Origin of the sequence: Myroides odoratus (genome assembly GCF_001549985.1) — a bacterium.
Taxonomy (GTDB): domain Bacteria; phylum Bacteroidota; class Bacteroidia; order Flavobacteriales; family Flavobacteriaceae; genus Flavobacterium; species Flavobacterium odoratum_A.
Window position 1 is genome coordinate 1 of sequence record NZ_LROZ01000024.1, and the last position, 51,552, is coordinate 51,552.

A 51,552-nucleotide genomic window follows, 5' to 3' on the forward strand; every position below is an offset into this window, starting at 1 on the left:
ACTTTTTCCTGAATTGCGGATTAGTACGCATAAAAAGTATTATGCGAATGCGGTTGATAAACTCATTGCGACTATTGAAGACACTCAATTTGTCGAAGGACCTTCTCCTTTTAAAACGTGTAAGCACAAAAAAGGGTACGATAAAAGCTGTCTGTATCAACCTCTTGGTTTTTGGAAGGTCGAAGCCAATGCGCATTTTCCTTCTCTTGGAGAACGGGATATCTTAACTGAAACAGGTACGCTACAATGTGTAATAGGCGGTATAATCTCCATTCATCACCATGGTCAAGTTATTACGGCGGAGGAAGACCAAGAGCAACAAGAAACAGAAACAGCAGAAGAAGAAAACACTTGTGATGATTTAATTGAAGAAAAAGTTGGTGAAGCTAGTAGTCTTCAAACGCTCCGCTATGTTTCCAATGTCGATAGTATAACGTTAGTGAATTTAGACGAACTCCATTGGGGTGCGCTTAGTCCAGAAAATCCTCGTGCTTTGCGTGTGGGCCTTGGAGAAGAAATGATATTTAGAGCGAGTACACCTTTAGGAGAAGACAAGCAGTACATCAGCTGGAGCGTCACACAGTCTTGTGGTGATTCGAGCCTTTTCGAAGCAGGAAAAACGGGTCAGACTTTTCACGTTCAAACAACGGCAGAAAACGTCAATTACCAAGCACATCCCACCACCCATCGTGCTTTTAGCTGGGAACCTACTCAGACGGGTGTTTATCTTATATCTGCTGCACGAACGCCAAAAGAAGAGGCGACAAAAACATATTACGGCACTTTTTACTACTATATCGAAGTGGTCAATCAGGCCGTTCTTACCTTGTTGGAATTGAATCAACCCCCAACATTAACGCGCGTTGTTGGAGATCAAGTAAAGATTACACTGCATAGTACCATTCGCTTGTCACAGGAACGAGTCGATCAACTGCGAATCAAAGTTCGCGTAAAAGAAGGAGATTCACATACCCAAACCGCTGTTGTTTTCTGCTCAGCAGGTAAGCATCCATTTACTCAAGTCGGTACTGTCATTCAAGCAGTGTATACCTGCACCAATACCCATACCTATCAAGTGGAGGTTTGGGAAAATTCAAAGCGCAGCTTTGCAATCCCGCCTCAATATTTTCAGATATACGCCAATGCAGTACTCTCGATTTCTCCACAGGTAGAACGGATTCGCTTTGGTAGTCGGATTACATTTACAGCTGAGCTTCAAAACAAGCAAACTATCAATCCAACACAGGTTAAATGGTTGATACAATCTCCAGGTAGTAAGCAATTTCAACAGCATTTTATACGTCATACAACAGTGACTCTAGATTTTACTGCGGAAGGTACCTATGTTATTGCGTGTGTATATGGCAATTTTTGGACAGGAAAAGACAAAGCGACACAAACCATTCAAGTCATGGCTAATCAACTCGAACAGTTGACACTAAGCCCAAGCCATGCCTCTTCGACAACTGTTCAAAAGACTCAAAACCAAGTTTATCGAGTTTACCGTCAAGCTATTGTGACGCTTACTTTGGAAACAACTTTAGGGTATCAATCTCCAACAGCAGATGTATATGTGGAAGCTCATGAGTTACACCAACCAAATGTGTTTCAACGATTGCTTCACTATGTGTTCCCTGAAAAAGAAAATCAACCAGCTTCTATTATTCACGCCAATGTTGACGGTGAAATACGCTATATGCTAACTTATGTCAAAGGGCCTAAAAAGCAGGCGGGTTTTGACTTGTCTATGTATTATGCCAATCCAAAACTTCAACAAGCCATTCAGCGCGATTTGAAGGAACTGCAAGCAACTGAATCAGCAGATACGCTTGCCAATCAATCCTTAGAAGCGATTGAAATCTATCCTATTCACACCCAAACCGAGGGTATTGTATTGCAGTCTAACCTAGCTACGCTGGATCTTCAATTGGAAGAAGTTGGTTTGTACCGCTTGGAGGTGCTATTCAATAACCAAACGTATACTCATGAAATTGAGTGTATAGAAGGAAAAGTGAACCGCTGGGAATTTGTCAATGCGTTGGATCAACATCAGCCTACTTTAAGTTTCAATGAAGACTTTGCTATTGCATTGGAAATTACAGGTTTTGAGGATCAATCAGCGACAATTTGTTATTGGTATGATTCTCGCAATCGAGAACGAGATGTATTAGAATTGTTTCGCGATACGGTTGATTTTGACAGCCAAGGGAAAGGTACGCATGTGGTAAAAAGCTTCTCTGATTTTTGGAAGACTTTCGCTTGTCAGGTTCCAGAAGGTCAAGGGGAAGAATACGCGATCTTTTTTACCCTTTCAGAAGAAATTGGACTATCGAATGTCAAAAGGGAATTATTCGATAAAAAGGAAGCCCTTTTTGGTCATGTTTTTCCAGTGGATACGGTGAATACTTATGCGTATATTCTGAAGAAATACCGTATTGAAGCCTATTTTAACACGGCTAATCACCGCCGTTTGATTCGCCCCATACTGTACAAAGAACCCATTGAAATTGAAGTAGTACGCATACTGGGGCGCTATGATCAGGATGAAATCTTACCTGATACCTTGACGGTAACCCTATATGAAAATACCAATCAAAGCTTTTTAAAGTTGGAATTTAAAGATCGAAAGGCTACCTCATTTTCTCTTGCTTTTCCCAAAGGGCAACATACAATTTATCATCCCTTAGATACGGGGGATGAATTGATCTACAAAGGGAATACTCATAAAAAAGACAAGGGATTGGCAAGTACCCCTCGTGTGTTTTATTTAGGAATTAGCTATGAAGCCAAAACCAAAGGACCGTTGTATAACCAAAACCCATATACCGTAAAGAAAACAGCTGTGGAGGTATTATTTCCTAAAGGATATGAGCGAAATCGAGCTAATGATCACTTACTGATGCAGCCCTTTCAACCGGAAATAGAAGAAGGATTGCCTCGTACAGAGGCTCAAAAACGAGCGAAAGAAAATCTTCTTCGCCTAGCGACCTATCACAAGGACAATAAATTGGGCTACCTCTACCTGCATCAGCTTAAACTGGTTGAAAAATTTGTGTTTAGCCAAACTTTTAAGGAACACAGTATACCAATTGTCGTGGAGCGTAGACCGCAGGATAAAAAGGAGGTTGTACCTGATTCCCATTCCGATTGTCCAAGATGTAAGGCTCCTGTAACAAGCGCCCAATTGCTCCAGATATTTCCAGGATCAGATGCAGCTGTCCTGGAAGCCATTGCAAAAGCCTATACTGATTATATGACGGTTTTTGAAATGAATACTTGTTGGAATAAAGCGCATTTTTTTGCACAAGTTTTTGCAGAATCAGGAAGCCCCTTGAAAATTAGAAAAGAGAATCTAGACTATTCTGCTTTACTATTGGAAACGGGTAATGAAAGGAGAAGGGGAAATACATGGGTGAAAGGAGATACCGTTAATCAAATTGGAGGATATTATACGGATGGAAACTATCGCTCTCAACCTGTGCGATTAAACAATTTTTTTCAAAATAAGCAGAATGCTAACAAGTATGGAAGAAAAGATTTAAATGCTCCTAATGACAGGGGTATACAAGCTGCAAACCAAAGAATGATTGCCGACTTGGTTTATGGAGGAAGATTTGGAAATGATAAAAATGAGCCAGGAGGTGAAGGCTGGAAATTTAGAGGACGAGGCTATATTCAGATTACGTTTAGAGCCAGTTATGAACAAGCAAATAAGTATACGACAAAACTATTGGGTGTGGAGGTATTAACAGAGGAAGGTGCGGATAAAGTAGGAATAGATCCTCAAGTGGCTATGGTGGCTAGTATGGCCTATTGGGCTTGGAGGGATAAAAAAGCGAATCACTATAGTAATTTAGAATGGAATGTTGATGAGGTGTCAAAAAAAATAGGAAACAATGTTGCTTATGCAGAGAAGGAAAAGATTTTTAAAGATAAGACGTCTAAGGTGTTTCAGATTGATACTTGTGGCTTTACCTACTTTCCCGATTATGGAGATGGCGTATTGGAAATGATGAAACGGTATGTAGAAGAAGGATGGACCTATAGTCAACGAGGCTCTCGGAAAGGAATAAAGTACAAAGATATTTTTGAAGTTGATTGTTCTGAAGTTGTAGCCTTGTATCTCTACCATTTAGGCGTCGTTCAAGAACCCATACAATTACATACCGGTGTGATGACTACAGAAAAAGATTTTCAAAAGGCTATCGGTAATACCAATATTGAACATGTTGTAGGAAGTGAAAAAGCAGATTTTATTCCAGAACGAGGGGATATATTCGTGTGGAGCGGTCTTAATAAAAAAACAGGTCAAGTTCGGGGACATACAGGAATTGTATATAAGCATAATCAAAAAGATGATTTAGTGATAATATTAGAAGCCATAGATGCATTAGGAAGCGGCGATGAAGATACACACTTAAGAAATGCTATAGGAATATATGATAACAGTAAAATAACAAAAATTAAGGAATCTAAAATACACACAAAAAAAACAAGAGTAGCTTACTACAAACGCACTGGAGGAGCTCTTAGTTCACATGACAGTTGGTTTGGATATTTTAGACCTATTAACTACACCAAAACATTATAATATTTTTATTATGAAATACAGAATTCTACCTATATGCCTACTTATTTGTTTTCTATCGCTTAATTGTCAAAAAAAAAATCAAGAACCAACAATACAAGAACAAATATTAACACAACCCAAAAGAGACTGGCAGCATATGCCTCAATATAAAGAAGAAGGAATTATGGAAGTTATGGAAGGGCGAACGCAAGAAAATCAAAAAGTACTAGAAGGTATTTATGATCTCAATCTAGGGATGCCTGAAGGTCAGGAGTTTATTGAAGAAGATTATAGTATGGAGGAGATAAACTTGATGAATCACCTCTACTATATGGGATTAAAATCTTTTGGATTTCAATTTCCAAGTGAAGAAGTTTTTGCTCAGCGAATTATGGAGATTTTTAACGTAGACATCTATACTGATTATTCAACTAATCCCAGAATAAAAAAAATAGACAATTTTCTAATACTATTACCTAAAATATACAACCAAGATAAATATGATAAAGTTCCATTGCTTTATTTTACTTATGGAAATTATATTTTCGATTTAGAACACCGGTATTTCTATAGTTTTAGCTATGATGATGTGGAGAGATATTTAGATGATTATGATAAAAAGTATTATGGATTTAGAGTAAATTCTTATGATCTTGCATACAATAATTATATTTTTTATTCCAATCGAGCTGCACTAAATGAAGTCTATGATTTTTTACCTTATGAATTTGTGAAAGATATTGGCTATGAAGATTTCCCTCCAAATTATCCAGATGTTTACAAAAGAATTCAAATCAAATGCATGGATGAATACAAAAAAATGAGCAAGCTTTCACGCGAGGGTTGGGATTACCGCATGTATGATCGTTTGTTTTTTTCTCGTGGGTTTGATGGAAAGCTGATTGTCAAGAAAAAAATGTTAGCTGCTGCTGTAGAATTAGCCAAAGAAGATGAAGCCTACATTCGAGTGCCTTTGGATTACTATTTTATTCAAATGACAACACCGTATATTCCCAACGAATATGCTGCTGATTACAGCGAAGTAGACAATTACTTTACCCAGCGAGAACCCTATTATACCCCTGAAGAGCGAGCTATGATTTGGGTGTATACGTCTCTTTTAGAACTACATGTTGCAGAAAAATTCGCTAGTACCATCGAATATGACTTTATTATTTTAGCACAGCAATACCCTGAATTGTATGAAGTTGCTCAAGAGCACAATTTCTTTGGAGAAGATATGTCAGAGGTGTTGAGGTATTTGTAAACAGAGCATGGTACGTGGTCTTATTATACAGTCATAAAATAGAACTAGTGAAACCTATATACCATAATAAAGGCAGTTGTGTTTTCACAACTGCCTTTATCGTATAAAGCAAATAATTGAAATTTAAATTCGTTCAGGGAAGTTGGTAATAATCCCATCAACCTTTAGCTTTTTCATGCGTTCAATGTCTTTAAGATCATTAACGGTCCACGGAAATATTTTTAGCTTTTCTTTTTTAATCAAAGCCGTGTTTTCCTCATTGAGCATTTTGTGATAGGGATTAATAGCTCTGGCTTGAATACTTAACGCAAATTCAATCGCATCTTCCGGTTTTTTTTCTGTTAATACGGCAAGGGGTAAATCGGCATCTAAGTCATATGCTATTTTTAACTCTTCCCATTTAAAACTAGAAAGAATAAAATCATCATAGGTCCATCCTCTTTGTAAGAAAGTGCGAATAAGACGATGGGTATCTACTGCTGTATTGCTTCCTTTTAGTTCAATATTTAGTACGGCCTTTTTTCCTATAACTTCAATTACTTCCCCTAATGTTGGAATTTTGTATTTACCTCCTACTAAAACATCTTCCAATTCTTCTAGGGTATAACTTTCAATATCCCCTTTCGCATTGGTGATGCGATCGAGTGTATCATCGTGAAAAACGACAAGCTCTCCACTTTTTACTTTGAATACGTCAATCTCAATCATATCACAGTGTAAATCGATAGCTTTTACAATAGATTCCACCGTGTTTTCAGTAATATGTCCCATAGCACCTCGGTGTCCAATACGCAGTATTTTTGATTCTTGTGCGATTGTGGTAGAGGTGATAACTGTACAAAGTATGGATAACAATGGCATTTTTAATTTCATAGTTCAAGTATTGATTAGTGAAAAACAAAAATGTATCAATTCTAAGGAATAGCAATTATCTCTACATTATCTTATTGTAAATAAAAAAGTGATTGCATTTAAAATGATAAATTTTACCATTAATGTATTGAAAAAGAATGAAAAAAGAGAACTTTTTATTGAAAAAAGCTCTCTTTTTTTTATTTTAAATCTTGTAAGATTTCTTGTACAGCGCGTTCTAGCTGTGGATCTTTCTCTTGCAGGCGATCCATAAAGGTGTTTTTGACATATATATCTGGAGCTACTCCTGTTTTTTCTAAATTATCCCCTTCCAAGGTGTAAGTTCCCCAAGAGGGTAAGCGATAAAAAGAATTGTCAACTAATGATTTACCAGAAGTGAAAATAATCCAACGATAGGTTTCTTGACCAATGATTTTTCCCAATTTTAAAGCCTTAAAACCAGCTGCAGTCATTTCTGCATCACTAAGTGAAAACTCATTGATTAGCAGGACAATCGGTTTTCCACTTGGACTAAAATTACTCTGCATTGTGAGTTTTCCTTCTCTATATTTCCATTGTAAATAAGGGCGTTGTGCCAAGAAATTGAGTACTTTATCATGTACGTTTCCTCCTGTATTGAATCGAAGATCTAAGATGACACCTTCCTTGTGGTGTTCTTGCTCAACCATATCCAATAAGAAAGAATCTAATTCCGTAGACCCCATATTTTTCATGTAACTATAGGCAATTCTGTTTGTACTCCATTCGTTAACACGTTGTTTATTTTGATAGATCCACTCGTCATACAATAAACTTTTCTGCGCAACAAATGAGATGGGATGTAGTTTTACTATAATTTCTTTTGCTCCGCGTAAGAAGGTTAATTCAATTTCCTCTTGGGTAGGGGCAAACGTAAAATAAGCATCGCGGTTTTTTGTGGAATCTACTTTTTGCCCATTGACATGCGTCAGTATATCACCTTGCTGTAGCGTAATATCCTTCGTTGCTGCTGGGGATTTACGTAGTACACGCGCGACTTCATAAGGATTCAATGCAGAGAAAATGATTCCTGTTTCTACGGTATTGTATTGTAACCTCGTTTTTTCTTCTTCTCCCGTTGAGGTAAAGCCTAAGTGAGAAGAACCCAATTCACCTAACATATCATTGAGTAAGATACGAAGGTCGTTTCTACTATTTAGATAGGGAATATAGGATGCAAAATAGGTTTTTGTCGCCTCCCAATCTAGACCATGGAACGTTTCGTCATAGAAATTTTCTTCTACACCTGCCCAAGTTTCTTCAAACATTTGACTAAATTCTTCCGCTAAGTTTTTAGTGAAGGAATAAGAAATATTGATTTTTTCAGGTGTACCTTTCTCTAAAGCAAATATGTAGAGGTTGTTGCCACTTAGTGCATAGAGTGTTTTGTCCTTTCGCTGAATCTGATTCACACTTTTATCCCATACTTTTTCTGTTTTAGCGTCTTCAAATTGCTCATAAATCTTGCGATATAGCGTGTATTTTCCATTTTCTTGATTGGAAGAATAATAGACATATTCCTTTTTATCCTCTTGGAAGACAGTAGGCGTATTTTGATTGCCAAATTTGTCGCTCACCAATTCAATGCGATCTAGTATATCTTTTGTATTGATGCTAACTACAAGAGATGGTTTAGGTGATTCGGTTGCTTTTGTTTTCTTTTTTTTGCTCTCGTTTTTTTCTTCTTTTTTGACTGTAAATAATTGATCAAATTCATCTGATTTAAATGGTTCTGTATACCAATCCAAGGCTAGGCGATAAATACTAGCATTTTGCATACCCATTGGATAAGAAGGATTCAATCGATCACTAGTGAAATAAATGTATTTCCCAGACGGAGACCAAACAGGATTCGTTTCTGAAACTCCTGTATTCGTCAAGTTAATGGTTTCATTTTTTTGGATGTTATGAATAAAAATATCATCCTCGAAATTGCGTTTTGCTGTAAAGAGCACATACGCTCCATCTGGAGAGAAGGATGGTGGTGCACTTTGGAAAGCCCATATTTCGTCTTTGATAATTGTTTTAGAAGTGAACGTTTGCAAATCAAGTAAGCGAATTTCATCTCGACCACTCGTATAAACAGCCTGAGTCAACGCTTGATTAAAGGTCAAATCTCTATTATTACGCAAATCCTGTGTTAACTGTTCTGCTTTTCCTTTGCCGTTTGCTGCAATTTTAAACCAGTTTTGGTATCCCTTATGCGTTTGGCTAAATAAGAGTGTTTGGTTGTCTTTTAGCCATTTTACCTCCATCACTCGTTCTGTACCTGTTGTGATTGCTTGGATAAATTTACCTTCAATATCCGATACAAAAAGTACGCCTCGACTGACGAAAGCTAATTTTTTTCCATCAGGTGCAAGATCAAAGAAACTGATATTGTCTTCTACTTTAAAGGTTTGTTCTTTCGCAATAGATTTATTTGTATTTAATGTAATATCAAGTGAGCGAACTTGATTTAGCTTGGTATCAAACACAAAAAGCTGGTAGTCTTTTTCAAAAATAACTTGACTTCCATCTGCAGATACAAAAGGTTTTTTGATGGATGAGGTGAACTCAGTTAAGGCTGTTTTCTTGCCATTTCTGAAGGTATACAAATTGTAATGTCCATTATTTTCATCCGAAATAAAGTAAATGTTACCTTGTCGATCGACAGTAGGATTAAAATCTTTTCCGTTGTAATCAGTATAGGATTTGAAACTTTGATTCGTTGGATTATACCCCAAAATATCAGGGTTATTTTCACCCTTATATCGTTTACGCATTACTTGATTTGAGCTTTCAGTTGAATTGGTAAACAAGTATTCCCCAGCGGGTGTTTCAACTAAACCATTGGTATTATTGAAATAGTTGGTGAAGAGTGGGGTGGGAGTACCTCCATTTTTACTTATAGAAAAAGAAGCATAGTTGTTATACGCATTACTTGTAAAATAAATTGTTTCACTATCCCAGCTCCAGCTTTCCATTTCATCTGCGGCTTGGTGATAGGTTAACTGTTGAATTGGACCACCCGTTAAAGGCATCAGAAAAATATCCTTATTGCCATATTGATCTGAACTAAAAGCCAACCATTTTCCATCTGGAGAAACACGAGGGTTAGTTTCATTACCTGGTAGAGCCGTGAGTCTTAAAGCTTCTCCACCTGATGTGGGCACTTGCCAAAGATCTCCATCAAAACTAAAGTAGGTGGTTTTTCCATCTGGACTTAGCGAAGGTGTAGAGGTGAAGTGCACTTTATTTTGACCCCAGACCATGGAAGTCAAGGCTAAGGTTAGAAGAGAAATAGTCTGTTTCAGCATAATTCTATATTTTTCCTAAACTTAAAACTATTTTGTGCAACACCCAAGTGGTTTTGTGTGGTTTGTTTTTTGTGCTGTTTGTTCTTTAGTTATCTTCTCATTGTTGGAAGTTATGTTATGAAAGGGTGAGATGATGAGCGGGTGAGATGATGAGCGGGTGAGGTGATGAGCGGGTGAGGTGATGAGCGGGTGAGGTGATGAAAGGGTAAGGTGATGAGAAGGTAAGGTGATGAGAAGGTAAGGTGATGAGAAGGTAAGGTGATGAGAAGGTAAGGTGATGAGAAGGTAAGGTGATGAGAAGGTAAGGTGATGAGAAGGTAAGGTGATGAGAAGGTGAGGTGATGAGAAGGGATGAGAGGGTCAGCAGCCCATAACTCATAACCCATAACTCATAACCCATAACTCATAACCCATAACTTCATAGCCCATAGGGCCAAAAAAAAAATCGCCATCTCTTGAGATGGCGATTTTTTATATTAGTTTGCAGGACTTCCGTATAAATCGAACTCTGTTGCTTCATCAATGGTGATGGTAGCAAATTCCCCAATTTTTAGGTAGTGCTTAGTTGCGTCAATTAAAACTTCGTTATCAACATCTGGACTGTCAAATTCTGTACGACCAATGAAGTGATTTCCTTCTTTTCTATCAATGATACAACGATAGGTTTGTCCAATTTTTTCCTGGTTTAATTCCCATGAAATTTGAGCTTGAATTTCCATGATTTCGTTTGCTCTTTCTTGTTTTACTTCTTGAGGAACGTCATCTTCTAGAGCGTAAGCATGGGTGTTTTCTTCATGAGAATAAGCAAAACAACCTAAACGCTCAAAACGCATTTCTTGTACCCAATCTTTTAAGATTTGGAAATCTTCTTCTGTTTCACCTGGATATCCAACGATTAACGTTGTACGAATAGCCATTCCTGGTACAGCTGCTCTAAATTCGTTTAATAATTTTGTTGTCTTTGCTTGTGTAGTTCCACGACGCATCGATTTCAAGATATTATCTGAAATATGTTGCAAAGGAATATCAATGTAATTACAAATCTTAGGCTCACGCTTCATTAATTCTAATACATCCATTGGGAAACCTGTAGGGAAAGCATAGTGTAAGCGAATCCATTCGATTCCTTCTATTTTCGTTAAGTTCTCAAGTAACTCCGCTAAGTTTCTCTTTTTATATAAATCTAGTCCGTAATACGTTAAATCTTGAGCAATAAGAATTAATTCTTTTACGCCATTTTTAGCTAGCCCTTCAGCTTCTTTGACCAATTTTTCAATAGGTTGAGAAATGTGTTTTCCACGCATAATAGGAATGGCACAGAAACTACAAGGACGGTCACAGCCCTCTGCAATTTTTAAATAGGCATAGTTCTTAGGAGTCGTTGTTAAACGCTCACCTAAAAGTTCATGGCGGTAATCGGCACCTAAAGCTTTCAAAAGAAGTGGTAAATCTGTAGTTCCGAAGTATTGATCTACATTTGGAATTTCAGCTTCTAAATCAGGTCGGTATCGCTCAGATAAACACCCTGTTACAAAAACTTTATCTACAACACCTTGTTCTTTTTTATCTACGTATTCTAAAATCGTATTCACTGATTCTGCTTTCGCATTGTTGATAAAACCACAAGTGTTAATCACAATGATATTCGCTTCATCGTTAGCCGCTTCGTGTGTAACGTCTTTACCACTAGCTTTTAATTGACCCATTAACACTTCACTGTCGTAAATGTTTTTAGAGCAACCTAGAGTTACAACGTTTATCTTGTTCTTTTTTAAAGATTTAGTTCTCATTTGTTTGAAAAAAATTGGACTGCAAAAGTACATTTTTTTTCTATATAGCGAAGAAGCTTTGTGAGAATTATAAGAAGTGCTGCGGTTATCTAAAATGATTCCGTTTTAGATAGGAGGTGAATGTGTGACAAATAAGGGAATAAAAAAAGTGGCAAATTCCGAAGAACAGCCACTTTATGAGAGTATAAAGAAGTGGATTTACAGTTTGAAAATCCCTCCAAATGCGATAACTGTCTCACCAAACCAGAAGTTGTGGAACGCTTTGTCTTTTTTGCTAGCTGTTGTACGAACATCATACATATCAATAAATCCTCCTTTTAATTCTGCTTGAACGAAGAAGTGTTTAAAGAAGGTTACGTTTAAACCTGCTTTTGCAGAAAAACCTAAACCAGAAACATGAAATTCATCATATCGATCTTTACCCAGCAAGGTTGTATTTGTTTTAGGGTAGATGATACCGAATCCAAGACCTTCTGTAACATTCACTTGGATTTTATCTGTATTGTAAATGCGGAATAATTTCGAGATATCATCGACGCGATTTACTTCAACATTCAAATAGTTTAATCCATCTGTATGTTCGAATTTTAAAAATTCTTCCGTTAATTTTACTTGATCTGGATGACCAGCGACTTGCTCTCCATAGCTACCAGCACCATAATATTCTCCAGAGTAATTTACCGTTTGATTTTGACGCATCACATATTTCATGTGATCAACCCCAATGGAAATATTGTATTTATCTGTAATAAAGTATCCAATTCGCAAGTTTGTTTGCGGAATAGTCATACGTCCTGGATTGATGTAATCAACATGCCATCCTTTCGGTTTATCATCTGCTTTTACGTCTTTAATAGTAAAATCATAGCCTTCCCCTCTAAATCGAATGTCTGAATTGGTATAATATCCTCTGTTTCCTCCCCAATAAATGTAAAATTTACCTTTGTTTGAGGCGGTATAACGCAAAGGTGTAGTAGCTGTTTCTTGTGCAAATCCTACTGTAGTTGCCAACAAGCATACACTTGCAAAAAGTTTAAAAATGGCTTTCATTAGTTTGATTCTTTTAATTTCTGAATTCTGATGCAAAAATACAATAAAAAAATCTCTTTAAGAGTTTATCCTTAAAGAGATTCATAGTATTAAAAGTTCTAAATGAGATTAGAAATTAATGACATAAGATAACGTTACCCAGTTTTCTTTCATTTTCCAAGTCGCATTGTCATACAAATTATTTACTGTCATATCGAGTACAGATGTTTTGTAGGAACGGTTGGAATGTGTGTAGGCTAAGTCTAATCTAGAGTCTCCAAATTCATAACCAATACCTACTGAGAAACTATTTAAATCACCCATATATTTGATGTTTTTATAGGGACTTTCTTCAAAGCGATATCCTCCACGAAGGCTTACTTGTTTGATTCTATATTCCCCACCAATACGGAATTCACTCGCTGTTTTCATTTCGGTGTTATAGAAATCATTCAAGATTTGATAACCACCGTCATTTTTAGGTCTGAATTGATTGTTGCTATAATCTTTAATACTATAGTCCACACTAATTAACCCTCTTTTATTGAAGACATAAGCTAAACTTCCGGTGTATTTTGCTGGAGTTTTTAATTTATAACGTTCAAAGATATTGGTAACTGCAGGATAAACTGCATAAGCTTTACTATCACCTACTACCGTTGTACCTACTCCTTGTGTAATTTCATCACGCAGACTATACCAAGTAGGAGATTCATAGGCAACTCCCGCTCTTAATTCATCTGTAATTTGACCAATTACCCCTAGGTTAAAAGAGAATCCAGTACCATAGGTATAAAGCTGATTGGTATAGTTAATGGACTTTACCATGCCATCAGGTAAATTACTGCGGTTAACTTCTACAGCATCTGAGGTTTGTTTGTAATCAAATAAGTGCAAGTTTAAATTAGCTCCCACAAAAATGCGATCTCCTAGTTGTGCTGAAAAGTTACCTGAAAACTTACTGTTGTATCCGTCAGTACTTACGTATTTTCCTTGAGTATAGGTATCTTGGTCTGTTCCAAAATTAGCTTCATATTCACCATCTTTACTTCCTTTATTCAAGATGAATGTTTCATGAGCTAAATAAGTTTGCTGTCCTGGATAACCTGCAACATACCCCGCATTGATATAATCCTGATTTTGGTTATTTGAAGGTACTAATACACGATGCGGAACCTGATATCCATTGGCTAATTGATAAAAGTACTCGCCTAAAGAGTTTGTTTGCCCTGTTCCCATGATGCGGTAATCGTTGTTCAGGTTTTTAGTACTCTCATAATTTACTCCAACAGCAAATTTTCTCATGGTTGCTTGAGCATCATTGGAATTAAAAACGAAAACAGCGCCCAACTGACCTACATCAAGTCCTGTGTAGTTTTTAGACTCACCGTTGTTCAGATAATTTGTTTTATTGTTTTTATTAGCCAATGATAAGCTGAAAGAAGCTTGGTTATAGTTAAATATAGCACTTCCTGCAGGGTTAATCTTGAGTGCAGATAAATCTCCTCCAACGGCACCAAATGCTCCACTCATTCCTCTGAAACGAGCTGTACCATTCATATCCGATTCTGAATATCTCGAAATATCTAACGGGTTTATTTCTTGTGCCTGTATCGCTCCAATTGTCAAAAGTGAAGCGCTTAATCCAAAAATAAATTTATTTATATACATAGGTATGATCAACTAGGTTAATGTAATTATCTGCGAGAACTACTACTGCTTCTGCTACTTCCTCCGCCACTGTAACTGCTTCTTGAAGCACCACTACTACCGCTGCTATAGCTGCTTCTTGAGCTACTTCCGCTGTTGTAATTACTTCGAGAACTGCTGCTGTTATAATTGCTTCTTGAGCTGCTATTGTTGTTGTAGCTTCGAGAACTGCTAGAAGAATTAGAACGACTGTAGTTGCTATTCGATGAATTAGTGTTGTATGATCTATTGTTGTAATTGCTATTTGAGTTCCCTCTCGAATAGTAACTATTGTTGTAGTTTGTATTGCTGTTGCTATAACTAGAACGACTTCTACTGTTTGTTGAGGTAGAGGTTGGTCTAGTGCCCTGATAAGTAGATCGGCTGTAATAGCTTCTTGAGTTACCACTGCTATTTAGGTTGTTTGATCGGCTATAATAGCTATTATTTCTTCCGCTATTTCCATTCGGATAGGATCTAGAATTTGAATAGGAAGATCTAGAACCTCTTGGGTAATAGTTGTTGGTGTAATAGCCATGAGAGTAATATGGAGAATAATATCCGCCATAGTACGGTGAACCCCAATAGTAGTTATTGTACCATGGTCTATAGTAGCTGTTCCATCCCCAACCAAATCCAATACTTAATCCCCAACCACCGCCATAGTAGTAAGGATCGTAGAATGGATCATAGTAACCATAGCCCCAATACGGTCTGTAATTATTGTTATAATAGTTTACTTGAATGCTAGAAGGCTCTGTTCCCCATGAACCATAACTAACTGCCTTATTCGGTATATTATTCAATATACTGTCATTTACAGGTGAATTATAGGTGTTGACATCCGTGAAATATTCCATATCTTGATTAAGAGATGCAAAATAGTTCTCATAGTAATTACCCGAATCATTACCTGCATAGGGATCAGCTTGTGTGCTTTGTCCATAAATACCATCTTGAGTGTAAGATGCATTATGGTAAGAGCCACAAGAAATAGCGAATCCTCCTAGAAGTAAGAAAAGGCTGATTCTTCTCATGCTTATTGTTTTTTGAAGAATTGTAGTCATTTTCGATGGGAATTTAATTGTTGTTAAAAACAAATTTAGTTACTTTTGTGGAATTATTATAGTTAATTAAGAGTTAAACAACTTAACTGCTAATATATTAAAAATGAGCAAGAATATTACTAAGAGAAGTGAGGACTATTCGAAGTGGTACAATGAGCTTGTAGTAAAAGCTGATTTGGCCGAAAATTCGGGAGTTCGAGGATGTATGGTTATCAAACCATATGGCTATGCGATTTGGGAGAAAATGCAAGCAGAGTTAGACAAGAAGTTCAAAGAGACTGGACATCAAAATGCGTATTTCCCCTTATTCATCCCCAAATCTTATTTTAGTAAAGAGGCGAGTCATGTGGATGGATTTGCAAAGGAATGTGCAGTAGTTACGCATTATCGCTTAAAAACAGGAGAAGACGGAAAAACAATTGAAGTAGATCCAGAAGCAAAGTTAGAGGAAGAGTTAATCGTTCGCCCTACATCAGAAACCATTATTTGGGATACGTATAGAAAGTGGATTGAATCTTATCGCGACTTACCTATTTTAGTGAATCAATGGGCTAACGTTGTACGTTGGGAGATGAGAACGCGTTTGTTCTTGAGAACTGCCGAGTTTTTATGGCAAGAAGGACATACCGCACATGCAACAGAAAAAGAAGCTGTAGCAGAGGCAGAGCAAATGTTGGATGTATATGCTGATTTTGCTGAGAATTTTATGGCTATTCCAGTTGTAAAGGGATTTAAAACAGAAAATGAGCGTTTTGCAGGTGCCATTGAAACCTATTGTATTGAAGCGTTAATGCAAGATGGTAAAGCACTACAAGCAGGAACATCGCACTTTTTAGGGCAAAACTTTGCTAAAGCATTTGATGTGAAATTTACAAGCCAAGAAGGGAAACAAGAATATGTATGGGCAACTTCATGGGGGGTGAGTACAAGATTAATGGGAGCATTAGTCATGACGCATTCTGATGATAATGGATTGGTTTTACCACCAAACTTAGCACCGATTCAAGTTGTAATTGTTCCGATTCACAAAACGGATGAGCAATTAGAAGAGATTCGTGAAGAAGTGAAGAAAGTAACAGATCAATTTAAAAAGTTGAATATTTCATTTAAGTTTGATGATCGTACGACATTCAAACCAGGATGGAAGTTTAACGAATATGAATTGAAAGGAGTGCCATTGCGTGTTGCTATTGGGCCAAAAGACTTAGAAAACGGTACATTTGAGGTAGCGCGTCGCGATACATTCACCAAAGAGATTGTAGCAAAAGACAATATCGTTACGTATGTACAAGATATGTTGGAAGAAATTCAATCCAATTTATTCAATAAAGCAAAGACATATAGAGATTCGCATATAACAGAAGCGAATTCTTTTGAGGAGTTCAAAGATTTATTAGAAAATAAAGGAGGATTTATTTCTGCGCATTGGGATGGTACAATTGAGACAGAAGAAAAGATTAAAGACCTTACAAAGGCTACAATTCGCTGTATTCCAATTGATAGAAAAGAGGAAGATGGAATTTGCATCTTAACAGGAGCGCCTTCTAAAGGAAGAGTGTTGTTTGCAAAAGCTTATTAGAAATAAAAATTTTTGTTTTTTCTCTTGCGGGTTTAAAAATATATTGTACTTTTGCATCCGCGTTAGATAAACAAAATGGTCCGTTCGTCTAGGGGTTAGGACGCCAGGTTTTCATCCTGGTAACAGGGGTTCGATTCCCCTACGGACTACAATTCTTTTGAAACTAACGCATTTGGTCCGTTCGTCTAGGGGTTAGGACGCCAGGTTTTCATCCTGGTAACAGGGGTTCGATTCCCCTACGGACTACACGTTCTTTTATAGAAATTATACCGCATTTTGGTCCGTTCGTCTAGGGGTTAGGACGCCAGGTTTTCATCCTGGTAACAGGGGTTCGATTCCCCTACGGACTACTGATTTTTTTAGAATTACAATATGCATTTTGGTCCGTTCGTCTAGGGGTTAGGACGCCAGGTTTTCATCCTGGTAACAGGGGTTCGATTCCCCTACGGACTACAAGATTCTTTCGAGAATCGCAATGGATTTTTTGGTCCGTTCGTCTAGGGGTTAGGACGCCAGGTTTTCATCCTGGTAACAGGGGTTCGATTCCCCTACGGACTACAGAAAAAAATAGTATAGACTTAATAAAATATTTAAAAAATGGCAAATCATAAGTCAGCTTTAAAAAGAATTAGAAGTAACGAAAAAAAGAGAGTATTAAACAGATATCAGCATAAAACTACACGTAACGCGATCAAAGCTTTACGTTTGATTGAAGATCAAAAAGATGCTGCTGATAAATTACCTGTAGTTGTTGCAATGATTGATAAATTAGCTAAGAAAAATATCATTCATGCAAACAAAGCTTCTAATTTAAAATCTAAATTAACAAAACACGTTGCTGCTTTATAAGAAGCAATAGGTTGTGTTTATAGAAGACATACACTAAGCTCTCAATTCCATGAGGGCTTTTTTTGTTTATACTATACATTTCAATGAATACTAATATAATTTTAAAATCCTTTTATGACACAAATTAGGAATATTGCAATTATCGCACACGTTGACCATGGTAAGACTACAATGGTTGATAAGATATTACACCACTGTCAGTTATTTCGTGAAAATGAAACTTCTGGAGAGTTGATTTTAGATAACGAGGATATCGAAAGAGAAAGAGGAATTACAATCGTTTCAAAAAACGTATCTGTAAGTTATAAAGGAACTAAAATTAATATTATCGATACTCCAGGACACGCGGATTTTGGTGGAGAAGTAGAGCGTGTATTGAATATGGCTGATGGTGTTCTTTTAATTGTAGATGCTTTTGAAGGACCAATGCCACAAACTCGATTTGTACTACAAAAAGCAATTAGCTTAGGGTTAAAACCATGTGTAGTAATCAATAAAGTTGACAAAGAAAACTGTACACCAGAAGAAGTACACGAAAAAGTATTCGACTTAATGTTCGAATTAGGTGCTGAAGAATGGCAAATGGATTTCCCTGCAGTTTATGGTTCAGCTAAAAACAACTGGATGTCTACAGATTGGAAACAGCAAACAGATTCTTTTGAACCATTATTAGATATGGTTTTAGAGCATATCCCTGCTGCTGAAGTAAGAGAAGGTTCTCCACAAATGTTGATTACTTCATTGGATTATTCAACGTTTACAGGACGTATCGCTATTGGTCGTTTACACCGTGGAATCTTAAAAGAAGGAATGAATATTTCTTTAATTAAGAGAGATGGTAAAATCGTAAAATCTAAAATTAAAGAATTACATACATTCGAAGGTTTAGGTCGTAAAAAAGTTAGTGAAGTATATGCTGGTGATATTTGTGCGGTTGTAGGAATCGAAGGATTTGAGATTGGAGATGTTATTGCTGATTTCGAAAATCCAGAAGCATTGCCAACTATCACAATTGATGAGCCAACAATGAGTATGTTATTCACAATTAACGACTCTCCATTCTTTGGTAAAGAAGGTAAATATGTTACTTCTCGTCACATTAAGGATCGTTTAAATAAAGAATTAGAGAAAAACTTAGCGTTGCGTGTGAACGAAACGGATAGTGCGGATAAATTTATGGTATTCGGACGTGGTGTATTACACTTATCTGTTTTGATTGAAACAATGCGTCGTGAAGGATATGAACTTCAAATTGGTCAACCACAAGTAATCATCAAAGAAATTGATGGTGTAAAATGTGAGCCAATAGAGGAGTTAACAATTGATATTCCAGAGAACTTATCAGGACGTGGAGTAGAATATGTGACTTTGAAAAAAGGAGAAATGTTAAGTATGGAACCAAAAGGGGACCGTATGATCATCAAATTCTTAGTGCCTTCTAGAGGTATTATTGGTTTGAGAAATCAATTGTTAACAGCAACAGCTGGTGAGGCAATTATGTCACACCGTTTCTTAGAATATCAACCATACAAAGGAGAAATCGCTGGTCGTATCAATGGTTCGTTAATCTCTATGGAAAATGGAAAAGCAATTCCTTATTCTATTGATAAATTACAAGATCGCGGTAAGTTCTTCGTTGATCCTAACGAAGATATTTACGAAGGTCAAGTTATCGGTGAAAACTCTCGTGGAGATGATATGACAGTAAACGTTACAAAAACGAAAAAGTTAACAAACGTTCGTGCATCTGGATCAGATGATAAAGCAAAAATTGTTCCTGCAATTAAATTCTCATTAGAGGAAGCTTTAGAGTACATTCAAAAAGACGAATACGTTGAGGTAACACCAAAATCACTTCGTTTAAGAAAAATTTTCTTAAAAGAAACAGATCGTAAGAGAAATAAAATCTAAGCGTTTAATCGTTTTTTGATACTAAAATCCAGAGGAACAATTCCTCTGGATTTTTTTTTGCAGCATTAGAAACCAATAAAATAACTGTGCATTCTTTTTAAGTGAATAAGTATTTTATTGTATGTCTACCTGATTGCTTTTTGTTATTTATACTTGAATGTTGTTTGTTTTTTAACAAAAAATTAATATATACCTAATGTAGATGTTGCGGTAAAAAACGTTATTTGTGGAATGTAAATTTTAGTTTCTTGAATAATCTACTAAATCAGAGGGAGAATTTGAATGTGTTTTATATTGTTCAAGCCCATACAAATCCTGAACAACTTAAACGACTCATTGATCGTTTATATGCGCCGAATGTTCGTTTTCTTGTTCACATTGATTTGAAAAGTGATCTTACTCTTTTCCAATCAGCTTGTGAGGGAGATTATATTCGATTTATTGACAATCGAGTGAATTGCATATGGGGTGATTTTTCACAAGTTCAAGCTACTTTAAATCTTATTCAGGGGTTGGCTGAGTATCAACCTTCACCTTTTGATCGTGTAGTACTTATTAGTGGTCAAGATTATCCACTTCAATCAGCTGCTGCTATTCAGACCTTTTATGAAGAACATCAAGCGGTCGATTTTATTGAAAAGTTTGTTGCGCAAGAAGTACACCCTCGTCCCTACCTTAATTTTAGAGGATTTAAAGTGAATAAAAGCGATAAAAGAGGAGCGTATGTTATTTTCAAAAAGCATAAAATATCCGGTTTGTATAAGTCTATTTTTAAAGGATGCTTTAAGTTTTCGTATGTAAAGTATTTATTTACACAAAAGGAATTAGACCCCTCCATCGTTTTTTATAAAGGATCTTCTTGGTGGGCATTAAGGTATGATACTTTAGAGAAAATCATGACCTTGTATCAAGAAAACTACGAGGAATACTATTATTTTTTTAAGACCAGTTTTTGTGCAGATGAATATTTTTTTCAGACACTCTTAACCGAGGTAATGAAAAAGGATCCTGTTATTCAAGTTGAGGGCGTTTTGACTTTTGTCGATTGGGATAGAAAAGGAGTGCCTTTACCTGTTACTTTTTCTATGGAAGATTGTGAACTTTTACAACAAGCTGCACATAAAGGTTATTTATATGCTAGGAAGTTTAATCCCCAACTAGATGCACAAATTCTAACTTGGCTAGATCAGGAATTATTGATTGATAAAAGGTAAAGCTAAGAAGAAGACTTGTGGAATAAGTGTTTAGAAAAAGGGAGATTCATGTTTTTACCTTATCTTTGCAGCGTAATTTTATTTTTGAAAAATAAAGATTACTAGTAAAAATAATTAGTTTAATATGATACAGGAAAACCTAGAAAATAAGGCATTAGAAGAAGGACGCGTATTGCCTTTGATGGAACAGTTTTACACGATTCAAGGGGAAGGTTTTTATTCGGGTCATGCGGCTTATTTTATTCGTTTAGGAGGATGTGATGTGGGGTGCCATTGGTGTGATGTGAAAGAAAGTTGGGATGCTGAATTACATCCATTGACAGCAGTTGAAAAAATCGTTTCTGATGCATCAGCTGTAGCTAATTTAGCTGTTATTACAGGAGGTGAGCCTTTGATGTATAACTTAGATTATCTAACGAAAAAATTAAAAGAAGCAGGCTTAAAAACCAATATAGAAACTTCAGGTGCTTACGAAATGTCAGGCGATTTTGACTGGGTTTGCTTGTCTCCAAAGAAAGCGAAACTTCCGACAGCTAGTGCTTATGCTGCTGCGAATGAATTAAAAGTAGTGATTTACAACAAACACGATTTTATTTTTGCAGAAGAACAAGCCGCTAAAGTCAATAAAGATGCTTTGCTTTTGTTGCAAACTGAATGGAGTAAACGCGCGGTAATGATGCCTTTGATTATTGAATATGTCAAGCGAAATCCACAGTGGAAAATTTCATTACAAACGCATAAATACTTGGATATTCCTTAACATAGCTTTATATTTACTCCTCCAAAAGAATAATAATTATGAAAAAAATTGTAATCGTAGCTGCATTTATGTTAGCGGGACATTTCGGTTTTGCGCAGGATGCTGCTTACAAAGCGGATGCTGAGAAATATATGGAAGTTAGTGGACAAATGAAAGCTTTTGACTATATGACAGAAGATATCATCCAAAATATTCCAGAAGCAAAAAGAGGGGAATTTAAAAAAGAATTCGATGTAAGTTTGAAAGAGTTCAAATCAAACATGGCCGATATTTACGTTCAAGAGTTTACACATAATGAAATCAAAGAATTGATTAAATTATATGAAACGCCAGTTGGAAAAAAATTATACGAAAAAAATAAAGTTTTGTATGATAAAGGACAACAAGTTGGAATGGAATGGGGCGCTAGCATTCAATCCATCATGATGAAATACATGGAAATGTAAATCAAGATACAAAAAAAGCCTAAGCATATTGCTTAGGCTTTTTTTGTACTTAACGGTTAACCGTGAGTCGAGCAAGGTAATCAAAATTCTCTCCCTCGTATAGGATTTCGCAATTTAAACCACAACCATGTGCGGCGTTCTGCAGCGTATTATAGTCTAAATAGAGCCAAGGGAAGGCATCTTCTGTTTCTCCTTTATATTCCACGCTGAAAACTAATTCTCCATAATAATCTTTATTATCCATCGGAATCCATTTTCCACCGTCTTCATCTTCATCGAACATATAGATTAAATCGGAACTGTCAATTAAAATTTGCCCACCAGTAGCTAATAAGGTTTTTAGATGCTTTAAATAGGTAGTGATGTGAATCAATCTACCAAAAATTCCCGTTCCATTCATCAAGAGTAGAATGGTGTCGTATTGTTCATTCTTGATGTCCAAAATATTGGCCGTTTTAGTGTTTTTTACGCCTCTCAATTGACAGGCCTCAATGGCTTTGGGTGAAATATCAATAGCCGTAACATCTAAATTGTTGTCTTGTAAATAAAGCGCATGTGAACCTGCACCACAGCCTACATCTAAAATTTTTCCCTTACTTTTTTTCAAGGCAATTTGCTCCAATTCAGGCATGTCCTTATAGGAGCGAAACCAATAGGAAACTTCCATTTCCTCTGCTTCCGATATATCTGTTTCTGTGAGAATTACTGCTGGTTCTTTCGTGATTTGATACTCTAATATTGCTTGGCCAATAAGGTCTTTCATTTTTTTGTTGATTTTTGATCTATAAAAAAGGGAGTTGTTGTAATTTTGTCCTTCAAAATATAGAGGAATGGATAAAATACTGCAACAGCTTCCAAAGTTAGCCAAAGATAAGCATAATGAGAACAAAAAATATTTGGCAAAGCTACAAAAGAAAGCACCGAAAGATCTGGATTATCAAATGCAAGAAATCCACAATGCAGTATTTAAAAAGACAGACTGTTTATCTTGTGCCAATTGTTGTAAGACAACGGGACCTTTATTTACTAGTGCAGATATTGAGCGAATCAGCAAGCATTTGCGTCTCAAACCCCAACAATTTATCGACCAATATTTGAAAATTGACGAAGATAATGACTATGTTTTGCAACAAGTGCCTTGTACTTTTTTGGATGCAGAAAACTATTGTATAATTTACGATGTGCGTCCTAAGGCATGCAGAGAATATCCTCATACAGATCGCAAGAAGTTTCAGCAAATTGCCAATCTAACCTTAGAGAATGTAGCTATTTGTCCAGCTGCTTATGAAGTAGTGGAACAAATGAAAAAGAAAATTATGGTAAAATAGGAAGGATTAAATGAAGAAATGATCCTCGTCTGAATCGTCAAAAAGGGTAGAAGCTTCTTCTGTAAGGTCTTCAATTTTTGCTGAGAAATAGTCGATAATATCTAAAACGACTTCTTTTATTTTTTCAAAAATGCTCCATGCATCGTCTAAATAATCTTTGATTAATTGAAAGAAGTCAAGAATTCCATCGATTAAATTCACTATATATTCTCCTAAGTTCATAACACAGTTTGTATTAGTTTTACTCAAATGTAAGTAAAAAAAACAAGGTGAAGTGCGATGAATTGCAATTTAACTCAACCAATCTTTCAATAAGGGAATGTGTGCTTTGCTAACGAAAATAGGGTATTGGTCGTCACTTTGTACGTTTAAAACCAGTTCTATTTTCTGGCTTGTATGGCGAATAACTTCTTTGATTGCGTGGATATTGACAATAAAACTGCGATTAATTTTAAAGAAAGTTTTAGCATCTAATTTGTCAATGACATCTTTAATAGTATCGTCATAAATGAAGCGTTCCTCTTGAAAGGTATGTAAAAATAAATGTTTACCAGAAGCAAATAAATAAGCTATTTCTGGGGTTTCTATTGATTTTAATCGGTGTCCATCGTGAATTAAAAAACGATCTTTAAGTTTATTATTCGCTGTTTCTGCGTTTTCCTGTTTAGGAAGTTGTTCTTCTTGTAAACGCTTGGTAATGGTTACATATTTGAGGAGCACCTCGTCTAGTGCATATTTATCAAAAGGCTTGAGTATATATCCTATAGCAAATTGTTTGAAGGCTTCAATGGCGTAGTTATCATAAGCTGTAATAAAAACAACTGGGCTTTTAACTGCAATTTTATCAAAGATTTCTAAACTTTTTCCATCGCCTAAGTGAATATCCATGAAGATAAGATCAACGGTATGTTGAAAAAAGAAAGTCGTCGCTTCTTTGATAGAAGAAAGCATGACAATATCATGAACCGCAACAGGAAGGATGTCTTGGGTAAGTAATAATTTCTTTAGATAATTTGCTGCTAGAGCTTCATCTTCAACTATGGCTATACGCACTTTTTTTTGGTAAAAGTACTAAAAAGTTAGCCGTTCTAAAAATGAGATTTTTTTCGGTGAAGATAGACCATAAAAAAAGCTACCATTTCTGGTAGCTTTTTGCAGTGTCACCGGCTATAAATTTGGGTTGTTTTCTCTTGCTTTTCGTGGGAAAGGCAACGTATAACGCGGATCGTTTTGTTGTAGTGTAAATTCTTCGTTACCTAGTTTGTGAACAATTTTCTTTTGATCTAATCTTCTCAAGTCAAACCAACGTTGACCTTCAAAGGCAAACTCTCTGAAACGCTCTTCTAGGATATATTTTTTGTATGCTGTTTGGTCGAACGATTTTAGTTGTTCAAGGACAGCAGTTGCAGCTTCCGCTTTGTAACGATTTTCGATAATCGGCTGAAGGGTTGCTGTTGCTTGATCTAATTGATTTAAGAAGATATAAGCTTCCGCTTTGATGAAGTATAACTCAGCTGTTCGGAAGGAAATTTTAGTATCTCCATTTCCTGTTTTAACCAAGACTAGATTACCATTTAAATCATCAAAAGAAGAAGTATATCGAAGATCGTTTACTTGATCATAACTTGCTTTTAATTCTTCAGAGGCAAAAACAAATGATTTATATGATGTTTTAAATACATCTTCTAAATTCATAATTGATTCTACGGATTTGAAGTGAGCAACAGATTCCTTGGTATCTGCATTTAAGTTTTGTAGTGTATTTTTGATTGCTAATGCACTTTGAGCACTCAAAATTGCAGCTTCAAATTTCTTTTGGTATAGATTTACACGTGCTTCTAAAGCAAAAAGAGCTAACTTAGAAAAACGGTAATTTGCGCCCGCATCATAAGTCATTACTTTTAATTTTGCTTTAGCAGCATCGATATCCAAATGAATTTGGTTGTATACTTCTGCTACGGTTGATTTAGGTCTTTTATTATCTAAATCTACTTCGTTTAAGATGACAATACCTGGTTCTGTCGCAGCCGTAGCTGGATCAAACGGCTTAGCAAAGAAGTTTACTAAATCGAAATATGCCATAGCACGTAGCGCATGAGCCTCACCTAATAATTGCTCTTTCGCATCGCCCGTTTGCATTGTCCCTGTACCATCGTTAATGGTTTGGTTGGCATAGAAAATAACTTTGTATAAGTCTTGGTACCCATACTCTCTTGTACCATCACTTGGACTTTGATCATTGTATACAAATACATCACGAATTTCAGCAAAGTCACTGTTGTCCATTACTGGTACTTGAACTTCATCTGTTCGTATGGTCGTTAGAGCCTTGTGACGAGGGTATGCAAAGTAAGCAGATGTCATTAATTTTCTATAATCATCTGTTGTTTTTGGAATAATTTTTCCTTCTGGTTCAATATCTAAGAACTTATCACAACTTATTGTTGATAAAGCTAAAGTTAGACATCCGATTATTAAAACTAATTTTTTCATGATACTCAAAGATTAGAAGGTTATGTTTAATCCTAAAGAGAATGATCTTTGGATTGGTTGTGCGTAAATGTTTCCATACGTTTCTGGATCAAAGTACCCTTTGTAATCAGTTCCAAATACAAATAGGTTTCTTCCTTCAACAGTAAAACGCACATTTTCTAAACGCAATTTATCTAATACTGCTCTTGGTAAAGTATAGCCTAAACGCAAGCTACTAATACGAATATAACTAGTTTCTTTTGTCCAAATATCTAGATAGTTGTAATAGTTAATAGGTGCTCCACCGTAATCAAACCATTTTGTCAACATCCAGTTGTCTGTTCCATCATACGCGTCATTTCCAGTTAATCCTGGTAAAGTTCCTCCAGTATTGATCGGAGTCCACATGTCTAATACTTCTTTAGTATAGTTTCTTCCTGGGTCAACTAAAGCTGAATTATAAGAAGGTGTACGTGTTACCATCTGTTTTAAGTTGAACGCAGCAGAAATAGTGAAGTCAAAATTGTTGATTTTGAATGTATTGATGATACCTCCAGTAAATTTAGGGTCTCTATCTCCAGCATAAGTAAACAATTCTCTTGATTGTTCAGGTGTCAATTTAGAGTCAACCATATAACCTGGCATAATTTCTTCCCAAGAATCATATAATTGGAAAAACTCTTTAGCCGATACTTTTTCTCCATCTTGCCAGAATAAAATATTTCCTTTTTCATCTAACCCTGCAGTTTTCAATACAAAAGCAGAGTTTACAGCATGTCCTTCTCTTGATGGTAAATATTCTCCATCATTTACTTGGATACGATCAACTCTACTCTTGTTGTGTGCAAAGTTGAACGTTGTACTCCATGAGAAGTTGGGGCGTACAATATTTCTGGTAGTCAATGAAATTTCATATCCTTTGTTGGTTACTTGTGCCCAGTTCATATTGGTAAACTCAAAACCTGTTTCAAAAGGCAAAGCACGTAATCCAATTAAGTCTGTACTTTTTCTATTGTATGCATCAAATTCAATGGCAATTCTATTATTGAATAAACCTAAGTCAAAACCAACGTTTGTATTCGTAGTTTTTTCCCATCTCAATGTACCATTTGGCAAGTTATTTACCTGAATTGTACTTTCTGGATAACCAGGTAAGATAGAAGAAGTACTATATTCCCCAATTACGAAAGGAGAAGTTGTACGATCCACATTTCCTTGTAAACCATAAGAAGCACGTAGACGTAAATTGCTGATGAAATCAACATTCTCCATGAACTTCTCATTGGATGCTAACCATGAACCTGAAATAGCCCATAAAGGTAAATATCTATATTTAGGATCTACACCAAATAGGTTGGAACCATCGTAACGTACACTTCCAAATACAGTATATTTTCTATCATACGTATAAGAAGCTGTAGCGAAGAAAGAAGCATAGGCATCTTCTCCTTTTGTTCTTCTATATGTCTCGTATTTCTTTTGTGTTGCTTCAGAATTTCCTTGAGGGAATAAGATCGGTTTTGTTGTTAAGGTTAACGGATCATAACCAAAGCCTTTTGATTTGATTTGTTTTCTTTCTTCTTTTCTGATTTCCATACCCGCCATTACATCAATTTCGTGTAGATCATTGATGATGGTGTTGTACATGGCTTGGGTTTTCCAGTTGTATTGGAAGTATTTATCGGTAAAGTTTTCAATAATTCCACCATCAGGTAAGAAGTATTTGAATTCTTTTGCAGAACTGTCATAATATCTTGTACCTTCTCTAAATTTACGCGTGTTATACGTTTCTTGACCTAAGTATTTTTCCGTATCACTATTGTCAATTTGTAAACCCAATTGAGAGGTTAATTTTAAGTCATCTAAAATTTGATAGTTCAAATCAAAAATAGCTTTCAATGACTGGTTTTTTAATTCGTAGCTTGTATTTTGTCTTTCTTCTAAGAAGTTGAAAGGAATATAAGCGTCTCCAAAACCATTGATATCTGGATCATATTGAAAGCTTCCATCCTCATTGTAAGGTTTTAAATAAGGATTGGCATTTCTTGAGTAGTTTGCGGGATTCACGCTTGCGTCAGCATCTGCAATGAAATTGGTTTTATTGGATTGTGTTCCAAATAAAGCTATACCAGCGGTTAGTTTGTCTGTCAAGTGAAAGTTGTTTTTCAACGTAATATTGTAACGTTCAAATCCAGTTCCAATCGTTGCTCCTTCTTCATCGTAGTATCCTAGGGAGAAGTAGTAATCCGAAAGATCACCTCCACCCGATAAACTTAATCCATATTGTTTGTTGAAGGTAGGACGGTATAATTCTTTCCCCCAATCTGTATCTACTAATCTCAATCGATTAATAGCATTTTGACTTTCTTGAGATAAAGAGCCAAATCCTCCGTTTCTATAAGCGTCTAATTCGTTGTTTCTATTTAAAATACGCGCAACTTCTCCTTGACGTGAGCGAGCATTATCGATATCTGAACGTCCTGCAAGCATCAATTCTAAATCTACTTTTTCAGAAGCATTCATCAAGTTTAACTTAGAGAATTGAGGGCGCTCATTTACGAAAGTATTGGCTGTAAAGTTTACTTTCATCGCCCCTTTCTTTCCTTTTTTCGTTGTAATTACAATTACTCCATTTGCCGCTCTTGCTCCGTAGATAGCAGTAGCAGAAGCATCTTTAAGGATGGTAATGTCTAAGATATCATCTGGGTTTAAACCTGCGATAGAAAAGTTTTGTAATTGATCGATATTATCTTTATCGTTAAAGTTAGGTACATTGTTTCCTTCTAAAGGCATTCCATCAATTACCCATAATGGATCTTGTGGTCCGTTTAAAGAAGCTGTACCACGAATTCTAATCTTAGCTGGCCCACCGGGTGCTCCTGTTGGTGTAGTAACAGCAACCCCTGCAATTTGACCGGCTAACATTTGATCCACACTGGCAACTCCTGTTTGTTCAATATCAGCCATGCTAATTTGAGCAACAGAAGAAGTTAATTTACGTTTTTCAATCGTTTGGTAACCTGTAATAACCACTTCATTTAAGATGTTTTCATCTGTTCCTAAAGCAACACTATAATGTGTTTTAGTGGTTAAATTGATTAATTTAGAAGCATAGCCAATAAAGCTTACGCGAATGGCTTTTGTTTCTTTTGGAACATCAAGGGTAAAATTACCATCGAAATCAGTCATTGTTCCAATACTTGTACTTTCAATGATTCCTTTCTGCCCCGTTTCTGTTGATACACTTTGTGTTTCAACAATAACAGATGCTCCAGGTAATCCTGATTTGTCGCTTGCATCTTGAACAAAACCTGTGATCGTTCTTTTCTCTTGTGCTAGAACAAGAGTTAGGGTAAAGAACGAAAATAAAAGAAATAGTTTTTTCATTTTCTTGAATATGTAAGGCTGTTAGTTTTTAAATACCTAATGCTTGATTAATTCTGTTTGCTAAATCAGCATAGTGTGCTCTTGTCGCTGCATCACCTGATTTTGCTTTTTTGTGAACAAGTTTTTGAATAGCGAATAATTCACCTTTCTTGTAACTTGTAACCTCTGAAACGCGTTTCATTACGGTATAGTTGATGTTGCGCAACTGATCGTCGTTCAACGAAACTCTACATAAGGTTGGCATTTGTAAAGATTGGTCAAGAATTAATCCTTTTTTGTTTGTTTTTTCAAATAGTTTGTTCACATCAATAATTAGCGCATCTACGTAATTCTTCTGTGTCATTCGCTCTAAAATTGACAGTGATTTCCCTTTTTTAGTAGGAGCAAAGATCTCACTTCTCAATTGATTGAATAGCTCTTGAACAGTATAGACTTTTTCACCTTGCGTTTGCGTTTGTAAGGCTTCACCTTCTAACAAACGAAGTAGGCGTTCATCCATTAACATATGGTAAATTGCTGTATACTGTAATTCTCTTGCCAAAGAGTAGGGGGAATATTCATATGGACCAACCGGAGAATCTTTTAAGCTGTACGTTTTTTCATTGATGTCATTGAAAAATAACCAGTTTGGAATGGTAAGCACATGTTTGCTCAAATATTCAACGGCTCTTTTCTGTGTTTCGTAAGGCACGGGTTGATATGCTTTTTTGTTGTTTCCATATACAGCATGATCTAAATAAACACCACCAATGTTCGACAAAACATGTTGATTATACATTTGCCATTGTCCAATAGCACCCATGTATAATTTTCCAGCTTCATAATAATCTTCTCCTTGGTCATAGGTCCATGGAATAATATTATCTACTACTATTTTTAAATTTTTTAAACCATATTCACTTGCTTTCATTGCATCGTTTCCTAAATCTTCTGATTGAGATCGTGGATCGACAATGTTCAAGTAGCTTTGTTGTTCTCCGTAAAAATACATCGGATCATCTTGATGATCTTCAATCATTTTACGCAACGCTTTTTTCTCTTCTTCTTGTGTTGGGTACCAACGGTATCCCCATTCAATCGCATACTTATCGTATAAACCAATTTGAGGAGTGATAGCCGTTACTTTATCTTCTGGTTGAGCTACATAATTATAACGAGCATAATCCATAATAGAAGGAGCAGTTCCCCCCATTTGATCCGTAAATGTCTTAGAACGCAGTGAATCTACAGGAAAAGCAAATGAAGCCCCCATATTGTGTTTCAATCCGAAGGTATGTCCAACTTCATGAGAAGAAACAAAGCGTATGGCATCTCCCATATGGTCATCGCTAAATTTATTTGCTCTTGCTTTTGCATCTATTGGTCCAGTTTGAATACGCATCCAGCTGTGAACCGAGGTCATTACGTTGTGCCACCAAATAATATCTGATTCAATAATCTCTCCACTACGTGGATCAATAACTGATGGTCCCATTGCATTTGATTTTGGTGATGCTGCATAGGTAATTACAGAATAACGCACATCATCTACATCAAAATCTTTGTCTTCTGCTGTAGGTTCTTTTGCCAGAATTGCATTTTTGAATCCTGCTTGCTCAAAAGCAACTTGCCAATCGTGAACACCCGCAATAATTTTTTCTCGCCACTGAGGAGGAGTTGCTGGGTCAATATAATATACAATTGGTTTTTTAGGTTCTACTAATTCTCCACGAAGGTAGCGCTCTATATCTTCCTCTTTAGGTTCCATTCTCCATTTGGTGATGAATTCCTTTTCGTCCATTTTGTGCTGAGCATCGCTGAAATACCAATGTTTTTCTGTAAAGAATCCCACGCGTTTATCTGCAATTCTCGGTTGCATCGGTTCTTTAGACAAAAGTACAATATTCGTCGTAACACCCATAGAAACAGGTACATCACCCGAACCTTCGTTTACAGTCGTTGTCATCATTGACTTTACCACAATATTCTCAGGGAATGTTTTGATTCCTTCGATATATGATAAATTCGTTTTAATGGAAGTAGGTAAACTTAATCCCGATAAAACATCATTGAAACTCTTTTGATTTCCATCAAAAACTTTGTTTACCTTAATAACAGTTGCTGTAGAATCTGGATTCTGTGTTTCAATATCAAAAACCTCTAAAACTGATTCAATAAAGTTATCTGTAACAGATCGCGTAATCGCATCTTCTTTTGGTGAAGATACACGAGGCGTTTCGGTCTTTACCCAAATTTTATTTGCTACGGTGTCTTTGTGAAACGTAATTAATTTGTTCTCATAGTTCATCCCCTTATTCGCCCCAGCATCATTAATCTCTAATGGCACTTGTGAAAGTTTGTTTACCAACAAAAACTGACGGTTTAATAAACTATCCGGTATTTCAAAATAAACATCCGTTTTGACTTGAATAACATTAAATAGTCCTTTGGTGTAAGTTCCCTTTTTTATTAAATCAGCGTAATTGTTCTCTTTCGTATCAGTAGAGTCTTTTTCTTTGTCTTTTCCCTTCTCTGCTTTCTTTTCAGTCTTCTTGTCTTTGGCATATAACAAGCCTGTTGGCGTTTGTGTCAAACAACCCAGTAATGCTAAAGTACTGATACTTAGTTTAACCGTGTTTCGATTCATTACAATGTTAAGTTTAAGTTAAGTAAGGGATAAAGCTAAAGCAGTTCTCGTTAAACTTAAAATTTTCAGGAGTGAGTGGATTTATTTCGGGAGTGAATGGATATTTTAACAATTGAGCAAAGGAAATACACAAATAAAAGTCTCGTTTTGTGAATAGGCTTGGTACGCTTGCACTTGATAATATTGGTAAATCGAGGCAATATAAAATAAGCCAAACCCTTCACTTTCTTCTTTTTGCTCTTTGAGTTGGATATTATTCACAACGGTTGCAGACTCATTGGTCAATATAATTTGAATAGACAAAGGCGCATCTAAAGTCGCAATATTGTGTTTCATTGCATTTTCCACTGCAATTTGTAGAGCGAGATAAGGAAGTTTCGTTTTTGTAGGCGCTTGACGTTTATCTAGTACTTCAAAGTGAAGCTCTTTGGGAAAACGAATGCTTTGTAAGGCAATATATTGTTCAATAAATTTTAGCTCCTGATCCAATTCGACTAAATTACTGGCAGGGGATTGAATGAGGTAACGATACGTATTGCTCAAATTTAAAGTGAACTTTTGTGCCTGTTCACTATCAAGCATAATCAGCATATAGAGCGAATGGAGTGAGTTGAAAAGAAAATGAGGATTAATTTGATTTTTCAATTGTTTCAACTGCATCAAGGCCTTTTCTTTATTTAACTTCTCTTGTTCTACCGCAAGTTTCTCTTTCTCTCTATAGGCACGTTTACTCTCTTGATTGAAAAAATAAAGCAAAAGTAAAATGATAGAAATTGAACTGATAAAAATTAAATAGGTATTGCGCTTCAAGGGAATTACATTTTCATCGACATTGACTTTGGGAAAGTTAATGCTGATGTATCCTTTAAATGTTTCCGAATTAAAAGCAGTGAAAAAGCGATATACTTCGAGTTGTAAAAACTCAGATTGAACTACTTTAGGTGTGGATTTATTATCCTTATTTGCTGTAGTATCTTGACTCGTTGTAGAAGAAACTTCAAAGATGTTTTTTCCAACTAAATCCAATTCAGGGTGATAAATACAAGTACCATCTGTAGCAAAAATATAGGCGTAGTTAGGCGTTGTAATATCTATTGTGGTCAAGTGTTTGTGTAATTCCTTTAAATCAAAGATAAACCCCGTTAAGATTCGCTTATTTTCTCGTTGTATACTATTCCAACATATCCAATATAAATTACCATTGATACGGACAAAATGATTGACTTTCGTTTCGTTTTTATTTTGAATCAATTCTTGTATAAGGGGTTGGTCAATAGGTAATAAGGAGGTAGTGGTGAGGTTATGCTCTTCGATATGTTGAGCAGAATCAACAACAACATACCAATTATAACTAGGGATGTTGTGATAATGCTGTAATTCGTTGATGACTTCGTATTTGGAATCGAGCTGACCAAAAGGAGTTTGTTGTGCAACATCCGTTAACATGGTCAGTTGCGTATCAATCATTTTAAACTCTTCTTCTAAGGCATTTTTGCGATGGTTGAAGCTTTTTTTGATGATATCTTGATACGTTTCTTCGTAGCTGCTGTTGATGGAAATACTTAGAAATAACATAGCGATTGAAGTAATACTTACAATGGCGATAGCTATACTAAGGAGTGTTCTACGAGAAAACAGCAGTTGTTTCATAAGAAGAGGAGATTAATTTGAATATAAGAGGTAAGGAGCTCGTGTATGTTCGAAAGTACGTAATCCCGATTGCCAAGTTTGACGTATTTCATCTTCTGTTTTTCCTGCGATGATTTGCTGTTTTAATGCATCCGTTCCAGCTAATTTGATAAAGAAATTAGTAAAGAATTTATCCTTGTTTTTGGATTGATGATAAGCTTTTAAAAGCCAAGTTAATTCCAATCGAGTTACTGGATTGATTTGAGATAAGTTTTCTCCATAGCACAATTTGCCATTATTCATCGGATCCTTTGCACCAGCATTGGGCTTTGGTGTGAAGCTATAAGGCATTTGTTGTAAAAACGGAGAACCATAAACCTGAAACTGCAAATTTGTTCCGCGTCCTGAGCTCACGTTGGTTCCTTCAAAAAAGCACAAACTCGCATATAAATTAATCGCTTGGTCATTTGGTAAATTAGGAGAAGGAGATACAGGAAGGCTGTAACTCATTTGTCTATTGTAATTCAAGTTTGGAATAACAGTTAAGTCAGCCTGAATACCGTTGTTTAACCATTTTTCACCGTTAATCATCATGGCGTATTCTCCTATTGTCATTCCATGTAGGGTAGGGATGGGGTGCATTCCCACAAAACTCTTGTTTTGCATCTCCAATATCGGACCATCAACTATAGAAATATTCGGATTTGGACGATCCAATACAACAATGGAGATATTATTTTCTGCACAAGCTTCCATGACGTAGTGCAACGAAGAAATATAGGTGTAAAATCTAGCTCCTACATCTTGTAAGTCAAAGACCAAGACATCAATACCCGCTAGTTGTTCTTTGGATGGTTTTTTGCTGTTGCCATAAAGAGAAATAATAGGGAGTCCCGTTTGGGTATCTTTCCCATCTTTGATTAATTCACCCGCATCTGCTGTACCTCTAAAACCGTGTTCAGGGGCGTATATCTTGGTGACTTTGATTTTATTTTGCAACAAAAAATCAACAGTTGAAACATAGGTGTTCACCGATACATCTGGACGGACAACGCCTGTCTGATTGGTGAGAACTCCTACTTTCTTATTTTGTAGTAAGTTAAAATAAGCAGCTGTATTTTCAGCACCCACGATAATTGTAGGAACAGAACCTTCGTCAATTGCTTTTTTCTCAACGGAAAAAGAATAAGAATTTACACTATAAATCAATAGCGTTACTAAGAATAATAATGTATTTTTGACTGTTGAATTTGATATCATAACAAAGTTGAAATTAGAATATTTTATAGCTAAACGCTTAGTAACTACAAAGAACCATAAAAGTAGTGTATCTGCTCCAATTATTAAAATCGCTATCACAGCAATTGCGTTAGGGATTATAATGATGTTGGTCTCTGTGGCTACAGGTTTAGGTTTAAAACACAAAATTAGAGATAAAATTTCAGCTTTTAGCAGTCATATTGTAATTACTAAATATGATTCTAATATAACAGATATTACGCTTAAACCCATTGAATTAAATCAAAAGTTTTATCCTCAATTTGATAATATTGATGGAGTTCGTACAGTACAACCTTTTGCTTCTAAAGCGGGAATTATTCGTACAGAATATGCTTTTGAAGGAATTGTATATAAAGGAGTAACGGCAGAGTATCAATTTGATGAAATAGCGGAATACATAGAACAAGGTCGTTTGCCTGTTTTTGAAAAAGAAGGCATGAGTAATGAGATTTTAATGTCTACTTATATTGCAAATCGACTAGGATTTAAATTAGGAGATAAGGTCAATACGTACTTTATGAAAGATTGGGGAAATAAAGTGCCTAATATTCGTCAATTTGAGATTGTAGGATTATATAATTCTGGATTACAGCAGTTTGATGAAAATATTATTTTAGGTGATTTACGCCATGTACAGCGTTTAAATCGTTGGACAGAAAATGAGGTAGGTGGTTTTGAAGTTCTGTTGAACAATTTTGATCAGATAGAAGAAAAAGGCAGTGAAATTTACTTGAATTTACCTTCAACTGTTGATAGTAAAACCATCGTAGAGAAGTATGAAAATATTTTTGGATGGTTGGATATGTTTGATTTTAATATCAAGGTCATCATTATCATCATGATTGCCGTAGCGTCAATTAATATGATTGTCGCTTTGTTGGTATTGATTTTAGAACGCACTCAAATGATTGGTATGTTGAAAGCATTGGGAGCAACAAATTGGAGTGTGAGAAAAATATTTTTATACAATGCATTTTATCTCATTGGAAAAGGGCTTTTGTATGGTAATGGAATCGGTCTAGGATTGCTTTTCCTGCAAAAATATACAGGAATTATTAAGCTGGATCCAACGTCTTATTATGTTCGGGAAGCCCCGGTGTTAATTCGCCTGACTGATGTGGTGTTATTAAATGCAGGAGTAATTGTTATAGCCATGCTTGTTTTGTTGATTCCTTCGTATTTAATTACAAAAATATCGCCGGTAAAGGCTATTCGATATGATTAAAAAAGTCGCCCTTAGGCGACTTTTTTTATGCTTCTTCGTCTTCAAACGTCAATTCAATATCAATAAATTGAACAACGATTTCACAAACTTCGTTGTTTTCATCATAACCAAAATAAACGGGATAAGCCCCATCACCATAGCCACTTTGAATCATCGGAATCGTTAAGTCTGTTCCTGGAATTTCAAAGTTGATCCAATCTCCTCCAGGCCTTTGGTACTGGGGGGAATTTTCATAACTCTTCTTAAATTCAGCAGCCAAGTAATCATCGTAGATATTGCCTCCTGGATGAGCCACTAACCATTGTTGCTCAAAAGCGCAATAGGCATCTTTCGTTTTTTCATCTACAATGGTTGCTAATCCAGCATCTACATTGAATCCAAAATATTCACCTTCATCTAAATTGTCAATGTTTTCATGACCAAGTAAAGCTTCTAAGTGTTGAACTGCTGGTCGATCGGTTAGCTTTACTCGAAAAGCAACATAGCGATAATGATCTTCCTCTACTTCCATCACTAAAATGGTAAGGGGATGTTTCCCCGCAGCTACTGGAATAAAATAAGGTTGCTCATCCTCTTTTAAATAAACTAAGGGATCGCGAACAAGGATATGACCTGTTGGGAAGTTAATATTTCCGAGGGAAAGGTGAAACAGTTTTCTGTTGCAAATTTCTGAAGCACTAAAATAGTGATTGAAATTCGTCGGAGAGACTAATAAACCTTTCTTTTGCTCATAGGTTGTTAGCCATTCTGGTGTGGGTATTGTTTTCATAGTTGTTTTATTAAAAGCGCGAATCTACTTGTTTGAGCGCTTGCTGGTATATTTTTTGAATGCTTTTCTTTTCTTCTTTTTCAATTTGTTGTTGGAGTAAAGATATCAAAGAAATAGTGGAAGGGTGATTCATTTTTACAATTTCCCCCAAGGCAAAAGCAATGCTCCATCGGACAACTGTACCTTCGTCATTAATATTCGCTATCAGTTGCTGTATCGCATAGTCTACTTGATGAGGGTAATTTGGAATAGTGTAGCCAATGGCTTGGGCTGATTCCCATTTTACTCGAGCTGCTTTACTTGATAAACAATCAAGGAGCATGATCAAAGCTTCTTCTGTTATTAGCTTTGGATTCTTTTGTGCTGCATGGGCTAAAGCTTCAATGCATGTCGCTTTTGCAGCGTCTTTTACAAGTTGTATTTCCGCTATAAAATCGGATAAAGGTAAAGAGTTGGCCAAGAGGCCGTCACACAAGAGCTGTGTTTTTTCTTTGGCTTTATATTCTTTGCTGTTTAAGATAGTATGAACGGACATAGATTTATATTTAGTTGAATAGGAATAAAAGACAAATATCAAGTATTAATGTGAATAGAAAAGAAAGACTGATTAATTTTTTTATAAGAAAATAGCAAGTGACTTTTAGAGTCGCTTGCTATTTGTTGTTTACAATGTAGGATATTCGAAAAGTTGTTGAATGGTTTTGCTTATTGTTGGGTCAAGGTGTTTGCTCACGAGATGTAAGGCCCCATCAATTCCTGCGGTAATTCCTGCGGTGGTTAACACTTGATCTTGATCTACAAAACGAACACCTCGTTGAACATGAGCTTTGGGGCAGCGCTCTTGTAAAGTATCCAATCCTAAAAAGTGGGTTGTGATTGCTAAACCATCAAAAAGATTGGTATTACTTAAGAGCAAACTGCCAGTACAAACGGTAAACAATAGCGCTCCTTGTTGATGTTGTTCTGTAATCCAGACGGTGTAAGTCTGTTGAAATTGTTCGTCTTGTAAATAAGCAAGAACAATATCGGGATTGGCACCAGGTACAACGAGGATGTCAGGTTTGGGACAATCAGCGAAACTATATTGAGGAAGAATCTGCATGGTGTTGCTCTCCGTATGTACAAGGTCTTTATTTGCTGAAACCAAATAAGGAATATAGGTGTTTGGTTTTAATACATTTGCTTTGACAAATACATCTAATGGACCATTGAGATCAAGTACTTCTACTTGATTGTAAATAAGAAAAGCAACATGTAAAGGCTGATTTTGGGCTGTCATAGGCAGTTGATTTTAGGCAATAAAGGAGTAATCGAAGTTCTTTCAATGCCTGTATTGCGTGTTATAGAATGAATTAAGTTGTTTTTATGCGTTGTGGATTCCTGTTGATTGGAAACTGATTCTGTATTGTGTGGGGGGTACTTGTACTAATTTGATGAACGCTTTGCGAAAAATAGTATCCGATGAAAATCCTGAGGTTTGAGCAATAGTAGCAATGGATAAATCACTAGATTCAAGTAGCCTTTTTGCATATTCAATGCGCAAACGATCGTAAAACGCACCTGCTGTCATACTTGCTTCTTTTTTGAAAACCCGAGCAAAGTTTCGTTCACTCATACAAACAAACTCTGCTATTTCCACTTGGCGTATGACTTGCGTTTTGAAATGTTCTGTGATATACTGTTTTACTTTTAGAACCAAAGGGGTTAGTTCACTATCCAGGGGGAGAAGTGTACTGTATGTAGTTTGCGGATTATTGCGCTTTAAATGAACAACTAAATAACGAGATACATCAGCAGCAACGAGCTGACCGTGATCTTCTTCTACTAAAGCCAAGGCTAAGTCAATACCAGAGGTAATTCCTCCTGAAGTGTACCTATTGCCATCCTTGGTATAAATTTGATGATAATCGAGTTTCACTGTGGGATATAGCTGTCGAAATGCAGAAGCAAATTGCCAATGAGTTGTTGCTTTTTTGTTATACAACAGCCCTGTTTGAGCGAATAAAAAAGCACCAATACAAATCGATCCTATCCTTTGTAAGGTTGGATAAATTCCCTTAATCCAATGCAATAAAGTAGGATCATAGGTTTGTGAAAGATCCGATTTAGATCCTGTGAGTAATAAGGTGTCTAGGGGGATATTTAGATTATGAATCGTGTAATCACACTGAACTTCAATACCTGCGCTCGTTTTTATTTTTAGCTCCTTTGTACTCGAAATCAAATGAATTTGATACTGTTTTCTTGTGGAATTTAAATGAGCCGTGGCTACTTGGTTGGCCGTGTGAAATACATCACTCGGACCCGCAAAATCCATCAGTTGGGTTTGCGGTAGAAGTAAAAAGCCAATATGGTGTAGTATTGCGTCCATCTTATTTTAAATTGCTGATACAAAGATAAAAAGAGCAGTTGAGGTATAAAGGACAGTAAACACGCTTTTTCTGCCAATTTGCTGAAAAGGATAAAATAAGAGACTAAAACATATAGCAAAAGGACATAAAAAAGACGAAAAGTGGTTGGTTTTTGATGAAATTGAGGTTCTTTTTTTATAAAAGTGAAAAAAAAGAGGATGAAATTTAAGAAATAGACAAATTGTGCTTTTTTTCTACGTTGTTATTTTTAGATATAAAAAATAGTACACTATTATTTTAATAAAGTTGTTGTGAAAATGAGTTTGATTTTTTGGAATTTCTTAGGATTTTAGAAATTAACATTTTGTTGTTTCAATTTAGTCTAAATAAGTTGGTTGAGAGGTGAATACAAAATACATTTGCATAACGAAAGTTTAAATCACTTGGTGATGCATAATATGAATAAGCACTTTACATTCATGAAAGCAAACTTAATTATTTTCTTTTTTTGCTTTACAACGATTGTTATCGCACAAAATTCAGTTGAGGTTCAAGTTGCTGTTACCGATGAACAACAACAAGGAATTGCTGAAGTAACAGTTTCCATCAAAAATAATCTACACAATTATATTGGTTTAACGGATGAAAAAGGGATGGCCTATTTTCAGGTTGTGCCGGATCAATATCAAATCCAGTATTTTCATATTGGCTACCAAAGTCAGCAATATACAAAAGACTTACTTGCAAAGCAGATGATTGGCGTAGTTCTTACCCCTCTAGTCAAGGAGTTGCAAGAAGTAATTATAACCGCAGAAGAAGGTAAAGGGCTTTCTTCTACATCGGTGATTAATCGAAAGGCTATGGAGCATTTACAGCCTTCTAGCTTTGCTGATTTGATGGAACTATTACCTGGTGGATTGGCTCAGACACCGAATTTAACCCGAACGAATGTTATTCGCATTCGTGAATTTGGGCCAAGTATTTCAGGGTATGCTACGAGTGCTTTAGGCGTACAGTTTGTCATGGACGGCAATGTGTTAAACTCCAATATGGATATGCTACAAGCGGTGAAAGATAATCAGAGTGGAGCAAGTTCAAGAAGTACCAATGGATATGGGATGGATATGCGTATGCTATCAACGAACGATATTGAAAGTGTAGAAATTATACGTGGTATTCCTACAGTGGGTTATGGAGATTTAACTTCTGGATTGGTCTTGATTCACCGAAAAAGTGGTTATACAAAATGGCAAGCTCGAGTTAAGGCAGATGAGTTCAGTAAATCTTACTACCTAGCAAAAGGATTTACAGTTTCCCCAACTTGGAGTTTAAATGCGAGTTTAGATTATTTGGATGCCTTATCCGATCCTCGAGATGTTTATGAAACATACAAACGTGTTAATGGATCTATTCGCTCAAAGAAAACGTTCGAATGGTTCGGAAATACTCTGGAATGGCGTTCTAATTTAGATTACAGTATCAATATTGATGAGGTAAAAGTAGACCCAGATACAGATTATTTAGCGACAGATTCTTATCAAAATCGCCGTCAGAAAATTAGTTTTTCCAATAATTTCAATTATAAATTCCAACCAGGAGGATTGTTTAAGCAAATTAAACTAACTACGAATGTCAACCAAGGAATTGAAGATATCAAACAAAGTGTTTTTGTACAATATAGTGGCCCTACATCCGTATCAATTGCCACAGAAGAAGGGGTAAATGATGGGTTCTTTCCTGATTTGAGTTTTGTATCTCATACCAAAACAGAAGGGCGTCCATTGAATATTAATGGAAAACTAGAAACTGTGATGGGATTTCAATCAGGAATCTTGAATCATAACCTTGAGCTTGGAATAGATTACAAATATTCCCATAATTATGGACGCGGAGAAATGTATGATTTATTGACTCCACCTTCAACGAAATCGTCTACAAGACCACGAGCTTATAGCGATATCCCTGCCTATCAAAATATTGCTTTTTTTGCTGGAGATCAAGTGAGTTGGTCTTTGGGAGAAAACAATTTTGGATTGTACGGAGGTCTTCGTATTTCAAAAATGCTGGGACTAAATCACAACTTTGATTTAAGTAAGAAAATCTATTTGGAACCTCGTTTTATGTTGCAATGGGGACTGCCTAAAGTTACTTTAGGGGAGCATGTATTGAAAACAGATGTAACCCTAGGGTATGGAGAGTTGTATAAACAGCCTACTGGATTAATGCTATATCCTAACAAAACATATAGTGATTTTACCCAATTGAATTTTAAACCCGCTAATACTGCTTATCAAGCAGTCAATTATATGACCTATGTGGAAGATTTGACTAACTATCAATTAGTTGCCGCAAAAAATACGAAAAAAGAAATTCGATTAGATCTTAGTTATGCAAAACACGAATTTTTTATTAACTATTTTGATGAAAAAATGCCGAATGGGTTTAGAAGTGTAAATGCATACAAAACATATAGCTATAAACGCTATGATACTTCAGGAATTGATTTAGATCATTTAACAGAGAAACCAAATATTGAGCATCTTCCTTATGAGGAGCGAAAAGTACTTCAAGGAAATGGACGAAGAGAAAATGGAAGTAGTACCTATAAGAAAGGAATCGAATTCGGTTATACTTCTCCTAGATTTGAGGGAATTAACACTCGATTTACGCTGAGTGGTGCATGGTTTGAAACGCTCTATACCAATACGATTCCAGTTCAAGAAAAACCAAGTGCTTCATTGGCTGGACAAGATTATGCGCTTGTCGGTATTTACAAAAATGCAGATGGGAATAAGATTAATGGGATGAATTACAACCTGGTTGTCGATACATATCTTCCTGCATTGGATATGAATATTTCAGCTTCTTTTCAGGGGGTATTGTTTAATGATGATACGAGAGAATGGAAGCAAGATCAACCCCTAAGCTATTTTGGAGTCGATGGAGTTATCCATGAATTTACAGATGCAGATCGAAAAGATGCTTATTTACAATGGTTGGTGCGCAATGTATCTTCTACGGATAATTTAAATAGACATTACACTTTTGACCTTCAAGTGAATTTAAAAGTATCCAAGCGAATTTATAAAGAAATCAAAGCCTCTTTATTTGTCAATAAGCTTTATGCCTATATGAGTCCTTATACCTTTAATAAAACCAAAATATATCGAAAAAATACGACAAACCCGTATTTCGGAATGGAACTTACATATAATTTTTAATACATACATCAAAATGAAGAAAAGTTTACTTACCCTGTGTTTAGCTATGTTGAGCTTAACATTTGTTACAACTGCATGTAGTAGTGATGATAGTAGCAGTGAAAATACACAGCAGCAAAAAAGTACGTTGAATATCTCTTTTCAAGGAGTGGATATTGAATCAGTACCGGGACTAACCATCGAGTTCTTAGAAACAAATTCTGGAGCAAAAGGAGATAAAATAATTACAGCACCAACTACATCTATTGTTTTAGATAAAGGATCATATAAAATTTCAGTGAATGGAAAAGTAGTATTGAAAAATGGAGAAGAAGTTGAGGTTGGAGGAAATACAGCTGTTGATTTAGTGCAAAATGAACAAACGCTTGCGATTGATTTAATTATTAAAGCATTTAGTGAAGACTTTATTATTGAAGAAGTGTTCTTTACTGGAGTAAAAACAGTAGAAGGAAAACCATACAACAATGGACGTTATTTTAAATTGACTAACAATACAGATAAAGTTTTAAAAACGGGGGGATTATTGATTTGTCAATCAGAATTTAATACCACATTGAACCACAATGTTACACCGGATATTAAGAGTGAAGCATTTGCTGTGCAAGCGGTATTGATGATTCCTGAGGCTTATTCGAAAGAGGTACAACCAGGAGATTTTATTGTGATTGCTGACATTGCTCAAAATCACAAGCAACCGAACATCCCTGCTTTTGATTTAACTGGAGCAGATTATGAATTTCCAAATTTAGATAATCCACATTTAGGGCAAGTAGATAATCCTGCAGTTCCCAATGCTGTAGTTATCTATACCAAAATGAATTACAATATGTTTTTCTTACATAGCCAAGGAGCAGAAAGTTATGCAATTGCTCGTTTCCCTGAAGGGGTAACAGTAGATAATTGGATTGCAGATTATATGTATGAGTATGAATACTTAAATAAAGCGGGTAATATCACCAAAAAGAAAACATTAAAAATACTAAATACGTGGATCTTAGATGGAGTAAATTCAGCTATCACTGAAAAATGGGTACACAATACTTTAGATGCTTCTATTGATAGTGGTTGGACAGGTTGTGGTAAGATTGAGTCTGATCCTAGTCGTTTTGGAAAAACAATTCGTCGTAAAGTAGTAGGAAAAATGGAGAATGGAAAGAATATGTACAAAGACACGAACAATTCTACCATAGATTTTATACGTGATGCTGAGGCAAGTTTTAAAAACGGAATTGTACATTAATAAAAGATCATCTTGAATAAGTACGCTATTTTTTGGATGTTGTGTTTCGTTAGCGGGATAAACACAATACAGGCGCAAGATCAATTGTCAGCCTATGATCGCATCGTAATACAACAACAATCCGAACAAATATTTAAAAAAGACTATTACTATAATCCAGTACACCAGCTGGATTATAGTAATTTTTCATTTTCTGATATTCTAGTGGGGTATCAAAAATCTCAAAAAGATCTGTATCAATTGCAAGAAGGATCTGGAGTAGAGGGAATTCAAATTGCAGCTTCGTCGTATAAAAAATTAAGCAATAACCGCAGTATTTGGGGAACTGTTGTCTACAAAAAAAATACACAGAAAGGATTGCAATGGAATAATAATCTCGACGTAGAACTTCTTGGACCCTATGTTCTTGCTGATTCTACAAGTAACAGCATGAAATATGAAGCTTATGAGTTTGCTGGAGGCTATGCAAAAAAGATACAGCGATTTTCATTGGGTTTAGAAGCTAGTTATCAAGCGCATTTAGGGTATAAAAGTAGAGACCCAAGACCTAAGAGCATTTCTTCTCACATGAAAATAAAAGGTGGTATAGGATATGATATAACCGATAACTGGACGGTTAGTGCTCTAGGGGTATTTACTAATTATACACAAAATACAGCAATAACATTTGCCAATCAAGCGCAGAAAGCAGCCTTGTATCAAATGAATGGACTTGGAACATGGAGTAGGTATTTTAGCGGAAAAAGTACAGGGACGAGTATAGAACGAAGTGGGTACGAATATGGAATGGATGTTGAAAATAAAGCATTCAATTTTATTATTGGGGCAACGAAAGGAAGTACTAGACTCAAAAGATTTAGTACAGGGACATCCTTGAAAAATTCAGATAATGATGCGGAAACGAATCGATTAGAAGAAGACTATTACAACCTCTATTTCATGAAGTTTTTTACTTTGGATGAAGATCAACTAGGAATCAAGTACAAGTTTTCAAAAGGCGAGAAGACAGGAATTGAAGTCTACTACACCGATAATGATGCAAAAGGATTGGAAAAACTGTTGGAAAAGAAATTGTATAAGTATACGGATACCCATCATTTAATTGAAGGAATGTATGAAGTGAATTTTACACAAAGTCAATTGATCGTTCAACCTTTTTGGAAGTATCAAAAAACTTCAGAATTACTTCGTGAAGTAAATTCAAAACAAAATTTCACCTATACCTATTATGGTATAAATCTAGCTTATACACAAACTTTGACTGCAACGACAACATTAGCAGTTGAACCTACATTCACCTATAGAAAAACGAGTCAGGCTAAGAATCAATTAAATCTTGCAACTACGAAAGAGGCAATGAAAGATTGGCTGTTGAATGATTTTGAATACCTTTCTTCTGATTATATTTATTGGGGAACTACAGTGAAATACGCCATTGAAAAAGTGAAAAAAGCACCGATGTTTGTAGCTATTACTTACCATCAGTTAGATTTTAAAACAAATAAACAAAACAACTATTTAGGCGTGACCTTAGGGGTGACGTTTTAATTGAGAAATACAGGACATGAATAGAAAGTTAATAATTGTCTTTTTTTTGAGTATTGGCGGACTCTTGAGTTTTACGAATGCTCCTAAAATATTAAATTCAAGCGACCCAGAATACCAGACAATCATTGAAAGTTATAAACAACCAATAGCACTTTGGCCTAAACCAATAATAGATGACGGTGTAGATTGGAAAGAATTTGCAAGTATTCAGCGAGATACTGCTTTTTTTACAACGCAAGATTTACCTGAAGTCATCTTGGGAAAAATGCTTTTCTTTGATCCAAAATTGTCAAAATCAAGTCAAATTTCATGCAGTACATGTCATGATCCTGCCATGGGATGGACAGATCGCCGATCAGTAGCACTAGGACATGATCATTTAGAAGGTATGCGAAATACGCCAAGTTTATATAATATGGGGAATCGTAAAATTTTCTTCTGGGATGGAAGAGCCTCGAGTTTGGAAGAGCAAGCAAGTGGACCTTTAAGTGCACATAATGAAATGGCCATGGATGTGGAGTTATTACCAGCCAAATTAAAAGAAGTAAAAGGCTATAAACCGTTGTTCAAAGCTGCTTATGGGGATGAAACTATTACCTATGAGCGAATTGTAGGAGCCTTGGCAACTTTTCAGCGTACAATAAAAAGTCAACCTAGCCGTGTAGACCTTTTTGTAGACGGTAAATTTGACGCTATGACGGATCAAGAAATTTATGGAATGCATCTATTCAGAACCAAAGGGAGATGCATGAATTGCCACCATGGACCAGATTTGACAGATGATCAATTTCACAATATTGGATTGACGTATTACAAGAGGAAGTTCCAAGATTTAGGACGGTATGCGATTACAAAAGACCCCAATCATGTTGGACAATTTAAAACACCTTCTTTGCGTGATTTACTTTTAACCCGACCGTGGATGCACAATGGATTCTTCGATAACCTCGAAGGAATTGTCAATATCTACAATAGTGGAATGCATATGATTGATCCAACTCCTGAGCAAAAAATAGCAGATCCTTTATATCCTATTACAGATTCATTAATGCAACCGCTGAAATTGAATCGAGAAGAGGTACAAGCAATTGTTGCCTTTTTGGAATCTTTATCAGGGAGTCGATATAAAATGAGAAGACCTGATTTTCCAAGAGAATAGATTAAACACAACACGAAATAGGTTTAGTACTGTCTCGATTATCTATAAGAGGCTAAAAAAAATAAGAAAAGAGCCGCTCCTTTTGGAGTGGCTCTTTTGCATGAAAGCTTTGTTGACTTGGTACATCCTAGAAAGATGCTTTGAAATTTGATGAAGAATAACAGGGAGGTACGCAAGTAAGACCTGGATATCATTTTTTCCGTAATTGTTTGGGGGAATATCCAGTATACTTTTTAACAAAGCTTGAAAAATAAGTAGCATATTCAAATCCTAGTGTAAAAGCTATTTCAGATACAGTCAAATTTGAATTCTTTAATAAACGTTGAGCTTCAATCAGTATTCTTTCTTGAATAATTGCTGTTGTGGACTTGCCAAAAGTTTGTTTGACCACATAGTTTAAATAATTCGTGTGAATTTCTAGTACTTCTGAATAATCCGCAGCTGTTTTTAAGCGAACGGTTTGTTCTTTATGGGTAATAGGAAATTGCTTTTCTATAAGTTCTAAAAATTGTGAACATAAGCGGTTGGTAGCATTTCTCTTTTCTGAAAAGGTGAATTCACTGGTTAGCTTATTGGCTTGATGAATGATAATCTCAATGTAATTCCGCAAGATTTCTTGTTTTAGAGGATAATCTTGTTGTTGCTCTAATACAATATTTTCAAATAAACTTTTGATCATCTTATCTTGTTCTTTATTTAAAGAATAAATAGGAGTTGTTTGTAAGGCTTGCAAGGTGGAACGAATTTCATTGCTTTGATACCCGAGAAACGTATTGGTAAATAAACAAAAAAAGCCATCAGGTGATTCTGAAGTAGGTTCTAAGGTATAGGTCGAAAGTGGATTCGAGAAAAAAAGCGTAGGTCCTGTGAATTCTCGAGTTTCTGTTCCGTAAAATAATTTACTTTTACTGTTTAGGTATGACACCTTGTAATGTGTTTTTATATTATAGGGAATAAGATGTTCCTTCCCTTCTTTTTGTGAATAAACAGCGAATTCATTTGAATTGATATCGCTTATAATTGCTTGTTCTTTATCAATAACATCTAGTTCTAATGTTGGGGTTAAGTACGTCATTTTTTTCGCTTCGATTTTCTTAATACTAGTTTTTTGAATGCTTAAGGAATGAGTGTATACGATTATGTTTTATGATTATTTGTAAAAATATGTATAATTGTATTCGTAAATTTGATAAAAAACTATTATTTGTTGTGTTTTTTAGTTTTTTTAATAAAATATTTACTGTTTTAATGTTTATTCGTGAAATAAATTGTTTTGAATAAGTTTTTTACTGCTATTGTTTCGAAGGAAACTAGATTATTTGATTAAAATAGATGCTATTGTGCGTTTGATGGAATTTTTTACTAGTACTTTTTAATTCTTATGCTTCGAAGGGTCCTAAAAATGAAGGAGAGAAGTTTAAACCTTTTACTTCTAAAAATGCAAAATGACCGTTTTCTTTTGACGTTATTTTTTTAAAAACTATTGATACTTAGTTTGACTTTTTAGTTCCATTTTTGGACGTATAAAGGTATTCCAATAGCAAGTATGCTAGGGAAGATTTGTAGATTTACAAAGTAAAGTAGAGGGGAGTATTCGCAGATTCAGTATAGACAATGAATAGTAATACACGATGTTGCAATGGCCAATTTTTATAGTAAATGGATTTTTTAAAAAAGAGGACCTAACTAAGAGGAGATAGGAAGAAAAAACAAGATCTAAAACTAGAAAGTGTATGATTTACTCCGTGAATTTCTAAACTAGAATCATATATGTTGGATAGTATGAAATTGGTTCAAGAACATTTTAATTGTGTTTATCGTATAATATATTTGTGGTAAATGAGCTTTTTACCCGATATTGGAAGTGAAATAGCATCCTCATACTGATAAGCACAGCGTTCAAGTAGTTTTTGAGAAGCGCTATTGCTATCAAAAAGTTGTGCGCGAATTACAGTATAGGGTAGGTGGTATTGAATAAAAGTAGCAATAGCTTCTAGTAGTTCGGTGGCCAATCCTTGTTTCCAAAAATTTTCGTGAAAAATATAGCCGATTTCGACATGAGTCAAAGAATCTGTACATGGAAATAAACCCACTTCTCCAATTAATCGATAGGGTACTTGATTTTTGAGTACAATTTTATATAATCCCAATTGCTGTGGATATAATTGCTGATTAAGCTGATATTTCTTGACTAAATCTTCTGATGTCCATGGTGTTTTGTTGTTGGGAATCCAACGCATTGTGTTGAGGTGATTGTGAATAGCCAATAATGAAACAAGATCATCTGGCAGATGAATGGATTGGACAAGTAAGCGTGAAGTCTCAAAAATAGTATGCATAATAGTAGGAGAATAGATGTATTTAAAATAAACAAGCTAAATTTAGCTGTCTTTTTCCTTTAAATAGTAAAAAAATGTGATAAAATCTAGGGTTAATATTCTATATTGTGCAATAAAATTGAAGCTGGATTAAAAATAGCACGGTATTTGTTAGTAAATACAGAGATATCTTTTAGTAACATAAAACAGAATTGAATAAAATATAAAATTATCAAATGAAAACGAAATCAATCAGCAATATATTAACAATAGGCTTTGCACTGTTCGCTATGTTTTTTGGAGCAGGAAATATTATTTTACCACCCATCATCGGACTAATAACTGGGGAAGAATGGGATTCAGCCGTTTTTGGATTTACAATTACCGCTATCGTTGCTCCTTTTTTAGGAATATTAGCTGTCTTGTTCTCTGGAGATGAGTTTACAGATTTAGGAAAGAGAATTAATAAAACCATTGGAATTATTTTAGCAACAGCTATTATTTTAAGTATTGGCCCCTTTGTTGCCATTCCCCGTACTGCTGCTACGACCTTTGAAGTAGGATTATTACCCATTTGGCCTAATTTTAATCCCATTATTTCATCTGTTTTATTCTTCGCTGTCACGTTAGCTTTATCGATATCACCTTCAAAAGTGGTTGATATTATTGGAAAATATTTAACTCCATTATTATTGGTGTTATTGGCGATTATGATTGTAATGGGAATACTTCACCCTTTGGATACAACAATCGATACCGGTGTTGGAGCCGTTGAATCATTCCGAAGAGGCTTCTCAGAAGGATACCAAACCATGGATGTACTAGCTTCTGTTATTTATGCGGGGATTATTATTTCTGCAGTAAAAGCAAAAGGGTATGTGAGCCCAGATGCAAAAACTAGAATAACCTTTCTTTCTGGTGCAGTGGCGACAATTTGTCTTTTGTTTATTTATGGAGGACTCGTTTATCTTGGTGCAACTTCAGGATATGGATCTGCAGCGGATTTAAAACGTACAGAATTATTACTCTATATTTCCAACCATGTATTAGGATCCCAAGGAACAATAGCCTTATCTTTATGTATTGCCCTAGCCTGTTTGACAACTGCGATCGCGTTAGTTTGTGCAACAGGAACGTTTTTTAGCCAATTGACAAAAGGAAGAGTAAGTTATAAAGCGGTTGTAATTGCTACTTGTGTATTTTCTGCAATCCTTGCTGTAAACGGAGTAGATAAAATTATTGATTATGCAGGGCCGTTTTTAGGGGTTATTTATCCTATTACGCTTACCTTAATATTATATGTAGTGATTTTTGGTAAAATAGTCAAGCGAAAGATTCCATTTGTAGGTGCAATCGTTACTACAACAATCTTTGCTATCGTACAATTTTATATTACAATGACAATAGGACAGGCTGTAGAAGATAGCTTTGTTTTTCAGTTGAACGAGTGCATCAAAAAGATTCCTTTATATAATTATGATGTACCTTGGCTACTGCCTTCTTTTGTTGTTTTTATTGTCTTATACTTATTCAATCGAAAATAAAAAAATCCCATTCTAGTTCTAGAATGGGATTTTTTTATTTTAGTGTGATTCTTTCTCCTTGTGTCGGGAAAATATAGTGTACGTGTAAAGGATTGTTCTCCAGTAGCTCTTGTTTGATTATTTCAATTTGGTTACCGGAAGGTTTTAAATGCGTAATAATAACTGTTAGATCATCCAACGATTCAAGTCCGGTGTATTGTGCTAATTTACTCAACTCCTCGGTTAATAGTTTGGGAGTTAAATGACCAAATAGTAAATGTTCTGGCTGACTATTAGCAAAAGACACTTCTAATAAAATGGTCTTTAGGTTTTTGTTTCGCACTAAAGGAGCAATGTATTCCCATATTGTTTCTAAGTGATTTGTTTTTTCAATACGGTCTGCCCCCGTATCGCCAAAGTATAATACATAATCGTTGTTGTTGCGCAATAAAATGGCAGAACTCTTTTGAGGATTAACATGACTTAATTCAAATAACTCTGCAGAAAATGTGGTATTGCTAATAGTGAAAGATTGTAAAGGTTTAACTTTGGTGTAGGTGTACTTTCCTATAATTGGCGATTCTCCTTCATTTCCAAAATTAGCCCAAGAGGCATTAGTGAAATAATTGTGTTTAAAAATATCTGCTACAAAAGGCAAGGAGTAAATTGGCTTAGCTGAATCTTCTGGTGAATTGATGATCAAACCCGAAAGATGATCTAAATGACCGTGTGAAATAAAATATCCTTTGATATAGTCTTGTAGTATCGTTTCAAAGGAAACATTAAAAGTTCCTTTTTCAATTGCTTTGTTTATTCCACTTCTTACTGTTCCAGCATCCAAAGCAATATAACTATTACTCTTTTCTACGCCTAGTAAATAACAAGATAAATTGCTTTCATCTCCTCCTCCATAAACACCTAGAGGAATTATTTCTAAGTTTTGTGCCCATAGGGAAGAGGTACTATAAAGTAAAAACGCGGAAAGTGTAAAAAATAACTTCTTCATTATATATGTATTTGTTGTAAAAGTAATGCTTTTTGTTGTTTTTAGGAGGATGCTTTTTTTGAGGATGCTTTTTTTGAGGATGCTTTTTTTGAGGATGCTTTTTTTGAG

The 51,552-nt window shown here is 35.5% G+C and carries 36 protein-coding genes and 5 tRNA genes; 20 read left to right on the forward strand and 21 right to left on the reverse strand.

Translation table 11 applies throughout. The annotated features are described in order from the left end of the window. Positions 1–4,591 (forward strand): PAAR-like protein (locus tag AWV75_RS16785; RefSeq protein ID WP_060875465.1); only part of this gene is annotated, 4,591 nt, incomplete at its 5' end. A gap of 10 nt (positions 4,592–4,601) precedes the next feature. Continuing rightward, positions 4,602–5,837: a hypothetical protein gene (locus tag AWV75_RS16790; protein ID WP_060875500.1), complete on the forward strand. Its 1,236-nt coding sequence runs from the start codon at positions 4,602–4,604 to the stop codon at positions 5,835–5,837. Between the two features lie 123 nt (positions 5,838–5,960). On the opposite strand, the gene AWV75_RS16795 is transcribed toward AWV75_RS16790, so the two are convergent. From AWV75_RS16795 to AWV75_RS18925, 6 genes are all read right to left on the reverse strand, one after another. Continuing rightward, the gene (locus AWV75_RS16795) at positions 5,961–6,710 is read right to left on the reverse strand and encodes a glycerophosphodiester phosphodiesterase (protein WP_060875466.1); all 750 of its coding nucleotides are present in this window, start codon (positions 6,708–6,710) and stop codon (positions 5,961–5,963) included. A gap of 179 nt (positions 6,711–6,889) precedes the next feature. Continuing rightward, complete coding sequence (locus AWV75_RS16800) at positions 6,890–10,027, reverse strand: S41 family peptidase (RefSeq protein ID WP_060875467.1); 3,138 nt, start codon at positions 10,025–10,027, stop codon at positions 6,890–6,892. A 476-nt stretch (positions 10,028–10,503) separates the two neighbouring features. Beyond that, positions 10,504–11,817, reverse strand: a complete 1,314-nt coding sequence (gene rimO / locus AWV75_RS16805) for a 30S ribosomal protein S12 methylthiotransferase RimO (RefSeq protein ID WP_060875468.1) — start codon at positions 11,815–11,817, stop codon at positions 10,504–10,506. A gap of 198 nt (positions 11,818–12,015) precedes the next feature. Continuing rightward, positions 12,016–12,867, reverse strand: a complete 852-nt coding sequence (locus AWV75_RS16810) for a hypothetical protein (protein ID WP_060875469.1) — start codon at positions 12,865–12,867, stop codon at positions 12,016–12,018. A gap of 108 nt (positions 12,868–12,975) precedes the next feature. Continuing rightward, positions 12,976–14,517, reverse strand: coding sequence for an OmpP1/FadL family transporter (locus AWV75_RS16815; RefSeq protein ID WP_060875470.1), 1,542 nt, complete (start codon positions 14,515–14,517; stop codon positions 12,976–12,978). A 26-nt stretch (positions 14,518–14,543) separates the two neighbouring features. Next, positions 14,544–15,572, reverse strand: a complete 1,029-nt coding sequence (locus AWV75_RS18925; RefSeq protein WP_197429600.1) for a hypothetical protein — start codon at positions 15,570–15,572, stop codon at positions 14,544–14,546. A 133-nt stretch (positions 15,573–15,705) separates the two neighbouring features. On the opposite strand from AWV75_RS18925, the gene proS reads away from it, so the two are divergent. The 11 genes from proS (at position 15,706) to AWV75_RS16880 (ending at position 22,361) form a co-directional block, all read left to right on the forward strand. Next, positions 15,706–17,181, forward strand: a complete 1,476-nt coding sequence (gene proS / locus AWV75_RS16830; RefSeq protein ID WP_060875473.1) for a proline--tRNA ligase — start codon at positions 15,706–15,708, stop codon at positions 17,179–17,181. A gap of 77 nt (positions 17,182–17,258) precedes the next feature. Continuing rightward, positions 17,259–17,330 (forward strand) — tRNA-Glu (locus tag AWV75_RS16835). 25 nt (positions 17,331–17,355) lie between these two features. Continuing rightward, positions 17,356–17,427 (forward strand) — tRNA-Glu (locus AWV75_RS16840). Between the two features lie 32 nt (positions 17,428–17,459). Then, positions 17,460–17,531, forward strand: a tRNA-Glu gene (locus AWV75_RS16845). Between the two features lie 31 nt (positions 17,532–17,562). Beyond that, positions 17,563–17,634: transfer RNA gene (locus AWV75_RS16850), tRNA-Glu, on the forward strand. 33 nt (positions 17,635–17,667) lie between these two features. Continuing rightward, positions 17,668–17,739: transfer RNA gene (locus AWV75_RS16855), tRNA-Glu, on the forward strand. 39 nt (positions 17,740–17,778) lie between these two features. Next, a complete protein-coding gene (gene rpsT, locus AWV75_RS16860; protein WP_002987410.1) occupies positions 17,779–18,030 on the forward strand; it encodes a 30S ribosomal protein S20 in 252 nt (83 codons plus the stop codon). Between the two features lie 114 nt (positions 18,031–18,144). Further along, the gene (gene typA / locus AWV75_RS16865) at positions 18,145–19,941 is read left to right on the forward strand and encodes a translational GTPase TypA (protein WP_060875474.1); all 1,797 of its coding nucleotides are present in this window, start codon (positions 18,145–18,147) and stop codon (positions 19,939–19,941) included. A 248-nt stretch (positions 19,942–20,189) separates the two neighbouring features. Next, positions 20,190–21,155 carry a beta-1,6-N-acetylglucosaminyltransferase gene (locus AWV75_RS16870; RefSeq protein ID WP_060875475.1) on the forward strand — a complete coding sequence of 322 codons (966 nt, stop codon included), beginning with the start codon at positions 20,190–20,192 and terminating at the stop codon, positions 21,153–21,155. 124 nt (positions 21,156–21,279) lie between these two features. Then, on the forward strand, positions 21,280–21,915 hold the full coding sequence (locus AWV75_RS16875) for a 7-carboxy-7-deazaguanine synthase QueE (protein ID WP_060875476.1): 636 nt from the start codon (positions 21,280–21,282) through the stop codon (positions 21,913–21,915). Between the two features lie 38 nt (positions 21,916–21,953). Continuing rightward, positions 21,954–22,361, forward strand: coding sequence for a DUF2059 domain-containing protein (locus AWV75_RS16880; RefSeq protein ID WP_060875477.1), 408 nt, complete (start codon positions 21,954–21,956; stop codon positions 22,359–22,361). Positions 22,362–22,410: 49 nt separating this feature from the next. On the opposite strand, the gene AWV75_RS16885 is transcribed toward AWV75_RS16880, so the two are convergent. Then, the gene (locus AWV75_RS16885) at positions 22,411–23,124 is read right to left on the reverse strand and encodes a class I SAM-dependent methyltransferase (RefSeq protein WP_060875478.1); all 714 of its coding nucleotides are present in this window, start codon (positions 23,122–23,124) and stop codon (positions 22,411–22,413) included. Positions 23,125–23,191: 67 nt separating this feature from the next. Between AWV75_RS16885 and AWV75_RS16890 the strand changes: the two genes are divergently transcribed. Then, positions 23,192–23,689 (forward strand): YkgJ family cysteine cluster protein, encoded by a 498-nt coding sequence (locus tag AWV75_RS16890; RefSeq protein WP_060875479.1) that lies wholly within the window; start codon positions 23,192–23,194, stop codon positions 23,687–23,689. A 6-nt stretch (positions 23,690–23,695) separates the two neighbouring features. Here the strand turns inward: AWV75_RS16890 and AWV75_RS16895 are convergent, their stop codons facing one another. The 7 genes from AWV75_RS16895 to AWV75_RS16925 form a co-directional block, all read right to left on the reverse strand. Further along, complete coding sequence (locus tag AWV75_RS16895) at positions 23,696–23,911, reverse strand: hypothetical protein (protein WP_060875480.1); 216 nt, start codon at positions 23,909–23,911, stop codon at positions 23,696–23,698. A 69-nt stretch (positions 23,912–23,980) separates the two neighbouring features. Continuing rightward, positions 23,981–24,742, reverse strand: a complete 762-nt coding sequence (locus AWV75_RS16900) for a LytR/AlgR family response regulator transcription factor (protein ID WP_060875481.1) — start codon at positions 24,740–24,742, stop codon at positions 23,981–23,983. A 114-nt stretch (positions 24,743–24,856) separates the two neighbouring features. After that, positions 24,857–26,182: a RagB/SusD family nutrient uptake outer membrane protein gene (locus tag AWV75_RS16905; protein ID WP_060875482.1), complete on the reverse strand. Its 1,326-nt coding sequence runs from the start codon at positions 26,180–26,182 to the stop codon at positions 24,857–24,859. Positions 26,183–26,194: 12 nt separating this feature from the next. After that, a complete protein-coding gene (locus AWV75_RS16910; RefSeq protein ID WP_060875483.1) occupies positions 26,195–29,548 on the reverse strand; it encodes a SusC/RagA family TonB-linked outer membrane protein in 3,354 nt (1,117 codons plus the stop codon). Positions 29,549–29,576: 28 nt separating this feature from the next. Next, positions 29,577–32,174, reverse strand: a complete 2,598-nt coding sequence (locus AWV75_RS16915) for a zinc-dependent metalloprotease (RefSeq protein WP_060875484.1) — start codon at positions 32,172–32,174, stop codon at positions 29,577–29,579. 105 nt (positions 32,175–32,279) lie between these two features. Continuing rightward, complete coding sequence (locus AWV75_RS16920) at positions 32,280–33,824, reverse strand: histidine kinase (RefSeq protein WP_060875485.1); 1,545 nt, start codon at positions 33,822–33,824, stop codon at positions 32,280–32,282. Between the two features lie 12 nt (positions 33,825–33,836). Further along, complete coding sequence (locus AWV75_RS16925; protein ID WP_060875486.1) at positions 33,837–35,063, reverse strand: exo-beta-N-acetylmuramidase NamZ family protein; 1,227 nt, start codon at positions 35,061–35,063, stop codon at positions 33,837–33,839. Positions 35,064–35,070: 7 nt separating this feature from the next. Between AWV75_RS16925 and AWV75_RS16930 the strand changes: the two genes are divergently transcribed. Continuing rightward, positions 35,071–36,309, forward strand: coding sequence for an ABC transporter permease (locus AWV75_RS16930; RefSeq protein ID WP_060875487.1), 1,239 nt, complete (start codon positions 35,071–35,073; stop codon positions 36,307–36,309). Positions 36,310–36,334: 25 nt separating this feature from the next. On the opposite strand, the gene AWV75_RS16935 is transcribed toward AWV75_RS16930, so the two are convergent. The 4 genes from AWV75_RS16935 to AWV75_RS16950 all read right to left on the reverse strand — a co-directional run bounded on the left by AWV75_RS16935 (position 36,335) and on the right by AWV75_RS16950 (position 39,449). Continuing rightward, positions 36,335–37,078, reverse strand: a complete 744-nt coding sequence (locus tag AWV75_RS16935) for a DUF4241 domain-containing protein (protein WP_060875488.1) — start codon at positions 37,076–37,078, stop codon at positions 36,335–36,337. Positions 37,079–37,088: 10 nt separating this feature from the next. Further along, the gene (locus AWV75_RS16940) at positions 37,089–37,613 is read right to left on the reverse strand and encodes a HEAT repeat domain-containing protein (RefSeq protein ID WP_060875489.1); all 525 of its coding nucleotides are present in this window, start codon (positions 37,611–37,613) and stop codon (positions 37,089–37,091) included. Positions 37,614–37,742: 129 nt separating this feature from the next. Further along, positions 37,743–38,357 carry a DJ-1/PfpI family protein gene (locus AWV75_RS16945; RefSeq protein ID WP_060875490.1) on the reverse strand — a complete coding sequence of 205 codons (615 nt, stop codon included), beginning with the start codon at positions 38,355–38,357 and terminating at the stop codon, positions 37,743–37,745. An 84-nt stretch (positions 38,358–38,441) separates the two neighbouring features. Then, the gene (locus AWV75_RS16950; protein ID WP_060875491.1) at positions 38,442–39,449 is read right to left on the reverse strand and encodes a GlxA family transcriptional regulator; all 1,008 of its coding nucleotides are present in this window, start codon (positions 39,447–39,449) and stop codon (positions 38,442–38,444) included. Between the two features lie 429 nt (positions 39,450–39,878). On the opposite strand from AWV75_RS16950, the gene AWV75_RS16955 reads away from it, so the two are divergent. The 4 genes from AWV75_RS16955 to AWV75_RS16970 are packed head-to-tail and all read left to right on the forward strand — an operon-like array spanning position 39,879 to position 46,597. Then, on the forward strand, positions 39,879–42,650 hold the full coding sequence (locus tag AWV75_RS16955; RefSeq protein ID WP_060875492.1) for a TonB-dependent receptor plug domain-containing protein: 2,772 nt from the start codon (positions 39,879–39,881) through the stop codon (positions 42,648–42,650). 13 nt (positions 42,651–42,663) lie between these two features. After that, on the forward strand, positions 42,664–43,890 hold the full coding sequence (locus AWV75_RS16960) for a DUF4876 domain-containing protein (RefSeq protein WP_060875493.1): 1,227 nt from the start codon (positions 42,664–42,666) through the stop codon (positions 43,888–43,890). A gap of 12 nt (positions 43,891–43,902) precedes the next feature. Beyond that, entirely contained in the window at positions 43,903–45,438 is a 1,536-nt protein-coding gene (locus AWV75_RS16965; protein ID WP_060875494.1) for a DUF6850 family outer membrane beta-barrel protein, read from the forward strand. Positions 45,439–45,454: 16 nt separating this feature from the next. Further along, entirely contained in the window at positions 45,455–46,597 is a 1,143-nt protein-coding gene (locus AWV75_RS16970) for a cytochrome-c peroxidase (RefSeq protein ID WP_060875495.1), read from the forward strand. Between the two features lie 190 nt (positions 46,598–46,787). Here AWV75_RS16970 and AWV75_RS16975 read toward each other — a convergent pair whose 3' ends face one another. Both AWV75_RS16975 and AWV75_RS16980 read right to left on the reverse strand, forming a co-directional pair. After that, positions 46,788–47,672 carry a helix-turn-helix domain-containing protein gene (locus AWV75_RS16975; protein WP_060875496.1) on the reverse strand — a complete coding sequence of 295 codons (885 nt, stop codon included), beginning with the start codon at positions 47,670–47,672 and terminating at the stop codon, positions 46,788–46,790. 739 nt (positions 47,673–48,411) lie between these two features. Beyond that, on the reverse strand, positions 48,412–48,936 hold the full coding sequence (locus AWV75_RS16980; protein ID WP_060875497.1) for a GNAT family N-acetyltransferase: 525 nt from the start codon (positions 48,934–48,936) through the stop codon (positions 48,412–48,414). Between the two features lie 215 nt (positions 48,937–49,151). On the opposite strand from AWV75_RS16980, the gene brnQ reads away from it, so the two are divergent. Next, positions 49,152–50,459, forward strand: a complete 1,308-nt coding sequence (gene brnQ / locus AWV75_RS16985) for a branched-chain amino acid transport system II carrier protein (protein ID WP_060875498.1) — start codon at positions 49,152–49,154, stop codon at positions 50,457–50,459. Positions 50,460–50,493: 34 nt separating this feature from the next. Here the strand turns inward: brnQ and AWV75_RS16990 are convergent, their stop codons facing one another. Then, complete coding sequence (locus AWV75_RS16990) at positions 50,494–51,444, reverse strand: 3',5'-cyclic-nucleotide phosphodiesterase (RefSeq protein WP_060875499.1); 951 nt, start codon at positions 51,442–51,444, stop codon at positions 50,494–50,496. Between the last annotated feature and the right edge of the window lie 108 nt (positions 51,445–51,552).

Excerpts from the sequence above, each read along its gene's own strand:
- AWV75_RS16790 (WP_060875500.1), top strand. The coding sequence starts at position 4,602 with ATGAAATACAGAATTCTACCTATATGCCTACTTATTTGTTTTCTATCG.
- AWV75_RS16795 (WP_060875466.1), bottom strand. The coding sequence starts at position 6,710 with ATGAAATTAAAAATGCCATTGTTATCCATACTTTGTACAGTTATCACC.
- AWV75_RS16800 (WP_060875467.1), bottom strand. The coding sequence starts at position 10,027 with ATGCTGAAACAGACTATTTCTCTTCTAACCTTAGCCTTGACTTCCATG.
- rimO (WP_060875468.1), bottom strand. The coding sequence starts at position 11,817 with ATGAGAACTAAATCTTTAAAAAAGAACAAGATAAACGTTGTAACTCTA.
- AWV75_RS16810 (WP_060875469.1), bottom strand. The coding sequence starts at position 12,867 with ATGAAAGCCATTTTTAAACTTTTTGCAAGTGTATGCTTGTTGGCAACT.
- AWV75_RS16815 (WP_060875470.1), bottom strand. The coding sequence starts at position 14,517 with ATGTATATAAATAAATTTATTTTTGGATTAAGCGCTTCACTTTTGACA.
- AWV75_RS18925 (WP_197429600.1), bottom strand. The coding sequence starts at position 15,572 with ATGAGAAGAATCAGCCTTTTCTTACTTCTAGGAGGATTCGCTATTTCT.
- proS (WP_060875473.1), top strand. The coding sequence starts at position 15,706 with ATGAGCAAGAATATTACTAAGAGAAGTGAGGACTATTCGAAGTGGTAC.
- rpsT (WP_002987410.1), top strand. The coding sequence starts at position 17,779 with ATGGCAAATCATAAGTCAGCTTTAAAAAGAATTAGAAGTAACGAAAAA.
- typA (WP_060875474.1), top strand. The coding sequence starts at position 18,145 with ATGACACAAATTAGGAATATTGCAATTATCGCACACGTTGACCATGGT.
- AWV75_RS16875 (WP_060875476.1), top strand. The coding sequence starts at position 21,280 with ATGATACAGGAAAACCTAGAAAATAAGGCATTAGAAGAAGGACGCGTA.
- AWV75_RS16880 (WP_060875477.1), top strand. The coding sequence starts at position 21,954 with ATGAAAAAAATTGTAATCGTAGCTGCATTTATGTTAGCGGGACATTTC.
- AWV75_RS16885 (WP_060875478.1), bottom strand. The coding sequence starts at position 23,124 with ATGAAAGACCTTATTGGCCAAGCAATATTAGAGTATCAAATCACGAAA.
- AWV75_RS16890 (WP_060875479.1), top strand. The coding sequence starts at position 23,192 with ATGGATAAAATACTGCAACAGCTTCCAAAGTTAGCCAAAGATAAGCAT.
- AWV75_RS16895 (WP_060875480.1), bottom strand. The coding sequence starts at position 23,911 with ATGAACTTAGGAGAATATATAGTGAATTTAATCGATGGAATTCTTGAC.
- AWV75_RS16905 (WP_060875482.1), bottom strand. The coding sequence starts at position 26,182 with ATGAAAAAATTAGTTTTAATAATCGGATGTCTAACTTTAGCTTTATCA.
- AWV75_RS16910 (WP_060875483.1), bottom strand. The coding sequence starts at position 29,548 with ATGAAAAAACTATTTCTTTTATTTTCGTTCTTTACCCTAACTCTTGTT.
- AWV75_RS16915 (WP_060875484.1), bottom strand. The coding sequence starts at position 32,174 with ATGAATCGAAACACGGTTAAACTAAGTATCAGTACTTTAGCATTACTG.
- AWV75_RS16920 (WP_060875485.1), bottom strand. The coding sequence starts at position 33,824 with ATGAAACAACTGCTGTTTTCTCGTAGAACACTCCTTAGTATAGCTATC.
- AWV75_RS16925 (WP_060875486.1), bottom strand. The coding sequence starts at position 35,063 with ATGATATCAAATTCAACAGTCAAAAATACATTATTATTCTTAGTAACG.
- AWV75_RS16935 (WP_060875488.1), bottom strand. The coding sequence starts at position 37,078 with ATGAAAACAATACCCACACCAGAATGGCTAACAACCTATGAGCAAAAG.
- AWV75_RS16940 (WP_060875489.1), bottom strand. The coding sequence starts at position 37,613 with ATGTCCGTTCATACTATCTTAAACAGCAAAGAATATAAAGCCAAAGAA.
- AWV75_RS16945 (WP_060875490.1), bottom strand. The coding sequence starts at position 38,357 with ATGACAGCCCAAAATCAGCCTTTACATGTTGCTTTTCTTATTTACAAT.
- AWV75_RS16950 (WP_060875491.1), bottom strand. The coding sequence starts at position 39,449 with ATGGACGCAATACTACACCATATTGGCTTTTTACTTCTACCGCAAACC.
- AWV75_RS16955 (WP_060875492.1), top strand. The coding sequence starts at position 39,879 with ATGCATAATATGAATAAGCACTTTACATTCATGAAAGCAAACTTAATT.
- AWV75_RS16960 (WP_060875493.1), top strand. The coding sequence starts at position 42,664 with ATGAAGAAAAGTTTACTTACCCTGTGTTTAGCTATGTTGAGCTTAACA.
- AWV75_RS16970 (WP_060875495.1), top strand. The coding sequence starts at position 45,455 with ATGAATAGAAAGTTAATAATTGTCTTTTTTTTGAGTATTGGCGGACTC.
- AWV75_RS16975 (WP_060875496.1), bottom strand. The coding sequence starts at position 47,672 with ATGACGTACTTAACCCCAACATTAGAACTAGATGTTATTGATAAAGAA.
- AWV75_RS16980 (WP_060875497.1), bottom strand. The coding sequence starts at position 48,936 with ATGCATACTATTTTTGAGACTTCACGCTTACTTGTCCAATCCATTCAT.
- brnQ (WP_060875498.1), top strand. The coding sequence starts at position 49,152 with ATGAAAACGAAATCAATCAGCAATATATTAACAATAGGCTTTGCACTG.
- AWV75_RS16990 (WP_060875499.1), bottom strand. The coding sequence starts at position 51,444 with ATGAAGAAGTTATTTTTTACACTTTCCGCGTTTTTACTTTATAGTACC.